Source organism: Marinitoga arctica (assembly GCF_054657315.1).
This window is the reverse complement of record NZ_BAAHYY010000011.1, coordinates 1-56,455: the sequence shown is the minus strand read 5'-3', so window position 1 is coordinate 56,455 and position 56,455 is coordinate 1. Positions and strand designations below refer to the sequence as shown.

General features: G+C 26.7%; 54 protein-coding genes. 38 read left to right on the top strand and 16 right to left on the bottom strand.

What is annotated here, in order from left to right:
- The 3 genes from ACYQ44_RS04635 to nadE form a co-directional block, all read left to right on the top strand.
- Window positions 1-247, top strand: a 247-nt coding sequence (locus ACYQ44_RS04635) for an HD-GYP domain-containing protein (RefSeq protein ID WP_459995573.1), incomplete at its 5' end; no start/stop codon positions are given.
- Window position 248: 1 nt separating this feature from the next.
- Window positions 249-656, top strand: a complete 408-nt coding sequence (locus ACYQ44_RS04630; RefSeq protein ID WP_459995572.1) for a response regulator — start codon at window positions 249-251, stop codon at window positions 654-656.
- Window positions 657-675: 19 nt separating this feature from the next.
- On the top strand, window positions 676-1,500 hold the full coding sequence (nadE, locus tag ACYQ44_RS04625) for an NAD(+) synthase (protein ID WP_459995570.1): 825 nt from the start codon (window positions 676-678) through the stop codon (window positions 1,498-1,500).
- A gap of 3 nt (window positions 1,501-1,503) precedes the next feature.
- On the opposite strand, the gene ACYQ44_RS04620 is transcribed toward nadE, so the two are convergent.
- Genes ACYQ44_RS04620 through ACYQ44_RS04605 form a run of 4 tightly spaced genes read right to left on the bottom strand, consistent with a single transcriptional unit; the run spans window position 1,504 to window position 4,046 of the window.
- Window positions 1,504-1,908, bottom strand: a complete 405-nt coding sequence (locus tag ACYQ44_RS04620; protein WP_459995568.1) for a response regulator — start codon at window positions 1,906-1,908, stop codon at window positions 1,504-1,506.
- Window positions 1,890-3,212, bottom strand: coding sequence for a PAS domain-containing sensor histidine kinase (locus tag ACYQ44_RS04615; RefSeq protein WP_459995566.1), 1,323 nt, complete (start codon window positions 3,210-3,212; stop codon window positions 1,890-1,892). The genes ACYQ44_RS04620 and ACYQ44_RS04615 overlap by 19 nt, the downstream gene beginning before the upstream one ends.
- Window positions 3,202-3,699 (bottom strand): chemotaxis protein CheX, encoded by a 498-nt coding sequence (locus ACYQ44_RS04610; protein WP_459995565.1) that lies wholly within the window; start codon window positions 3,697-3,699, stop codon window positions 3,202-3,204. The genes ACYQ44_RS04615 and ACYQ44_RS04610 overlap by 11 nt, the downstream gene beginning before the upstream one ends.
- Window positions 3,681-4,046: a response regulator gene (locus tag ACYQ44_RS04605; protein WP_459995564.1), complete on the bottom strand. Its 366-nt coding sequence runs from the start codon at window positions 4,044-4,046 to the stop codon at window positions 3,681-3,683. Before ACYQ44_RS04605 ends, ACYQ44_RS04610 begins: the two co-directional genes overlap by 19 nt.
- Before the next feature lie 99 nt (window positions 4,047-4,145).
- On the opposite strand from ACYQ44_RS04605, the gene ACYQ44_RS04600 reads away from it, so the two are divergent.
- From ACYQ44_RS04600 to ACYQ44_RS04550, 11 genes are read left to right on the top strand one after another with little or no spacing between them, the layout of a single operon-like run.
- Window positions 4,146-5,174, top strand: coding sequence for a HEAT repeat domain-containing protein (locus tag ACYQ44_RS04600; RefSeq protein WP_459995563.1), 1,029 nt, complete (start codon window positions 4,146-4,148; stop codon window positions 5,172-5,174).
- Window positions 5,167-6,027, top strand: a complete 861-nt coding sequence (locus tag ACYQ44_RS04595) for a CheR family methyltransferase (protein WP_459995562.1) — start codon at window positions 5,167-5,169, stop codon at window positions 6,025-6,027. Before ACYQ44_RS04600 ends, ACYQ44_RS04595 begins: the two co-directional genes overlap by 8 nt.
- Window positions 6,002-6,373 (top strand): response regulator, encoded by a 372-nt coding sequence (locus tag ACYQ44_RS04590; RefSeq protein WP_459995560.1) that lies wholly within the window; start codon window positions 6,002-6,004, stop codon window positions 6,371-6,373. Before ACYQ44_RS04595 ends, ACYQ44_RS04590 begins: the two co-directional genes overlap by 26 nt.
- A gap of 1 nt (window position 6,374) precedes the next feature.
- A complete protein-coding gene (locus ACYQ44_RS04585) occupies window positions 6,375-8,255 on the top strand; it encodes a chemotaxis protein CheA (RefSeq protein ID WP_459995558.1) in 1,881 nt (626 codons plus the stop codon).
- A 22-nt stretch (window positions 8,256-8,277) separates the two neighbouring features.
- On the top strand, window positions 8,278-10,191 hold the full coding sequence (locus ACYQ44_RS04580; RefSeq protein ID WP_459995557.1) for a methyl-accepting chemotaxis protein: 1,914 nt from the start codon (window positions 8,278-8,280) through the stop codon (window positions 10,189-10,191).
- Between the two features lie 12 nt (window positions 10,192-10,203).
- On the top strand, window positions 10,204-11,583 hold the full coding sequence (locus ACYQ44_RS04575; protein ID WP_459995556.1) for a chemotaxis protein CheW: 1,380 nt from the start codon (window positions 10,204-10,206) through the stop codon (window positions 11,581-11,583).
- Window positions 11,558-12,643, top strand: a complete 1,086-nt coding sequence (locus ACYQ44_RS04570; RefSeq protein WP_459995554.1) for a protein-glutamate methylesterase/protein-glutamine glutaminase — start codon at window positions 11,558-11,560, stop codon at window positions 12,641-12,643. Before ACYQ44_RS04575 ends, ACYQ44_RS04570 begins: the two co-directional genes overlap by 26 nt.
- Window positions 12,636-13,772, top strand: a complete 1,137-nt coding sequence (locus ACYQ44_RS04565) for an HD-GYP domain-containing protein (RefSeq protein WP_459995553.1) — start codon at window positions 12,636-12,638, stop codon at window positions 13,770-13,772. Before ACYQ44_RS04570 ends, ACYQ44_RS04565 begins: the two co-directional genes overlap by 8 nt.
- A 1-nt stretch (window position 13,773) precedes the next feature.
- The gene (locus ACYQ44_RS04560) at window positions 13,774-14,166 is read left to right on the top strand and encodes a response regulator (RefSeq protein ID WP_459995552.1); all 393 of its coding nucleotides are present in this window, start codon (window positions 13,774-13,776) and stop codon (window positions 14,164-14,166) included.
- Window positions 14,167-14,176: 10 nt separating this feature from the next.
- The gene (locus ACYQ44_RS04555; protein WP_459995551.1) at window positions 14,177-15,535 is read left to right on the top strand and encodes a GAF domain-containing protein; all 1,359 of its coding nucleotides are present in this window, start codon (window positions 14,177-14,179) and stop codon (window positions 15,533-15,535) included.
- Window position 15,536: 1 nt separating this feature from the next.
- Window positions 15,537-17,234, top strand: coding sequence for an HD-GYP domain-containing protein (locus tag ACYQ44_RS04550; protein ID WP_459995550.1), 1,698 nt, complete (start codon window positions 15,537-15,539; stop codon window positions 17,232-17,234).
- Window positions 17,235-17,259: 25 nt separating this feature from the next.
- Here the strand turns inward: ACYQ44_RS04550 and ACYQ44_RS04545 are convergent, their stop codons facing one another.
- The 8 genes from ACYQ44_RS04545 to ACYQ44_RS04510 form a co-directional block, all read right to left on the bottom strand.
- Window positions 17,260-18,117 carry a carbohydrate ABC transporter permease gene (locus ACYQ44_RS04545; RefSeq protein WP_459995548.1) on the bottom strand — a complete coding sequence of 286 codons (858 nt, stop codon included), beginning with the start codon at window positions 18,115-18,117 and terminating at the stop codon, window positions 17,260-17,262.
- A gap of 18 nt (window positions 18,118-18,135) precedes the next feature.
- Entirely contained in the window at window positions 18,136-18,960 is an 825-nt protein-coding gene (locus ACYQ44_RS04540; RefSeq protein WP_459995575.1) for a carbohydrate ABC transporter permease, read from the bottom strand.
- Between the two features lie 131 nt (window positions 18,961-19,091).
- The gene (locus ACYQ44_RS04535) at window positions 19,092-20,342 is read right to left on the bottom strand and encodes an ABC transporter substrate-binding protein (RefSeq protein ID WP_459995546.1); all 1,251 of its coding nucleotides are present in this window, start codon (window positions 20,340-20,342) and stop codon (window positions 19,092-19,094) included.
- A gap of 176 nt (window positions 20,343-20,518) precedes the next feature.
- Complete coding sequence (locus ACYQ44_RS04530; RefSeq protein WP_459995545.1) at window positions 20,519-21,718, bottom strand: hypothetical protein; 1,200 nt, start codon at window positions 21,716-21,718, stop codon at window positions 20,519-20,521.
- Window positions 21,715-22,722, bottom strand: a complete 1,008-nt coding sequence (gene galT / locus ACYQ44_RS04525; protein ID WP_459995544.1) for a galactose-1-phosphate uridylyltransferase — start codon at window positions 22,720-22,722, stop codon at window positions 21,715-21,717. Before galT ends, ACYQ44_RS04530 begins: the two co-directional genes overlap by 4 nt.
- 9 nt (window positions 22,723-22,731) lie before the next feature.
- Window positions 22,732-24,192, bottom strand: coding sequence for a glycogen synthase (locus tag ACYQ44_RS04520; protein WP_459995542.1), 1,461 nt, complete (start codon window positions 24,190-24,192; stop codon window positions 22,732-22,734).
- A 122-nt stretch (window positions 24,193-24,314) separates the two neighbouring features.
- A complete protein-coding gene (locus tag ACYQ44_RS04515; RefSeq protein WP_459995541.1) occupies window positions 24,315-24,929 on the bottom strand; it encodes an MBL fold metallo-hydrolase in 615 nt (204 codons plus the stop codon).
- 12 nt (window positions 24,930-24,941) lie between these two features.
- Complete coding sequence (locus ACYQ44_RS04510; protein WP_459995539.1) at window positions 24,942-25,550, bottom strand: CBS domain-containing protein; 609 nt, start codon at window positions 25,548-25,550, stop codon at window positions 24,942-24,944.
- A gap of 98 nt (window positions 25,551-25,648) precedes the next feature.
- Between ACYQ44_RS04510 and ACYQ44_RS04505 the strand changes: the two genes are divergently transcribed.
- Genes ACYQ44_RS04505 through ACYQ44_RS04495 form a run of 3 tightly spaced genes read left to right on the top strand, consistent with a single transcriptional unit; the run spans window position 25,649 to window position 28,633 of the window.
- Window positions 25,649-26,515 (top strand): DegV family protein, encoded by an 867-nt coding sequence (locus tag ACYQ44_RS04505; RefSeq protein WP_459995537.1) that lies wholly within the window; start codon window positions 25,649-25,651, stop codon window positions 26,513-26,515.
- A 3-nt stretch (window positions 26,516-26,518) separates the two neighbouring features.
- Window positions 26,519-27,385, top strand: a complete 867-nt coding sequence (locus ACYQ44_RS04500) for a DegV family protein (RefSeq protein WP_459995536.1) — start codon at window positions 26,519-26,521, stop codon at window positions 27,383-27,385.
- Between the two features lie 15 nt (window positions 27,386-27,400).
- On the top strand, window positions 27,401-28,633 hold the full coding sequence (locus ACYQ44_RS04495; RefSeq protein ID WP_459995535.1) for a replication-associated recombination protein A: 1,233 nt from the start codon (window positions 27,401-27,403) through the stop codon (window positions 28,631-28,633).
- On the opposite strand, the gene ACYQ44_RS04490 is transcribed toward ACYQ44_RS04495, so the two are convergent.
- The gene (locus ACYQ44_RS04490) at window positions 28,630-28,866 is read right to left on the bottom strand and encodes a S4 domain-containing protein (protein WP_459995534.1); all 237 of its coding nucleotides are present in this window, start codon (window positions 28,864-28,866) and stop codon (window positions 28,630-28,632) included. The genes ACYQ44_RS04495 and ACYQ44_RS04490 overlap by 4 nt on opposite strands.
- Before the next feature lie 140 nt (window positions 28,867-29,006).
- Here ACYQ44_RS04490 and ACYQ44_RS04485 point away from each other — a divergent pair, with 140 nt between their 5' ends.
- The 5 genes from ACYQ44_RS04485 to ACYQ44_RS04465 all read left to right on the top strand — a co-directional run bounded on the left by ACYQ44_RS04485 (window position 29,007) and on the right by ACYQ44_RS04465 (window position 35,699).
- Window positions 29,007-30,029 carry an ABC transporter ATP-binding protein gene (locus tag ACYQ44_RS04485; protein ID WP_459995532.1) on the top strand — a complete coding sequence of 341 codons (1,023 nt, stop codon included), beginning with the start codon at window positions 29,007-29,009 and terminating at the stop codon, window positions 30,027-30,029.
- Window positions 30,029-31,192 (top strand): ABC transporter ATP-binding protein, encoded by a 1,164-nt coding sequence (locus tag ACYQ44_RS04480; RefSeq protein ID WP_459995531.1) that lies wholly within the window; start codon window positions 30,029-30,031, stop codon window positions 31,190-31,192. Before ACYQ44_RS04485 ends, ACYQ44_RS04480 begins: the two co-directional genes overlap by 1 nt.
- A 19-nt stretch (window positions 31,193-31,211) precedes the next feature.
- Window positions 31,212-32,954, top strand: a complete 1,743-nt coding sequence (locus tag ACYQ44_RS04475; RefSeq protein ID WP_459995529.1) for an ABC transporter substrate-binding protein — start codon at window positions 31,212-31,214, stop codon at window positions 32,952-32,954.
- A gap of 86 nt (window positions 32,955-33,040) precedes the next feature.
- Complete coding sequence (locus ACYQ44_RS04470) at window positions 33,041-34,018, top strand: ABC transporter permease (protein WP_459995528.1); 978 nt, start codon at window positions 33,041-33,043, stop codon at window positions 34,016-34,018.
- A gap of 13 nt (window positions 34,019-34,031) precedes the next feature.
- Window positions 34,032-35,699: an ABC transporter permease gene (locus tag ACYQ44_RS04465; RefSeq protein WP_459995526.1), complete on the top strand. Its 1,668-nt coding sequence runs from the start codon at window positions 34,032-34,034 to the stop codon at window positions 35,697-35,699.
- Window positions 35,700-35,782: 83 nt separating this feature from the next.
- Here ACYQ44_RS04465 and ACYQ44_RS04460 read toward each other — a convergent pair whose 3' ends face one another.
- Window positions 35,783-36,709, bottom strand: coding sequence for a hypothetical protein (locus tag ACYQ44_RS04460; protein WP_459995524.1), 927 nt, complete (start codon window positions 36,707-36,709; stop codon window positions 35,783-35,785).
- Window positions 36,710-36,887: 178 nt separating this feature from the next.
- On the opposite strand from ACYQ44_RS04460, the gene hpf reads away from it, so the two are divergent.
- Together hpf and ACYQ44_RS04450 are read left to right on the top strand one after the other, a co-directional pair.
- Window positions 36,888-37,430, top strand: coding sequence for a ribosome hibernation-promoting factor, HPF/YfiA family (gene hpf / locus ACYQ44_RS04455; protein WP_459995523.1), 543 nt, complete (start codon window positions 36,888-36,890; stop codon window positions 37,428-37,430).
- Between the two features lie 223 nt (window positions 37,431-37,653).
- Window positions 37,654-39,402, top strand: coding sequence for an AAA family ATPase (locus tag ACYQ44_RS04450; protein ID WP_459995521.1), 1,749 nt, complete (start codon window positions 37,654-37,656; stop codon window positions 39,400-39,402).
- A gap of 99 nt (window positions 39,403-39,501) precedes the next feature.
- Here ACYQ44_RS04450 and ACYQ44_RS04445 read toward each other — a convergent pair whose 3' ends face one another.
- A complete protein-coding gene (locus ACYQ44_RS04445; protein ID WP_459995520.1) occupies window positions 39,502-40,365 on the bottom strand; it encodes a VIT1/CCC1 transporter family protein in 864 nt (287 codons plus the stop codon).
- Window positions 40,366-40,377: 12 nt separating this feature from the next.
- Entirely contained in the window at window positions 40,378-40,947 is a 570-nt protein-coding gene (locus tag ACYQ44_RS04440) for a nucleotidyltransferase family protein (RefSeq protein WP_459995518.1), read from the bottom strand.
- A 65-nt stretch (window positions 40,948-41,012) separates the two neighbouring features.
- On the opposite strand from ACYQ44_RS04440, the gene ACYQ44_RS04435 reads away from it, so the two are divergent.
- From ACYQ44_RS04435 to ACYQ44_RS04370, 14 genes are all read left to right on the top strand, one after another.
- Window positions 41,013-42,194 carry a sugar ABC transporter substrate-binding protein gene (locus ACYQ44_RS04435; RefSeq protein WP_459995517.1) on the top strand — a complete coding sequence of 394 codons (1,182 nt, stop codon included), beginning with the start codon at window positions 41,013-41,015 and terminating at the stop codon, window positions 42,192-42,194.
- Complete coding sequence (locus ACYQ44_RS04430; RefSeq protein WP_459995515.1) at window positions 42,184-44,127, top strand: ABC transporter permease; 1,944 nt, start codon at window positions 42,184-42,186, stop codon at window positions 44,125-44,127. Before ACYQ44_RS04435 ends, ACYQ44_RS04430 begins: the two co-directional genes overlap by 11 nt.
- Window positions 44,128-44,142: 15 nt before the next feature.
- Window positions 44,143-45,867, top strand: coding sequence for an adenine deaminase (ade, locus tag ACYQ44_RS04425; RefSeq protein ID WP_459995514.1), 1,725 nt, complete (start codon window positions 44,143-44,145; stop codon window positions 45,865-45,867).
- 90 nt (window positions 45,868-45,957) lie between these two features.
- A complete protein-coding gene (locus ACYQ44_RS04420) occupies window positions 45,958-47,037 on the top strand; it encodes a BMP family ABC transporter substrate-binding protein (protein WP_459995512.1) in 1,080 nt (359 codons plus the stop codon).
- A 96-nt stretch (window positions 47,038-47,133) separates the two neighbouring features.
- Complete coding sequence (locus ACYQ44_RS04415) at window positions 47,134-48,684, top strand: ABC transporter ATP-binding protein (protein WP_459995511.1); 1,551 nt, start codon at window positions 47,134-47,136, stop codon at window positions 48,682-48,684.
- On the top strand, window positions 48,681-49,832 hold the full coding sequence (locus tag ACYQ44_RS04410) for an ABC transporter permease (RefSeq protein WP_459995509.1): 1,152 nt from the start codon (window positions 48,681-48,683) through the stop codon (window positions 49,830-49,832). Before ACYQ44_RS04415 ends, ACYQ44_RS04410 begins: the two co-directional genes overlap by 4 nt.
- A complete protein-coding gene (locus tag ACYQ44_RS04405) occupies window positions 49,825-50,751 on the top strand; it encodes an ABC transporter permease (protein WP_459995507.1) in 927 nt (308 codons plus the stop codon). The genes ACYQ44_RS04410 and ACYQ44_RS04405 overlap by 8 nt, the downstream gene beginning before the upstream one ends.
- Before the next feature lie 8 nt (window positions 50,752-50,759).
- Complete coding sequence (locus ACYQ44_RS04400) at window positions 50,760-51,263, top strand: biotin transporter BioY (protein WP_459995506.1); 504 nt, start codon at window positions 50,760-50,762, stop codon at window positions 51,261-51,263.
- Window positions 51,264-51,397: 134 nt separating this feature from the next.
- Window positions 51,398-51,985 (top strand): anthranilate synthase component II, encoded by a 588-nt coding sequence (locus ACYQ44_RS04395; RefSeq protein WP_459995504.1) that lies wholly within the window; start codon window positions 51,398-51,400, stop codon window positions 51,983-51,985.
- Window positions 51,982-53,340: an aminodeoxychorismate synthase component I gene (gene pabB / locus ACYQ44_RS04390; RefSeq protein ID WP_459995502.1), complete on the top strand. Its 1,359-nt coding sequence runs from the start codon at window positions 51,982-51,984 to the stop codon at window positions 53,338-53,340. Before ACYQ44_RS04395 ends, pabB begins: the two co-directional genes overlap by 4 nt.
- Complete coding sequence (locus ACYQ44_RS04385; protein WP_459995501.1) at window positions 53,337-54,116, top strand: aminotransferase class IV; 780 nt, start codon at window positions 53,337-53,339, stop codon at window positions 54,114-54,116. The genes pabB and ACYQ44_RS04385 overlap by 4 nt, the downstream gene beginning before the upstream one ends.
- Window positions 54,117-54,147: 31 nt before the next feature.
- Window positions 54,148-55,071, top strand: coding sequence for a nucleoside hydrolase (locus ACYQ44_RS04380; RefSeq protein WP_459995499.1), 924 nt, complete (start codon window positions 54,148-54,150; stop codon window positions 55,069-55,071).
- A gap of 193 nt (window positions 55,072-55,264) precedes the next feature.
- Window positions 55,265-55,447 (top strand): hypothetical protein, encoded by a 183-nt coding sequence (locus ACYQ44_RS04375; protein WP_459995498.1) that lies wholly within the window; start codon window positions 55,265-55,267, stop codon window positions 55,445-55,447.
- A 152-nt stretch (window positions 55,448-55,599) separates the two neighbouring features.
- Complete coding sequence (locus ACYQ44_RS04370) at window positions 55,600-56,391, top strand: energy-coupling factor transporter transmembrane component T family protein (protein WP_459995496.1); 792 nt, start codon at window positions 55,600-55,602, stop codon at window positions 56,389-56,391.
- The last annotated feature ends 64 nt before the right edge of the window (window positions 56,392-56,455 follow it).

The following is a 56,455-nucleotide window of genomic DNA, read 5'->3' as shown; positions in this document are numbered from 1 at the left end:
ATGGGATGGAAGTGGTTATCCAAAAGGTTTAAAGGGAAACGAAATACCAATAGAAGGTTTAATAGTAGGTGTTGTAGATAGTTTCGATGCTATAGTTTCTAAAAGAGTGTACAAAGAAAAAAGAGAGTTAAAAGAAGGGTTTGATGAAATAAAACGATTTAGTGGAATACTGTATTCTCCAGATGTTGTAGAAGCATTATGCAAAATGAAAGACAAAATAAAAACCTTTTATGAAAGGGGGAAATAGTTTGAAATGGAGAATAATGATAGTTGATGATGATTTTACATCAAGAGAAATTTTAAATGAATATGTTTTAAATGAAGTTAATAATATGGAAGTATTTCAAGCAGAAAATGCTGATAAAGGGCTAAATATATTAAATGAAGAAAAATCAATTCATATAATATTTCTTGATATAATGATGCCAGGCATGAATGCTTTTGATTTTTTAAATAAAGTTAAGAAAATTAATCCGTTAATACAAGTGATTGTAGCTACAGCTTATAACAATTATGGTAATATAATAAAAGCGATAAAAAGTGGAGCTGATGATTATATTATTAAACCATTTTCAGTTGATGATGTTAAAGAAGTATTAGAATACAGTATTAGAAAATTAAATAGATGGAAGTATGTATTGAATAAATCATTATAAAATTAAAAGGATGATATTTATGATTGAAAAAATAAAGAATTTTATTAAAGAAAGTGTTAATAAATATGGCTATAATGGGGCGATGATTGGTATTAGTGGCGGGATAGATTCTGCTGTAGTGGGTAAGTTATGTGTAAATTCATTAGGAAAAAATAATGTTAAAGGATTAATTTTGCCAGAAAGGGATTCTAGTCCTGAAGCATTAAATGATGCAAAAATGGTTTGTGAATTTTTAAATATTGAATATAAAATAATAAATATAACCCCAATATTAAGAAAAATCGGGGTTTATAGATTAGAACCACCTACATTTTTTATTCCAAGAAAGATACAAGAGAATTATGTAAAAAAAGAATTTGAAAAAAGAAATTATATAAGTGATTTAAAAAATAAAGGAGATAATAAATTTTTAAAAGGTTTAGCATATTATAGAATTAAACATAGAATTAGAATGGTGTTATTATATTTTTATGCGGAACAGATAAATTATGCAGTTATAGGAACAACAAATAAAACAGAATTAAAAACAGGTTTTTATGTAAAATATGGAGATGATTCTGTGGATATAGAACCTATAATGCATTTATACAAAACACAAGTTTTTGAAATAGCAAAGGAATTAAAAATACCAGAAAAAATAATAAACAAATCACCATCTCCCGATTTAATACCAGGAATAACTGATGAATATGCAATGGGTATAAATTATAAGGATTTAGATAGAATCTTAATTAAATTAGAAAATAATAAAGATTTATCAGATGAAAATGATAAAATGGTAAAAAAAGTAAAGGAGATCTTAGACGCTTCAAAATATAGAGAAATAAAAAACATCCATTTATAATAATTAAAATGAGTTTTTAAAAGCATTTCTCCATCTTTCTATTTTTGAAAAAGAACATTTTAATATGTCTTCAATTTCTTTTGTTGAAAATGGTTTTAATATATAGTCATCAGCACCAGCTTCAATGGCTTCTAAAACTCTTTCCATTGTAGAATTTCCAGTAATCATTATTACATGTATTAATGAATTTACTGTTTTTACTTTTTTTAAGAATTCAAAAGCATCCATACCAGGCATAACAATGTCTAATAATATAACATGGTATTGATCTTCATTTAGTTTTTTTAGGGCAGCATCAGCATTTTCAACAGCTTCAATTATTGTATGATCAAATTTCATTTCAATATAATCTTTTAGAACTTCTCTTATACCTTGTTCATCATCGACAATTAAGATTTTCCAAGCCATATTTCTTCCTCCTTTATTTTAGGTATTTTTAAGATGAATTTTGTACCTTTACTCGGAGAACTTTCAACATTTATTTTGATATTATGCTTTAAACATATGTTATATACAAAAAACAAACCATATCCCAAACCTCTTTTTGATTTTGTTGTAAAAAAGGGCTCAAAAATTTTATTTATATTATCTTCTGAAATTCCAGTGCCATTATCTTCAATAATAACATTGTAAAATGTAGGTAATTCACTTAAACATATATTTATTATACCTTTTCCACCTTTTTCCATTATAGCTTCTATTGAATTTTCTATTAAGTTTGAAAATACAATCATCAATTCCTGGCGATTTCCCATAATATAATGCGGTATACTTAAGTTAATACTTAAATTAATTTTTATATTTTGATTTGTTTTATAACGCATAAATTTTACTACATCTTGTAGTATATCATTTAAGTTTAGTTTTGATTGAATCTCATCACCCTTAACAATATTTTTAAACAATTTCGTTATTTCAATTATTTTATATAGATTATCTGATATTATCTTTATATCTTTTTTATATTTTTCTTCAATTTGTTCCAAAAGCATTTCTGTTTTCATTAGCGATATAGACAATGGATTATTGATTTCATGAAACATACCTACAATTAAATTATTGGCAACGCTTAAATATTCAAAGTTTTTTTTATTGTTAGAATTTAAACTTTCAAAAACAATTTCAAGGGATTTTGAATGAATGTCAATGATTTTTAATATATAATTTTTAATATTTATAGGCATAGCATTAATTTTATAGTATATTTTAGTATTAAACATTTCAAAATAGTTTTTGTATATTTTTTCTTTTGAATAAGATGAGATTAAATTATATTCAAGCAATATATTAATAAAATTTTCTATAACTTCTTTTTTATCAAGGGTATTTAAGGAATAATAAAGATTATTAATATTTATAGAAAAATCAACTAAAGAATAAAGTATATATAATTTTTTATTAATAGAATTATCCACTATAAGTTCTTTGTTTTTTGGTATTAATTCAACAACAAATATGTCATTAACAGGGTGTATTTTAATAGTGAAAAAATGTTTTAGTTTTAGCATTTTTTTATTTTTTCTTTCTGTAAAATAAAACACAGCCTTTTCATTTAATACATTATAAATTATATTTCTATAATTTTCATTTAATAAATCAAAAAAATTTTTATTATCAAAAAAAGTTCTAAAGGAAAAATTACTTTTTATTATATTTCCATTTTTATTGATAATGGCTATTGGAATTAATAGATTTTCAATATCAATATTCATTATTTTCACCTTCATTAAAAGCAAAGAGCAAATAACCTGCGATATCAGTATCTTTTACTTCAAATTTAATTTTTATAGCATTAACTTTAAAATCTTTAATTTCTGAAGATTTTAACAATATAGGAATAGAAAATCTAACTTCATCGTTATTGTTTGTTAGAATACTAATAACGTTCCCGCAAATTATATTACCTATTTCAAGAAATGAATCCAAAACATCTTCAGCCATTAAACTTTCTATTCTTGAATAATTTTCTATTAATGCTAAAAATTTCAAAAAATCATCTGAAAGCATCGTGAAATAAAAATCCCATTTTTTTTCTTTATTTGCAGCTGCTTGATATACTATGTAAGATTTATCATTAACAATTTCGTGTAGTTTTAAAATTGATAAATTATCAAATTCCATTATTATATCAAAACCGCTTAAATTTTTTAATATATTTTCTGATTTTTTAATTCCGGTAATTATTTTTTTTCTTTCCATAATTCATACTTCCTTTTTAATAATATTATTTGTTCTTCAGTTACAGGTTTTTCAATAAACATATTGACTTTTAATTTTTCCTTAACTGTTTTTTGAACGTTTGCAGAATACACAACAATAAAAGCATTTATTTTGTCTTTTTTTAATTTTTCAATAATTTCAAACCCTGAAATTATTGGCATAGTTAAATCAACAATTATAATATCAAAATCATTTAATTTATTCTCATATTCAAAATATTTATCAGGTTTTATTGATGTAATATCAGCATTTTTGAAAAATAAAGCTAATGAAGATTTTAACATTTTCAAAGAAAGATTTGAATCATCAATATGAAGTATTTTCATTATTATCACCTTTTTGATAGAAAAATTTTTGTGATATAATTTATATACATATATTATACTATTTTTTTAATAGAAAGTAAATATACATGAGGTGGTTTTATGCTTTTAAAAGAAATGCTTTATTCATCTGATAAATCACAATTATTAAAGGCATTAGAAATTATTGTTAAAGAAAATAAAAACAGTTATGCTAAAGATTTGTTTAAGTTGTTAAAATATGAAAAAGACCTATTTATTCAAGAGTCTATAATTTATACATTAAAACATTTAAATTTAGATAATATTTCTGAAGATATTTATCTTGATATTTTTAAGGAAGAAAATATATTGTTAAAAGAATTTGTGCTTTCTTTATTGAGTATTTCAAAAAAGGTTAAAGTTTTGGGTAAACTATTAGAATCAGAAGATAAAGATCTTAGAAAATATGCTCTTGATGGTTTGTATAGAACAAATACAAATGAAGCAATAGAACTAATAGCAAAATGTCTTGATGATCCAGATATAAATAATCAAATTGCAGCCATAGAATATCTTGGATTGCTTGAGGCTAAAGAGTATGCAGAAAATATTGCAAAAAAATTATTAAATGCAAAAAATCCATTTTTAATTTCAACTATATTAGAAACCCTATCAATAATAGGGAATGATATAACTGATAAAATTGTAGAAGATAAATTTAAAGGGGAAATCAGTCCTTATTTATATATACCCTACTCTAAATATGTTTTTAGCAGAAAAAATATATTTGAGGGGATGGAATTTTTTAAAAAATCAGAAAATAAGTCCTTAATTTTGAAAGAATTTTTAGATTTTATCTCCAAAAATTTGCGAATTATATCCTTGTATCCTGAATTAAAACAGGAAATTTACAATCTTTTGTCAATATTTTTAAAAGAAAATATATCAAATAAATATGAGATTTTGATTATTTTGGATAGATTAAATGAAGATCAAATTTTTGAAATATTAAAATCAAATATAAAACATTTAAAAGACGCAGATTTTATAGCCGCGCTAGAGATAATTAATGAAAGAAATTTCAGTGATTTAAAAAATGAAATTTTAAAAATGGAACTTTCAGAAGAAGTTAAACAGTTGATTGCAAATTGGGGATGGGAAAATGATTGATATAATGGATTTTGGTCAAATAAGAGATTATATTTATGAAAAAACAGGAATTTATGTTGAAGATAAAAGGATCTATTTTTTTAAAAATAGAGTATTAAGAAGAATGAAAAAATTATCTATTGATGATCCATTGATATATTTTAATTTTTTGAAATATAGTGAATATGCTAAAGTAGAATTATCTAAGCTAATAAGTGAAATTACAGTTAATGAAACATATTTTTTTAGAGAATTCCCACAATTGCAAACGTTTGCTGAATACGCATTAAAGGATGTTTTAGAGAATAAAAAAGATAAAAAGATAAAAGTTTTATCTGCAGGATGTGCTTCAGGTGAGGAGCCTTATACAATATCCATAATTTTAAATGAAATGTTAAGTGCTAATTATTCATTTAAAATAGATGCATTTGATATTGATGAAAACATGATAAATAAGGCTAAAATTGGACTATATGATAAATATGCAATTAGAGATGTTCCAAAAGAATATTTAAAAAAATATTTAAAAAAAATAACTGAAGACCTTTATGAGGTAAAAAATATTGTTAAAGAAAAAGTTAATATATATAATTTGAATATGATGGAAGATGAGACATATGAAAAATTAGATAAAGAGTATGATTTTATTTTTTGTAGAAATGTTTTTATATATTTTACAGATGATGCACGAAGAAAAATTATTGAAAAATTTTATTTTATGTTAAATGAAGGAGGATATATATTTTTAGGTCATTCAGAGTCAATAAATAGAATAACAAATGCTTTTCAAATAGTAAAAGCTAACGATTTTATTTTATACAAAAAGCCTTTTAAAGGGAGGAAAGAAAATGCGAAAAATTTTGATAATCGATGATTCAAAGATGACAAGAAGCTATCATTCTAGTATCTTGAAATCTGCTGGATATGAAATATATGAAGCAGAAGATGGAGCAAAGGCGTTAGATATTTTATATAGAGAAGGTAATATAGATATAATACTTACCGATTTAAATATGCCAAATTTAGATGGATATACACTAATAGAAAAAATTAGAGAAGATGAAAATTACAAAGATATTCCTATTATAATTGTTACTACTCTTGATAAGTCTACTAATAAAATGAAAGGCTTTGAAGTTGGGGCAAATTTTTATATTGTAAAACCTTCTGATCCTGAATCACTTGTTGAAAGTGTGAAGCTTGCACTTGGGGATGAATAATATGAAAATGCAATTTGATAAAAATTTTGTTGATATAATATTAAATGATTTTACTGAAGAATTTGAAGAAAATTTAAATTTAGCAGAAAATACATTAATTGAGTATGAAGATAACCCTAACGATAATTCTTTAAATACATTAATGAGGGCATTTCATAGTATAAAAGGTATTTCTAGGCTGCTTCTATCTATGGAAATACCTAAAGGATATGTAGAAAATATAAAAAAAATAGAGAAAATAGCACATTTTCTTGAAAATACTATAGTAGGAAAAAGTGCAAATCAACAAATTGATAGAATTTATGAGGGAATAGATTTGTTAAAAGATTTATCAAAAACAATCAAAAGTAAAGAAAAACCCACAAATGGAAAATCTGTTGTAAATATTGATTCTTATTTAAAAGGTATAAAAAATAACACAAATAAAATAGATAATAAATTAAAGATTTTTTTAGACATAGTTTTTCAATTTTTTGAATATTTAGAAAATGCTAAAATATATGATAATACTCAAATAGAACGTATGTCCATACCATCGATTAACGCTTTAAAGCGTTTAGGGAGTGACGATTTAATTCAAAGATTTCAAAAAATTATAGAGGCGGCAAAAAATAATGATAAAGTGGCAGTAATAAATAATATTAATGAATTTAAAAAAATGGTATTTAGAAAAAATAAAATAGAGAACATAGAAAAATATAAACCAGAATTTTCAGATACAATTAAAATTGAAGTTAATAAACTTAATAATATAATGAACTTAATAAATGAATTGATGATTTTAAAAAGTGAAAATACTATTTTATTAAAGGAACTATATGAATCTTCTTCTCCGCTATACAAAAAATATAAAATGAACTTTTTAAATTTTGAAAAAGTTACAACTAAGCTGGAAAACCAAATAATGAAATTAAAAATGATACCAATAAAAGAACTTTTATATAAATATAAAAGGTTGATTAGGGAATTATCTAAAGATCAAAATAAAAAAATTAATTTTGAGATTAAAGGTGGAGAGATTGAAATTGATAGATTGATTTTAGAAAATTTGGTGGATCCGTTAACGCACTTAATTAGAAATGCAGTAGATCACGGAATTGAACAAATAGATGAGAGATTAAAAAACAATAAAAATGAAGTAGGGGAAATAAAGGTTAATGTTTATTATGAAACAGGATATGTTTTTATAGAAGTGATTGATGATGGAAAAGGAATTGATCCTGAAGTAATAAGGGCGAAAGCAAAAGAGAAAGGATATAATATAAACTTACCTGATGATGAAATAATAAATTACATATTTGAACCAGGATTTAGTACATCAAAAAAAGTAACAGAAATTTCTGGCCGTGGAGTTGGAATGGATATAGTAAAAAACAATATAGAGAAATTAAATGGAACAATTTCAGTTGAAACAAAAGTAAACTATGGAACAAAATTTATTATAAAAATACCTAATTCTATGTCTGTTATAGATGGAGTTATGTTTTATTGCGGTAAAGAAAAATATATATTCCCTTTCGAAGAAATAGAGAAAATAGTGAAGTTGGACAAGAGTAATTTACACAATTATTCTAATGTATTATTTATAGAATACAATAATGATTTAATACCTGTATATGATTTAAAAGGGATTTTAGAAAATAAAAAATATAAATATGAAGAGATTATTCAAAGAAATTTTGATTTCGGATTAATGACTTTTATTATTATAAATTATAATGAAGATAAAATAGCAATTTTGGTAGATAAAGTTATTGAAGAAAATGAATTTTTAATTAAACCATTACCTGATTATATAAAGCAAAATTATATATTTGGATCTACAATATTGGGAAATGGAGATGTTGTTTTGATACTCAAGCCGCTTGACCTGATTTTATGAAATTTAGGAAGGAGGAAAAGAAATGGAAGAAAAGAAATTATTAATTCCAGATTCACATAGTACAAGTGAGGAGTTAAGAAGAAAACGTGAAGAAGCAAAAAGAAGGGCAATAGAAAAGGCAAGAAAACAAACACAACTAAAAAGACAGGCTATAGCTGAAAGTTTAACCTCATCTTCAGAAGAATTATTAGCAGCTGTTGAAGAATTAGGTGCAAGTGTTGAAGAACTTTCTAAATCAATGATGCAGATTAGTGCAGGAACAGAGCAAATTTCAAATTCTATACATGAAATTAGAGCAGCAATATATCAAATTAATAAAAACTCAGAAGGAATAAAAAAATTTGCTAATGATATTTTATATGAAGCCGATAAATCTCAGGTACAGGTAATACAATCAATTAATAGTGTTAAAAGTCTATTAAATTCTATTAATAAATCAATAGAGTTTAATAGAGGAACTAATGATAATATTCTAAATTTAAAAACAAAATCTGAAAAAATTGTAGAAACAATAAACTCTGTGGTTTTAATTGCAGATCAAACAAACTTATTATCTTTAAATGCTGCAATTGAGGCTGCTAGAGCAGAAGAATATGGTGTCGGATTTGCAGTAGTTGCAGAGGAAATCAGAAATTTTGCAGAGATTTCTGAAACACATGCAAAAAATATTAATATTTATGTAAATAAATTAAAAGAAAATATGGAATTTGTGAAAAAGAGTTTAGATGATTTAAATGATTTTTTCGAAAAACAAGAAGATATTGGGAAGGAAATAGGAGAAGATTTCAATACATTAAAAAATAATTTTAATGAGATCAAAGAAAATATTCTAAAAGAAGTAAATATAATTAATTCATTTGCAGAATTATCTGAAAAGTATTTAGCTTCTGCTGAAAATGTTGTTAGTCTTTCAGAACAAGTAGCTAGAGAATCAGAGGATATTTCAATATCATTACAGGAAGAGGAAAAAACTTTTTCAGATATTATAATAGCCACACAAAATTTAGTAGATGTTTCAGAAAAAATAGTAAATTCTACTGAAGACAGAGCTTCTTTAGAATTATTATCTACTTCAACAGATGAGCTTTTTGGTATTATTGAAGAGACTTCAAAAGGTTCTGAAAATATTAAAATGCATCTTTCACAATTAGAAAAAATTTCTTCTATATTTTCTGAAGAAATGGATAATATGAACAACATTGTTGAAGAATTTGCAAAATTATCGCATAAATTACAGCAAATGAATTTGAAGGATGAAAAATATTTAAAAGAAACATATGAAAAAACAAATAAAAATAGGAATAAAATTGATATACTAATAAAACAAATGAATTTATCAAATGATAAATTCTCAGATATTTATAATAATATTAAAAGTACAGATTATAATTTTAAAAAAATAAGCAAAATAATTTCAAAAATGGAAAAAATAACCCTTCAAGTAAATATGTTGGCTGTTACTGGGTTTATCGAAGCTGCAAAATCCGGAGAATATGGAAATGGATTTAACGTTGTGTCTAATGATATAAGAAATTTATCTGTAGATGCAGAGGAAAATCTTGAAATAATAAATGATATTTTAGATGAGATAAATGAAAGTTTAAAAATATCAGAAGAAAATATAAATGAAAATCAAAAAAGAGCATATTCCGAAATATTAGAAGCAAATTCTACAATATATGTTTTAAAAGAAATGACGAAAACTTTTGATATATTGTTAGAAAAATATAATGAAATTTCACATTCTATTTCTGAAATAGTTATTGCAATTGAACAATCGAAAAAAGCTGTTGAACAATCTCAAAGCGCTGTTGAAGAATCTTTTGCGTCAATTGAAGAAGCTTCAAAGGCATCAATTGAACATGAGAGGGGCATAAATGAAATAATAAATGTAATTAAGGAAATTTTGGATCAGTCTAATGAATTACAAATTTAAGAGGGTGTTTTTATGAGATATTTGATTTTTGATCTCGATAAACAAAATTATTGCATTCCTATGAATATAGTTAGAGAGGCTATTACTATAAATAAAATAACAAAAGTTCCTCTTTTACCTGATTATATAGAAGGACTGGTTAATTTAAGAGGAGAGTTAATTCCTATTGTTAACTTAAAGATTCGGTTAGGTTATAAAGGAAATTATGATCAATTTTCTAAGATTATAATATTAAATGGTGAAAAGCCTTTTGGAATAATGGTGGACAAAGTTAAGGGAATTCTTAATGAAATAGATAGTAAAATAGAATCTGAATCTAATTTTGTTGAATCTTTATTAAAATATAAAAACAAAGATTATATATTATTAGATATTAATAAAATAATTCAAATAAAAAAAGCAAAAGTATCTGATGTAAAAATAAGTAAAAATTTAAAGAAAGAATTTGAAAAAAGAAAGTTAAAAAAAATTATGATTTTTAAATTAAATAACGAAAATTATGGGTTTATGATTAGCGATGTTCAAGAAATAATAAATTATGTTGCTCCTAATAAAATTCCCAAAGTGCCACATTATATTAAAGGAATAATAAGTTTAAGAGATGAAGTTTTACCTGTTATAGATCTAAATACATATTTTTATGATAAAGAATCAATCATTACAGAGTATACGAAATTAATAATAATTAAAAGTAATGGAATAAAAGCAGCATTAATAATTGATAAATTAAATGTTTTGATGGAAGTTCATGATGTTAAGAAAATTCCATTTGCAATAAAAGAAAACACAAGTTTTAAAGGTTATATAAAATACAAAGACTTGTCCGTAATAGTATTAGATACGGAGTTTATACTTAATGAAAATATAAAGTTATTAAATAAAAAGAATGAATCATTTAAAAAGCAAAATATTAAAGAATATAAAAATGATAAAAAATATATATTATTTGAATTAGACGATGAAAAATATACGCTTGAAATGAATTCAATAGTGGAAATAGGTAAAATAGATAAAATAACAAAAGTACCATATTCTAAGAATTATGTTAGAGGAGTTATGAATTTTAGAGGAGAAATTATCCCTATTATCGATTTAAAAAAAAGATTTGGTTGGAAGAAAAATACAGATATTACAGAAAAATCAAGATTAATAATTGCTTCTGTAGTAACTCAAAAAACAGGAATTTTTAAAATAGGATTTCTTGTTGATAGAATTAAAGGAATTATACAAATGGATTTAATCGAATTTGAATCTAATAATGAGTTTGTTAGAGGAGCTGGTGATTATAATGGGGAAACAGCACTTATAATTGATTTAAAGAAAGTTTTTAATAAAAATGAAATTATTGAATTAAATAAAAATATGAGTGCAATTAAAAATAAAAAAAGTTGAGGTGATCTTTATACATATAAATATTCTTATAGCAGATGATTCACCTTTAACAAGAAAAATATTAAAAACTCTTGTTGAGTCTGATGAAAGAATAAAGGTAATTGGTATAGCTAGAGATGGAATAGAAGCAGTTGAGAAAGCAGATTCATTAAATCCCGATGTTATTTTAATGGATATAAAAATGCCAAACATGGATGGATTAACAGCTTTACAATATATTTTAGAAAAAAAGAATATTCCAGTTATAATAATATCATCTCTTGGTGAAAGGCATTCAGTTATAGCGTATGAAGCATTAGAACTTGGTGCTTTTGATTATATTCCTAAACCACAGGATTTATATTATTTAAAGAATGATTTAATAAAAAAAATATATGCAGCCTATACATTTTCCATTTCTGAAAATGCTAAGAAAACATTTTTTTCTGAAAAGAAGGTTTCAAATAAAATAAATAAAGAGATAATCACTACAGTAGATAGCAATTATTATGCGGTAGCTATAGGAATATCAACAGGTGGTCCTAGAACAATTTATGATGTTTTACCAAAATTGCCATCCAATTTAAATGCTGCAGTATTTCTTGTTCAACATATTCCGCCACAATTTACAAAAACGTATGCAGAAAGATTAAATTTAAATTGTGAATTAAAGGTTGTTGAAGCAGAAGAAAATATGGAAATAAAACCAGGATATGTATATGTTGGTCGTGGAGGGTATCATTTAAAAATAAAAAGGGATTTAAATGGAGAAAAAATAATTCTTTCAAAAATACCTAAACATTTATTTATACCTTCTGTTGATATTATGATGGAATCTGTATTGAATGTTTATAAAGATAAAACAGTTGGAGTTTTGATGACTGGTATGGGAAATGATGGAGCAAGGGCAATGGTTAAAATAAAGGAACAGGGTGGATTTACAATAGCAGAATCAGAAGAAACAGCTGTTGTTTTTGGTATGCCTGGAGAGGCGATTAGATTAGGAGGAGTACATAAGGTTTTACCTTCATATGAAATTGCTAATGAAATAATAAAAAGGGTAGGTTTAAGAAATGGATAACAATTATGAAGAACTAAGAATGATGAAAGATGAACTGGAAGATGCATATGAACAACTAGAATACTCATATAAAGAATTGGAAGAATTGAATAGTAGATTTGTTAAAGTAATGGATTTAATTTATAATATATACTTAAATACGCCGATTGAAAATTATTTAAATAAATTGTTATCAGCATTTATTGAGTTATTACCAGAATTAAAATCTGGGTGTATTTTAAAAAAAGAGAATGAAGTTTTTAGATTTATTTCGATATTTGGGCATTCAAAAAAGCTTTACAATAAAGTAGCGATTTTAAGGAATGATTTTGATGATATAGAATTAATGGAAAACTTCTATTTTGATGAGATAAGAAATATAGACAATTTTAAAGAAAAATTAATTGATGTTCATAAAAGTCTTATTGTGCCGTTAAAAACATATACTTTACATGGTTATATAATATTGGATTTAAAAAATAATGATTTTAATAAGCATGAAATAAATTTAATAAAGGTAATTGGGAATATAGCCTCTACATTTTTTATGTCGCGTGAGTTATATGATAAGCAAAAAAAATATCTTAAGAATACTGCATTTGCATTTTTAAAAGCTGTTGATTATTATGACCCATATACCAAAGGTCATTCTGAAAGAGTATCATATTATGCAACAGCCCTTGCAAGAGCAATAGGTAAAGAAGATATAATAGAAGATATATTTCTTGCAAGTACACTTCATGATATAGGTAAACTATCTATACCTCAAAGCATATTATTAAAAAAAGAACCATTAACAAGAGAAGAATATGAAAAAATAAAAGAACATCCAGTAAAAGGAGAAGAATTAGTAAATTCTTTTGAAGGATTTGAAAAAATTGGTAAGATTATTAGACATCATCATGAAAGATGGGATGGAAAAGGATATCCGGATAAATTAAAAGGTGAAAAAATACCATTAGAATCAAGAATAATAACTATAGCAGATGCTTTTGATGCAATAATAACAACAAGACCATACAGGGGGGCATTTTCTATAAATGAAGCTATAAAAGAATTAACAAAAAACAAAGGAAAACAATTTGATCCATATTTAACAGATGAATTTATAAAATTTTTGAAAATAAATAAATTTTTTGAGGAGGTATAATATGGGTAAAATCTTGGTAGTTGACGACGATAATGTTATTAGAAATGTTTTAAAAAAATTTTTAGAACAAGCTAAATATGATGTTGATTTAGCTGAAGGTGGAGTAAAGGCCATTGAAATGATAAAAAATACAGAATATGATGTTATTTTATTAGACATTATTATGGAAGATCTTGATGGTATTGAAGTATTGAGAAAAGCAAAAAAAATATCACCTTTAACAACAGTGGTAATGATGACGGCATATTCAAGTCCTGATTATGTTCTTCATGCTTTAACATTAGGGGCAACGGACTTTATTGAAAAACCATTTGATCCTGAACATATGCTTAAATTAGTAAAAGAAAATGTTGAAAGGGTAAAGAGGTGGAAGAAATCATTAGGTCTTCTGTGAGGTGTTAAAAATGGACTTTTTTTCGAATTTAACCTTTAATGAATTTAATGAATATATTAATGATATTTTTAATAGAATTACATCTGAATTAAATGTTGATTCAGGATCTTTATTAGTTATTAATGAGAGAGAAGATATAATCTTTAAAATCGAGAAAAATTTAAAAATTAATATAAAACATCTTTCTATTGGAAATATAGATAAGTTAGCAATAGAAAAGAAAGAGCCAATCATTTTAAATGATAAAGATTTGTCTAAATTTAATATTATAAAAAAGAAAAAAGATATAAAGTCTTCAATAATATTTCCATTATTTTTTAAAGATAGATTAATTGGTATAATGAATTTAAATAGAAAGAATAAAGAATTTTCTAAAAATGATTTAAATTATCTCTTAAAAGAGAAAAAATATTTATTGCCTTCCATTTATAATATTATATTATTAGAAGAAATGCATACAGAAAAGGAAAGATTTAAAAAATATCTTCAAGTAATAGAATTAATAGTAGAAACGTATTCTAAATCATCAACTGTTATTGAATTTATAAATGAAATAACTTTAAAATTAAAGAAAAATTATGGAATAGATATAAAAATTATAGAGCATAAAAAACCAAATAAAAAGGGTTTAATAAAAATAGGGGATAAATATTTTGAAATTAAGCATAATTATAATTATAATGAAGATGTAGTAGAAAAAATTATAAAATTTTTTGAGAAACTCATGTTTATTAAACATGCTGAAGAATTAAATAAAATTTTAGATAATTATTCCGATCTTGCTAAGGAAACCCTTTTGATGAATTTTGTATCATGGGATTTAATTCAAGAAATAAATAGCGCTTTAACTTCTTTAAATTTAATTATATTTTTTTTAGGAGAACAATATGCTGATGTAGTGAATGAAATAAAAAAATTAATTGATAGAATAAAAAATGCTATAAATACTTATAAATCTAGATTTTATAATAATGAAAGTATAGAATTGATAGAAATAAAGGACGTAATAAATGAAATAGAAAAAAAATTAATATTTTTAAATCCAGAAATAAAGTTTAATAAAAAAATAGATGATGCTGCTATGATATTTGGATCAAGAAAAATATTTTTTAATGCAGTTTTAAATATTATTATTGCAGTTATAAAATACACAAAACTTTATAAAGAGAAAACATTTAATATTGAATTATATAAAAATGAAAAATTTTATATTTTAAAAATAAAATGCACGGGGGATATATTAAGTATTAATGATTTTGAAAAATACATCAATATCTCAAAGATTATGTTAAATAATTATCATATTAATTTATATTATACTTATGAAAATGAAATATGTTTTAAATTAGAAATTCCTGCAAAAGATTGAGGTGATTAAAATATTAAATATAGATATAATTAAAAGAGCAATTAATATATTTTCAAGAACATTATTTCAAAATAATGAGATATTTATAGGACTTGCTGTTAATTTAGAAAGTAGAAGCTTTCTAAATATTTTTACATTTGATAATTTAAATAAAGAATATTTTAAACATGTAGAAGATATTGTTTTTTCAATTCCAGAAAAAATGTATAATGTATTTCAAGAAAAAAGAGAATCAGAATTTAAGGTTTCATTTTCAAATGAATTTTCTTTTTTGATTAATAATAAGTTTGATAATTTTGTTATAAAAACAGTTTTATTACCAGAAAAAGAGAAAAATTATGGTTTTTTTTATATTATATCAAAAGATAAAATTGAGATAGAAAAAAGAGAGGTTTTTTTAAGGTTTATATCAGTATTTGAGAAAAATATTGATACTATTTATTTTAGTAAATATACAAAATATGCCATAAGAGCTTTTGTAAAAAATTATCTAAGTTTACTTCAAAGTCATTCAGAGACTTTATATGATCATACATTGAGGGTTGCTGATTTAACAGGTATTATAGCAGAATTATTGGGGTTAGATGAAGAAAGTATATATAAATTACAAATCGCTTCATTTATACATGATATTGGATACATATGGTTTTCAGAAAACGTATTGGAAAAATATTTGGAAAATATAGATTATAATGAAAAAGACCCATTAATGGAAGTACATTTAAAAAGACTTGAAGAAATGTTTTTTGGAAATGTTTTAATGAAACCGTATGTAAACATAGCTATAAACCATCATGAAAATAATGCTGGAACGGGATATTTTAAAAAAAAGGATTTGAGCATTGAAGAGAATATATTAATTGTAGCAAATTATATAGATGAAAAAATGGTTTTATCAGGAAATGAAGATATTAAAATCATAATTGATCATTTAGAAAAAAATTCAGGTAAGATGTATGACAAAAATGTTGTTCGTGCAGCAATTGAAGCATTAAAAATATATTATACAGATTTTGATAATGGAAATTTTTTAAGAGTAACTTTACAATCTAAGACAATTAATTTAAGATATGAAGGTTTGGGAGAAGAATTAATAGAATTAACAGGTATTGTAGAAAAGGTTATAGGGGATACATTATATATTAATACAAGAACTGTAGAACAAATTAATGTTGGAGCAATTTTAAAAGTAAAAATTACGACAAAAGATTTTCCATTAATAGCTAAGGCTCAAGTAATATTAAAAAATCCATATGGATATGTTATTAAAATTGTTGAAAAAATAGAATCAAAAAAATCAAAGTTAAAGGTTTTTTGGAATTTTAAATTTTTAATAGGTCATAAAAATGAGATCACACCAATTCTAAAAGAAAAATTAACCCCTGTTATATGGAATGTTTTAAAATCAAAAATGAAACAAGCAACATGTAAGGTTTTTGGTGCTGAAAGAATAATATTTAGTATAAATAATGAAAATGATATTTTCAAACAAGGTGATGTAGTAATGTTATATATTGAAGAATATGGTGAAAAAATATTTATTCCTGCTACATTAATATCTAAGAAGAAGCATGTATATTATAGCGAATATGAGGCAAAGTTTTTCGAATTACCTGAAAGATTACAATCGGCAATATATAGAATAATATTCAGAAGACAATCATCAATAAGAACAATTGGAGGTATTTCTGAGATATAATAATCCCCCAGATGGGGGATTATTATTATCCTTTTACAGCACCAGCTGTTAAACCGGCAACTATTTTCTTTTGGAATATTAAAACTAATGCAACCAAAGGTACAGTAACTATTACTGCTGCAGCCATTAATTGTCCCCATGGAAGTTCATAAAAGGTTTTCCCAGAAAACATAGCAATAGCCACAGGAACAGTATATTTTTCAGGTAATTGCATAAAAGTTAAGGCAAATAAAAATTCATTCCAAGCAGCTATAAAGGTTAACAAACCTGTTGTAACCAATCCTGGTGCAGATAATGGAATTATAATTCTCCATAATGTCATAAATTTAGAACATCCATCTATTGCAGCAGATTCTTCAATTGATATAGGTATATCTTTAAAGAAATTATGTAAAATCCAGGTGGTTAATGGTAAATTTAGAGCTATATAAGGAAGTATTAAACCCGGATATGTATTAATTAATTTCATATTTCTTAATATTTGGAATAAGGCACCTAAAATAGAAACTTGTGGAAACATACTAACAGCAAGAATTAATGACATAATAGCAACCTTTCCTGGCATTTTTAATCTTGCTACAGCATATCCAGCAAAAGCACCAAAAATAAGCGATAATATAGTTGTTGCTCCCGCTACTATTACTGAATTTAAAATATTTTGATGGAAAGGCCTTTCGGTGAATACAAGTATGTAATTTTTGAATGTTGGATGTTTTGGGAAAAGTTTTATATTTTTTGAAAATAATTCAGAATTAGGTGTTATTGATGAAGAAATAGCATAATAAAATGGAAATATATAAAATATTAGCATTATAATAACCAATATATATAATAAAGTTGTTCCAATTTTCTTTTTAGTTTTATAAGATTTTATAAAAGCCATGTTTAAGCCTCCTTTGGATCATTCAAACTTTAAGTTTAATGATCTCATATAAATTATTGCAAATATGCTGATTATAAGGAATATAACGACAGAAATAGCAGAACCATAACCAAACCAAGCACCGGTAAATGCTCTATCCATTAAAATATGTCTGTTATAAACAGCTAATGTTTCCACTGATTTATTCATGATGTAGAATATGTCAAAAACCCTTAATGCATCTAATGTCCTGAAAATTAGAGCAACAGCAATTGTTGGACTTAATATTGGCAAGGTTATTTTTGTAAATTGTTTCCAACCTGAAGCTCCATCTATTCTAGCCGCTTCATATAACTCTGAAGGTATTGTTTGTAATCCAGCTAAAAGCAATAATGCCATAAAAGGAGCTGTTTTCCATACATCAACAGCCAAAATAGCAAACATTGAAGACCATTTTTCACTTAATATAGGTGTTCCTGGAGCTAACCAACCTAATTTATATAATATTTGAGCTACAATACCATATTGATCATTATACATCCATTTCCACATTTGTGAAGAAACAGATGTAGGAATTGCCCATGGAATTAATATTGCTGCTCTTACAATTCCTCTAAGTGCAAAATTTGCATTTAGAATTAATGCTGTAGCTAATCCTAACACGAACTCTAAGGATACAGAGATAGCAGTAAAAATTAAAGTGTTTGATAAACTTGTCATAAATCTTGTATCATTAAATAATCTAATATAATTATCAAAACCTATAAATCTTTTGGGAATTCCAGGCCTTAATCCAAATGAAAAGAAACTATCCCAAAAAGTTTTTAATAGAGGAAAAAAAGCTGTGATAAAAATTGCTAGCATTGCAGGAATAATTAGCCAGAAGCCCAACCAGATTTCCTTTTTTTTGTATTTTATTTTTATTTTAGTACTCAAGATTCCACCCTCCTATTTTTAAAGCCGGGGTTCCCCCCGGCTTTTATTTTAGGAAAAAATTATTGACCTGTGATCATCATTAATTCAGATTCTAAGTCTTTTAAAGCCTTTTCTACATCAACTTTACCTAATAAGAAATCGTGAACGTGTCTTTGAATTGCATCGGAAACCTCTGTATATAATGGTGTGATTGGTCTTGGTTCTGCATTGATGAATACGTTGTAAAGTTCAACCATAAATGGAGCAGCTTCCTTTAGTTTTGGATCGGAATATACTGCTTTTCTTGTTGGATTTTGACCAGCATTAACTGCTTTGTATAATTGTTGGTCATAAGATGTTAAGAATTTTACGAATTTTTTAGCAGCATCTTTTTCTGCATCTGAAGAATAATTATTTATTGCTAACATCCATCCGCCTAAAGTAGCAGAATGTCTTCCACCTTCAATATCTCCCATTGGTAATGGAGCAACGCCAATTTTTCCAGCAATTTTTGATTGTTTTGGATCATTTGCTAATGACCATACATATGGCCAATTTCTTAAGAATACAGATTCACCATTTTGGAAAGGTCTTCTTGTTTCTTCTTCCATGTAAGTTAAAACACCTTTAGGAGCAACACCATCATCAATAAAGCTCTTTAATGTTGTTAATGCTTTTACTAATCTTGCATGATTATCTGGATCACCAATAATAACTTTTCCATTAGCATCTAAGAAATCAGCACCATATGAATGAACGAATTCTGCAACGTCACAAACTAAACCTTCATATTGAGCTAATTGGAATAACATACCATTTATTTTTTCTTTAGAAGCTATGTCTGAAGCAACTGTTTTTAATTCTTCCCATGTTTGTGGAACATCATAACCGTATTTTTCTAATAAGTCTTTTCTGTAATATAATAATCCTGCATCTGTAAACCAAGGAATAGCAACGATTCTACCTTGAACAGTTCCAGATTTTACTGTTCCAGGTAAGAATTCATCTAATTCAAAGTAGTCATAATCATCTGTTAAATCAGCTACAAATGGAGCAAATTCAGCAGGCCAGATTACATCAATCATTAAAATATCTGGATCTGATGTCATAGCACCTAAATATGTAACATATAAATCATGCCTTGCAGTAGAACTATTTGGCATAGGCAATAATTGAACCTCGATGTCTGGATAAATTTCATTAAACATTTTAATTTGATTCATTAAAACTTCTAACTCTTTTCCTACAGCACCAGCTGCCATAGTAATTTTTACACTCATACCAATAACAGCCATTAAAACAACTAAAGATAATACTAATATCTTTTTCATGCTAACACCCTCCCTTTCATTTGCGCAACCGTTTTCGTTAATTTGTAAATACAACTTCTTTTCAATTATAACATAAATTTTAAAATAAAAAAAACTCCCCTATAAAAAGTTTATAGGGGAAAAAACAAATAAATTTAAGAAAAATCAACATAATTTAATTTAATTTTATTTAATCATTAAAAATCAGAAATAACACTAAATTCTATTTTATCTTTAAATTCATCAGAAGCGTTATCATAATATTTTGTATATAGCATAAATAAACCATTTGAAATAGGATATCCAACAGATACTTCTGCTGAAGTATTTTCGCCTAATAATGTAGATAATTCTTCTAAGCTTTCCATAGGTTTATAATATTTACCCACGATTATTAACGGGAATTGCTCTGAAGGAATTCTTGCATATAATGAGCCGTTTAATTCTGGATTTAATATTTCAAAATCAGTTGTTAAATCATAATTTAATCGTGCTTTTGCAGATAATAAATTACCAAGATTTACCTCTAATTCACCTATTCCACCAAGTCTAGTTGTGTTATATGATAATAATTCATTATAAGATGTAGAGTCTTCTAAAGCATTTTCATAATTAATATTTACAAAACCTAGTTTATAATATGGCATTTGATAAACAACAGGCAATGCTTTAAATGTAATAATACCTAGATTTAAAATTCCACCAACACCTGCTCCATATCCTGTTAATGATGTGGAATCAAATGAAGAATTTATATACCCCACTTCACCACCTAATCTTAAAGCATTACCTCCCACAAATGCAGATACACTACCTAATAAATCTTCTCTAAGTGGGTCAACATCATTTTTAGCCATAGTTTTTCCTGCAAATGTTTCGATATTTATAAAACCTAATTTTGTTCTTAATATTCCGTAGTATAAATGAGCAGTTTGACTGTATGAAAATGGCATTATTGAATCTAAAGAATATGGAGCATGAATTTCAACATTTGCAACAGGAGTAATAATTCCTAAATCTAAAGCATTTTGATAGTTATTTGTATAATTGTATACTAACATACCAAGCCCAGTTGTTTTTGGGAAAGACATACCATATCTAAAAAATAAAGGACCAACTTTTAATTTTAAAAGATTAACTGTTAAACCATTTAAAACGTCGGTTGATTGTTCCATATTGGGTTTCCCGTAATATAAACTTCCGCCAATTTCAGTTTGATAAGCATTAAGTCCTAAACCAATACCAAAATTATTATTTTCAAATACCCCGGTAATAGAATATGTTAAATAATCCTGGCCGTTTTCTTTTACGGTATTAAAGAATGGTCTTACGTAAAAAGAAGAAAAAGCGTTAACGATAAATAATAAAACCAATGTAAAAATCAATCTTTTTTTCATAATAATCCCTCCTCTAAGGATTTTAAATTTTGAGCTGCATTTTCTGGTGAAATTGAGTTAATAAAAAATCCTGATCCCCATTCAAAACCTGCAGCTTTAGTCATTCTAGGGATGATTTCTAAATGCCAATGATAATAAGGATTATAAATATTATCAAAAGGTGAAGTATGAATCATATAATTATATGGGATATCTCCTAAAAGTATATTTAATCTCAATAATGTATTTTTTAAAATTTTTGCAAAATCTTTAACTAATATATCGTCTAAATTTCCAAAATCTGAACTATGTTTTTTGGGAAATATCCATGTTTCATAAGGGAACCTAGGGGCATAAGGTTCAAAAGATATAAAATAATCATTTTCTTCAATTATTCTAATTTTATCTTTTTTTTCCTGTTTTATAATAGCGCAAAATATACATTCTTTTTTTATATTATAAAAAGTTTTAGCGCCTTTTAGTTCTTCCTCTATAAATATTGGAATTATTGGAGTAGCTATTAACTGTGAATGTGGATGTTGTAAAGAAGCCCCAGCGCTAGTACCATAATTTTTAAATATTTGAACATATTTTATTTTTTTATCTTTTTTTATATGATTAAATCTTTGAAGGTAAGCCCATATAATTTCTTCTATTTCAAATAAATCCATATAAGCTATAGTAGCGTTATGCTTTGGTGTTTCTATTATTACTTCGTGATATCCATAACCGTCCATTGAATAATATATTCCATTTTTTGTCAATTTACTGCTAGTAGTTAAAGTAACAGCTGGAAATTTATTTTCTACAACTCTAAGCCACCAATTTTCATCATTAGGTTTTGAATTAGGTGATCTAAAAGCTAAAATTTCTGGAGGGGTTAGATTTTCATTTCCTCTATCAAATGGACAAAAAACATTTTTTTGTGATTTAATAAATATGTCCTTTTGAATAGGTCTATTTGACCTTTCGGAAGCAATAATAACCCATCTATTTGTTATTGGATCTTTTCTGTATTCAGGCATATTTGCCTCCTAATATCTTTTTTTAGATAAGGCTTTTTTATATATTTCTATGTATGCTTTAGCTGATTTATCCCATGAAAAATCACTGAGCATAGCATTTTTTATCAAACTAGTCCAACATTTATTATTTCTCATAAAAATATTTAAAGCTTTTAAAATGGAAATTAACAAATTAGATGAAGAGTATTCATAAAAACCAAAGCCTGTTCCTTTTAATGTTTCACAAGAAAACTCTTTTACAGTGTCAGCTAATCCGCCAGTATATCTTACTATTGGTATAGTACCATATCTCATAGCATACATTTGTCCTAATCCACAGGGTTCATATTTTGAGGGCATTAATAGCATATCACTACCAGCATATATTAATTGAGCAAGGTTTATATCGAATTTAATATTTATTGATAGTTTATCAGGATATTTATTCTGATATTTTAATAATAACTCTTCAAATCGTTTTTCACCTGTTCCAAGTATAATTATTTGGGTGTCAAATAAAGTTAAATAATCAAGTATTTCAGCAATTAAATCAATTCCCTTTTGTTCAACCACTCGCCCTATAAAACTTATAACAGGTACTTTTGTGTTTTTTGGAAGGTTTAAAGCATTTTGTAAATATGTTTTGTTTTTAACTTTATTTTCAAGATTGTCAATGCTAAAATTATAAGGAATTATTTTATCCGTTTCTGGATTAAAAATATTATAATCAATACCATTTAATATTCCGTATAAATCATCATTTCTAACCTTCAAAACCCCATCTAACTTATAACCATACTCTTCAGTTTGAATTTCTTCAGCATAGGTTTTACTTACCGTATTAATAACATCACTAAAAAGTATTCCACCTTTTAGAAAGTTAATTTGACCAAAGAATTCTAGCGCATCTACATTGTACAAATAACCAGGTAATCCTGCAATGTTTAAAATTTCTGGTGAGAAAATACCCTGATAACCAAGGTTGTGAATGGTTAATACTGTTGCTATTTTTGAAAAGGTTTCATCTTCTCTATAATTGTTCTTTAAATATACTGGAATTAAAGAAGTTTGCCAATCGTTAATATGTATTAATTCAGTCTCAGGTAGATGTTTTTTAATAAAAGATAAAACACTATCAGAAAAATAGGTAGTCTGATGATCTTTGTTTGGATATTCATACACATCTTCAGTTGAAAATAAATTTTCATTTTTTAAAAAATAAATGGGGATATCTGTATCAGGTAAATGTGATTTAAAAACAGAAAATGGATATTTAAAAGAATGGCTAATAGGGTATAAATCTTCATCTATTTTTGTCAAAGGAAGGTTATATTTTTTTAAATTTCTTTCAACAGCTTTATGAAATGGCATAATTAAGCTAATTTTGTCCACTTTATCTTTTAAAAATTTAGGTAAGGTTCCAACGACATCAGCTAATCCCCCTACTTTTGCAAACGGAGCAACCTCATATGACACTAAGACAATATTCACTTTTTTTCACCGCCTTTTTATAAAATCATATTATAATTATACCATATAAAACAAAAAGAAGTGCAATTGCACTTCTTGGATTAAGAATATATCAATAATATATTCATTATTTTGATAATAGTTTAGCTAATTTTGTATGGGGTATCATGTGTAAATATTATATAATCTGATTTTTCAGCCCATTCTTTTACTATTTCCGCAACCTTATCTGTTCTTAAATTTCTTATAATATCGTAAAAATCTATTTTTGTCATACATATGTCACCTGGAAGGAAAAGATTTCCCATATTTTCCGATTTAATAAATAATGAAACGTGTTCTTTTGAATGATAAGGAGTGTAAATTATTTTTATTGAATCAAATAAAACATCACCATCTTTAAATATTTCAACACGATTTTCCCAGGAATCAATCATCTGTTGATATGCTTGACCAATTAAAGGACCAAATTTTCTATAATTTTTTCCTTGATAATTTTCATGAATTCTTATAGTTGCATTTGGAAAAAAGATTGAATTATAAGCATGATCTAAATGCACATGAGTTAAAACAATATCAGTAATTTCTTCTGGGGATACAGATAAATTTGCTTCAATATCCTGAATGACATGTATATGACTAGGATCTATTAATATTTTTTTGTTTTCATCTTCTAATAAAAAAACAGATGAAAATGTTCCATGTACCCTTCCGGTTATTGTTAATAAGCCGCCATCTAATATTGTTTGAAATTTCATGTTATTCCCTCCTTACTCTTCTTCGTATATACCATCATATTCGATATTATTTTTATCTAAAATGGAAGAAACGGCATTTACATCTTTTAAAGACAATTTTATGGATAGCATTCTCTTATTTTCTGTTATTTTGCATGTAGTCATCGAAAGAATATTTAAGTTATTATTGCTGATAGTTTCTACTATTTTTTTTAATTCACCAGGTTTATCATTTAAAGTTATTATTACTTTTGTTCCAGATTCATTTAGAGCAGTTATGTTAACCATAGCTTTTATTAATTCATGAAAGCCAAAGATACCGACAGGTTGCATGTCATAATCAACTACTGGAAGTATTTTGTAATTTGTTTCCATCATTGTTAAAAGAACATCTTCAACAAGGTCATCTTCATATAAAAAATCTTCTATAGGATCAAAAATATCTATTAATAAATCGTCGCTATTATATTCTCGCAAAATAGCAAGGTCATCACGACGTATTGAAGAAAGGAGGGTTCCATTTTTTCGTACTATTAAAATTATTTCTATATCTTTTTCAAAAAATAGTTTTATTGCGTCATCTACAGTGTTTAAGGCTCGTAAAGTACTAAAGTTTTTTTTCATCCATAATTTTACATACATGCTAATCCTCCTTTATTCTTTTTATATAATTATACACTAAAAATAGGAAAAATTGTGCTATAATTAAATTACAATTGAAAATTTTTGGGGGGATAAGAATGGGAAAAATAGGTATTATTGTAGATTCAGGTTGTGACATTCCTCAAGAAATTATAAAAAAATATAATAATGTTGCTGTTGTTCCTTTAAGAACGATAATTAACGATAAAGAATATGATGAAGGAACCTTTTCAGAAGATTTTCTTTTTGAGCATTTAGATGAAAAAGTTACGACCTCTTTACCGAAACCAGAAAATATAAAAAATGCCATTGAAAAAATGATTAAAAATGGATATAATGAGATTATTACTTTAAATATTTCAAAAAATTTAAGCGGAACATATAATCTTTTTAAGATGATATCAGAAGGTATTATGGAAAATAATGATGTTCGTATAGCCAATATAGATACATTAAATATATCAATAGGATCAGCTCTTATAGTTTATAAAACAGCTCATTATATAGATGAAGGTAAGAGTTTTGATGAAATTATCAATTTAATAAATAATGATATAAAAAATGCAACGGTTTTTTATGTTGTACCAACATTAAAATATTTAGCACGTGGTGGAAGAATAGGGAAAGTTTCAGCAATGTTAGGACAAATTATGAATATAAAACCTATTATTTCAGTTAACGAAGAAGGAATATATTATACAGTATCTAAAATTAGAGGTTTTAATAAGTCAATTGAAGCGTTGTATAATGAAGTTTTAAAATATATAAATAATAAAGATTTTATTGCTGGCGTGGTGATTAGTGGAAACAATGAAAAATTAATGAATATGCAAGATGAGTTAATATCTAGATTAAAATCTTTAAATAAATCAATTGAAGTTTTTAAAGGTAAGGTTTCTAGTACATTATCAGTTCATACAGGTCCAGATTTAATTGGAATAGGGATATTAAAATGTGGAGGTTAAAGTATGGATAGAATAGGTATTATAGTTGATTCAGGAACAGATATTCCAAATGATATTATAGAAAAATATAAAATAAAAGTTGTTCCATTAAGGATAATTATTAATGGAAAAGAATATGAAGAAGGAACGATTAGTGAAGAATTTTTAATTGAAAGATTAAATGATAGTGATGTAAAAACTTCTTTACCTAATCCCGAAAAAATTGAAGATGCCATAAAGGAATTAATAAATAACGGAATAAAAAAAATATTGACATTTAATATTTCGGGTAGTATGAGTGGAACATATAATCTATTCAGACTTGTTTCAAATAAAATGATGGAAAAATACAATGATGTGAAAATAGAAAATATAGATACATTAAATATATCAATAGGAGCGGGATTAGTTGCTTATAGATCAATCAAGATGTTAGAAGAAGGAAAATCCTTTGAAGATGTTGCAAAGTGGGCTAAAGAAAATGCTAAAAAATCAAAGATATTTTTTGTAATACCGACGCTTCAATATTTAGCTAAAGGTGGAAGAATAGGAAGAGTATCGGCGAAGATTGGTGAATTGTTAAATATAAAACCAATTATTTCTAATAGCGATGAGGGTATTTATTATACAGTAACAAAAGTAAGAGGGTTAAAAAAGTCATATAAAAGGGTTTACGAAGAGTTTTTAAAATTTGTTGACGATAAAAAATATATGGCAGCTGTTTACATAAGTGGAACATCAAAAGAAATAGAAAAGTTGCAAAAAGATGTATATGAAAAAATAAAGGTATTGGAGAATTCAATAGAAGTGCTAATAGGAAAACTTTCAAGTACTTTGTTAGTTCATGCTGGTCCTGATATGTATGGTATAGGGGCCATTATTATCGAATAAGAGAGGTATTGATTTGTGAGTTATATACCATTGTATGAAAAATTACGACCTCAAAGTTTAAATGATGTGTTAGGAAATTATAAAATAAAAAAGATATTGGAAAGTTGGATTAAAAATGATAAATTAAAATCTTTTGTTATATATGGCCCACCAGGCTCTGGAAAAACAACAATTATTTCAGCCTTTCTTAATGAATTAGATAATAAAAAATATGAAATTTATAAAATTTCTGGTGCTTTAGAAGGGTCAAAAACTTTAAAAAATATTATATCTAATTCAGAAAGTCCATTATTTAAAAAACAAACAATTTTGTTTGTAGATGAAATTCATAGATTAAATAAAGCAGAACAGGATGTATTATTGTTGCACGTAGAAAGAGGAGATATTATATTAATTGGATCAACAACAGAAAATCCATCTTTTTCTATTAATCCAGCTTTATTATCTAGGATATTAACTTTTGAAATCACTCAATTAAATGAAGAGGACATACAAAAAATATTGATTAGAATAAAAAATATATATCCAAATATAAAATTTTCAGATAATTTAAATATAAAATTAAAGGAATATTTTTCATATGATATACGGAGAATAATTAATACAATAGAAGCACTAATAGATATGGGAACAGTAAATATAACTCCCGAAACATTTAAAGAAGTTTTATCTTCTTTTGGATATTCAAAAGAAGATAAATATGATGCTATTTCAGCTTTTATTAAAAGCATTAGAGGTAGTGATCCAGATGCAGCGCTTTTTTATCTGGCATATATGCTTGAAAATGGAGAGGATCCATTATATATAGCTCGAAGATTAATAATTTTAGCATCTGAAGATATAGGACTTGCAGATCCAATGGCTATAAATATAGCGGTTTCAGCATTTCACGCTACTAAAGAAATTGGATATCCAGAATGTTTATTTCCATTATCCGAAGTGACTGTTTATTTATCAGTAGCACCAAAATCTAATTCTTTGTTAAATTCATATATGAAAGCAAAAAGTCTTATAAAAAAAGATTTTGAAATACCTATGAAATTGAGAAACCCTGTTACTAAATGGATGAAAAACAAGGGTTATGGAAAAAATTACAATTATCCCCATGACTTTGGTGGTTTTATAAAAGAATCATATTTGCCAGAAAATTTAAAAAATGAAAAGATATATATTCCATTAAACAAAGGTTTTGAAGGAAAAATAAAACAAAGATTAAAAAAGTTATGGGATGGATTTAAAGGATATTAATGCTCATTACTGGTATTTATTTCCTGTAATATTTCTATTTTATTGTTATCTAACACTTTGAAAATTATATTTTTATTGTATAATTGAATGTTGATAATATCACCGTTTTTTACTTCGTAAGAAGGTTTTAATTGTTTCCCATTTTTAGAAATTTTTCCTGATTTTGCTAATTCATTAGCGATAGTTCTTCTTTTTATAATTTTATTTGATTTTAGAAATTTATCTAATCTCATGTAATCCCTCCAATATATAATATATATATCAATTTAAACACTTGACATAGTAGCTTAAAACAATTATAATATATTTAATGAAGATAATCAATTAAGAGGATTTTAATAAAAAATATATACTTAATTATGAGGTGATAGAGTTGTCCGAGCCAGTTCTTATAGTAGAAAATTTAAAAACATACTTCGACATAGCTGAAGGAACGGTTAAAGCAGTTAATGGAGTTTCTTTCACTCTAGATAAAAATGAATCTCTTGGAGTTGTTGGGGAAACAGGTTCTGGAAAAAGTGTTACAATGAAGACTATAATGGGTCTTATAAAAAAGCCAGGATATATACCAGAAGGTAAAATTTTGTTTCATACTGATGAATTTAGTAAAGATGGTAGAAAAGAATATATTGATTTAACAAAATTACCCTATAATCAATTTACAAGGATTAGAGGAAAACATGTTGCTATGATTTTTCAGGATCCAATGACTTCATTGAATCCAATGTATACTGTAGCAGACCAAATGATTGAGACTATAATGTATCACCAAAACGTTTCAGAAGCTGAAGCTAGAAAAAGAGCTATTGAATTATTAAAAAAAGTTGGTATTCCAAATGCTGAGGAAAGAATAGACGATTATCCTTTCCAATTTTCTGGTGGTCAAAGGCAAAGGATTGTTATAGCTATAGGGCTATCATGTAATCCAGAGTTATTAATAGCCGATGAACCAACAACAGCTTTAGATGTTACGATTCAAGCGCAAATTTTAGAGTTAATGAAAGATTTACAAAATGAATTTAATACAGCTATGATATATATAACTCATGACTTATCAGTAGTAGCAGAAATTGCTGATAAGGTTATGGTTATGTATGGCGGTATGCAAATGGAAATGGCTGATGTAAATACTATTTTTGAAAAACCGAGTCATCCATATACCCATATGTTATTAAATTGTATTCCTAGACATGATGCAAAAAAAGAAGAGCTTGAGCCAATACCTGGACAGCCACCTATTATGCTAGACCCTCCACCATTGTGTCCGTTTTTACCAAGATGTCCTAAGGCAACAGATAGATGTAGAAAAGAATTAGCAGAATTAAAAGAAATTGAACCAGGGCATTTCGTTAGATGTTGGAACCCAATGGACATTGAAATGGAGGGAGATAAATAATGCTTTTAAGAGTGAACGATTTAAAAAAATATTTTCCTATTAAACATGGATTTATAATAGAAAAAACTGTTGGTTATGTAAAGGCGGTTGATGGGGTTACATTTTCCTTGGATAAAGGAGAAACATATGGGCTTGTTGGTGAATCAGGTTGTGGTAAAACTACAATTGGTAAAACAATTTTAAGGCTTTATAATCAAACAGACGGTGAGATTTTTATAGATGATAAAGATACAAGTTATTTTTTTATGAAAAGAAGTGAAGCAAAAGATTATCTAAGAAAACATTATATTGATGTTTTAAATAATGGAATAAAGAGAAAATCGGAGTCGGAATTTTTAAAAGAATTACCAGATTATAAAAAATCGTATTTTGAATTTCTTATAAAAAATGGACCAACTAAGTTTATAGATTATATGCTTTCAGATTTAAAGGCAAAAAGGATGCATTTTAGAAGAAAAGTGCAAATTGTTTTTCAGGATCCAACATCATCTTTAAATCCAAGGATGACAGTTGGAAATATATTATCTGAACCTTTATTGTTTCATGGTATAGCGAAAAATAAAAATGATGCATTTGACATTGTTAAAGAGATACTTGTAAATGTTGGATTGAAAAAGTATCATGTTGATAGATATCCTCATCAATTTTCTGGAGGTCAAAGGCAAAGAATTGCTGTAGCGAGGGCTGCTATACTAAAACCGGATTTGGTCATTTTAGATGAGCCAACTTCCGCTTTAGATGTATCTGTTCAGGCTCAAATAATAAAATTATTAAAGGATTTACAAGGAGAGTTAAATGCAGGGTATTTATTTATTTCTCATGATTTGGGTGTTGTTAGATTCATTTCGAACTATGTTGGTATTATGTATTTAGGTAGAATGGTTGAATATGGCGATTCAGATGAAATATTTGATAATTACAAGCATCCATATACAGAAGCATTATTAAATGCAGCACCTGTTCCTGATCCAAGAAAAAGAAGAGATAGAAAACAATTTATTATTAAAGGACAGGTTCCATCACCAATTAATAGGCCAAAAGGATGTTTCTTTTCGCCTAGATGTAAATATGCCTTTGAACCATGTTCAAAAAAATATCCTTCATATTATGAAGTAAGTAACAATCATTTTGTAAGTTGTTATAAATATGAACCAAAATCTTGAATTCAAGGGAGGGAGTAGTATGAAGAAGCTTTTAGTTTTATTATTTGTTTTGGTTACAGCGTTAGCTGTATTTGCTGATGAAGTAGATTGGGCAATCGAAGATGTAGCTGGAAAACCTGGGGGAACATTGTTTTTGAGTACAACATCTGGACCAAAAACAATGAATCCAGCATGGGCACAAGAAACTTCATCAACAGATATTATTGGTTGGGTATTAGACACTTTAGTACATTCTTCAAACAAAGGGTTAGCGGAATTACCAGGATTAGCAAAAGAATTTTCTGCTAAAGTTACAGAAGATGGAAAAACAGTATATACTTATGTGTTAAGAAAAGGTTTAAAATGGTCAGATGGTGTTCCATTAACAATTGATGATGTTATTTGGTCATTTGAAAAAATTTGGTTTGATGAAAAGATGTCAGCAAATGGGAATGCTGGCTATATGGATTCAAATGACGAATTACCAAAAATTGTAAAAGTAGATGATTACACAGTTCAATTTGTTTATAATTCAAAATTTAGAAGAGGTCATGAATCAATTGGTTGGACAGAGATTTTACCAAAACATGTTTTAGAACCATATTACAAAGAAGGTAAATTCTCAGAAGCATGGTCATTAAAAGAAATGGATAAGGTCATATCTTCAGGTCCATTTATTTTAAAAGAATATAAAGAAGGAGTTAGAGTTGTATTAGAAAAGAATCCTTATTATTATAGAAAAGATAAAAACGGTGTTCAATTACCATATTTAGATCAAATTGTTTATGTTATTGTTAAAGATTTAAACACATCAAGATTAAAGTTTGAAGCAGGAGAAACAGATATATATTCTCCAACTGCTGAAGAATTCCCTGAAATTAGAGCAATGGCAGAAGAAAAAGGTTGGGTAGTGAGACAAGGCGGACCAAACTTAGGTTCAAACTTTGTAACATTCAACTTTAATGCAAAAGATCCAGTAAAGAGAAAATGGTTTAGAAATGATAATTTCAGAAGAGCTATAGCTTATGCTATTGATAAACAAACATTAATTGATGTATTGTATAATGGTTTAGGTGCGGCTTTATATGGACCAGTATCACCTTCATCAGGATTCTATAATCCAGCAGTTGAGGATTTAGGATTTAGATATTCTTTAGCAAGAGCTAAAAGAGAACTTAAAAAAGGTGGATTTGTATTAAAAGGTGGAAAACTATATGATGCAGATGGAAATCAAGTTAAATTTGAATTAACAACAAATGCTGGTAATAATGTTAGGGAAGAAATCGGAAATATTTTAAAAGAAAACTTATCAAAATTAGGAATTGATGTGAACTTTGCACCAATGCAATTCAATGCATTAGTTGGAAAATTAGTATCAACAGGTGATTGGGAAGCTATTATTATAGGTTTAACAGGTGGAGTAGATCCAGCAAATGGATGGAATGTATGGAGATTGGATGGAGGTTTACATTTCTGGAATTATTCACCAGAAGTTAAACCAAATATGTATGATGAAGAATTAAAAGCTGATTATTTTGTACCAGATTATGAAAAGAGAATAGATGAAATTATGAGATTGCAAGTAAGCGCAGTAGATAAAGATGAATTAAGAAAATTATTTGATGAATTCCAAATGTTAGTAGCGGAGCATCAAGTATTAGTATACACAGTAGCACAAAATTACTTAATTGCTTATAAAAATACAGTACATATTTATAATCCAGAACCAAATCCTGCAGCAGGTGTTCTTTGGAAAGCTTGGAATATTTGGAAAGATCAATAATACTTAATTTTATTTTCAATTGGGAGTGGGGGAATGTGGAGTTTTCTCCACTCCTTTTTAAATTAAAGTGAGGAGGTTTTTTTAATATGCTGAAATATATTCTCAGGAGAATTATAATGGCTATACCTGTTTTATTAGGTGTATCCGTAGTTTCATTCATGATTATATCTCTTGCGCCAGGCGATTTTTTGGATACATATAGGCTTAATCCAGCAGTAAGTGCAGATCAAGTAAAGAATTTAGAAAGAAAATTTGGTCTTGATAAATCACCTGTTGTACAATATTTTTTATGGGTAAAAAATATATTGCATGGCGAATGGGGAGATTCTTTTACTTATCAAATACCTGTTTGGGATTTGATTTGGAGAAGAGTTGGAGCAACATTATTATTAAGTATAACAACATTCATTTTTACCTGGGGGATAGGTATCCCGCTGGGTATTTACGCGGCATTGCATCAATATAGTCTTGGAGACCAAATAGTAGCAGTTATAGGTTTTATAGGATTATCTATACCAAACTTTTTCTTTGCATTGCTGTTTTTATTTTTTGCAGCTAAAACAGGAGGAAGAATTTTCCCTGTAGGAGGATTTATTTCTTTGAATTATGATACATTTCCAGCATGGAAGAAATTTTTAGATATTGTATGGCATGTACTTGGTCCTATGATTACATTGGGCACGTCAGGCTTAGCAGGGACTATGAGGGTTATGAGAGGCCAATTGCTAGATGAACTAAAACAGGATTATGTTGAATTTGCTAGAGCAAAAGGTATGCCTGAAAATGTTGTAATTTATAAACATGCTTTGAGAAATGCAATTAACCCTATAATAACAGCTTTAGGTTTTTCTATTTCAGGTCTTTTAGGTGGAGCGGTTTTAACAGAAAATGTATTTGGATGGCCAGGTATGGGGCAATTAATAATTGAAGCATTAATGCAACAGGATATATTTGTTATAATGGCAGATATTATGCTTGCTTCAGTACTATTAGTAATTGGTAATTTAATAGCAGATATTTTACTTGCAGCAGTTGATCCGAGAGTTCGATTAAGATTAGGATAATGGAGGGAAAATAATGACTGAAGAAATTAAAAATCAGGAAAATCAAGATGTTTTTGAGAAGCAATTTTTATCAACCCCTCAATTAGTATGGAGAGCTTTAAAAAGGCATAAATTTGGTCTTATTTCAATGTGGGTATTAATAGTATTATATTTGTTTGCAATATTTGCTGATTTTTTATCTCCTATGGATTATAAAGTTCAGCATATACAGTATAAATTTGCACCGCCAATGAAAGTTTTTTGGAAAGATGAAACAGGTAAAATTTCAACACCACATGTTTATTTATATAAAAGAGTAAAAGATCCGGTCACTTTTCAAAGTGTGTTTAAAGAAGCAACATATTTTGAGAATTTCAAAGTATATGATGATTTAAATTTCGATACAGAAAAAGAAACAGTTTTAGAATTAGGAAAATATAATCCAGATTTTGAATCTACTGTAACTAATTATCAATTTGTTTTAGTTTATAAAACTGTAGCTGTTACTAAGGATGGGAAAGAGTATAAAATTGATTCAGAAACGAAAACTCAACCATTATTAACCTTTGAAGAATTAGGAATAAAAAATAAAATATTAAATAAGAATGATGAAGGTTTTTTATCTGTTGACCAAATTCCATTGTTAAATGGTAAAAATGTTTTACTCATTACAGAAGATAGAGGAATTGCTTCAACCTTTTATTTTGAAGAAAATTATAAAACAAAAGCTAATTTAGCTAGATATAACCTTAAACCAGAAGATATAAAAGAATTTAAAAAATATGTATTATTAGATTCTATAGAAGTTGAAACAGAGGATGATGTCTATGAATATTATCCAGAAAATCTTGAAGGAGTGAATTTGAAAAAATTTAATATTAGGTTCTTTACAAAGGGTTGGGAATATAAATGGTTAGGTTTTATACCAGGTAATATACATTTATTTGGTGTTGAAAAAAGCAAATTACCATTTTTAGCAGATGATTATTCTTCAAAAGATGGAATACTTTATTTATGGGGTGCTGATAAATTCGGTAGAGATATGATAAGTAGATTGCTTTTTGGAAGTAGAGTGTCTTTAACTATAGGTTTATTAGGTATAGCAATTACATTTACAATAGGTTTAATGTTAGGTGGAGTTGCAGGATATTTTGGAGGATGGATTGATGAAGTATTAATGAGATTTACAGAAATATTAATGTCAATTCCAAGTTTTTATTTATTAGTATCATTAAGTGCAATTTTACCATCAGAATTATCACCATCAGTTAAGTATATTTTGATTATTGTAATTCTTTCTTTTATTGGATGGCCAGGTATGACAAGGGTTATTAGAGGTATGACTTTAGGTCTTAAAGAAACAGAATTTATTCAAGCTGCAGTTGCTTTAGGATATCCATCAAGAAGAATAATTTGGAGACATTTATTGCCTAATACAGCAACATATGTTATTGTTTCTGCAACATTATCCATTCCAAGTTATATTCTTGGTGAAGCGGGTTTAAGTTTCTTGGGATTAGGTATTAGAGAACCTTCTGCAAGTTGGGGGTTAATGTTATCTCAAGCACAAAACATAACAGCGTTAACAAATTACCCATGGTTATTATTACCTGGATTATTTATATTCATAACGGTTCTTGCATTTAACTTATTTGGTGATGCTATAAGGGATGCATTAGATCCAAGAGCATTAGGGCATTAAAAATAGTAATAAAAAGACTGCTGCAATTTGCAGCAGTCTTTTTTATAAACATTCATATTGAAATAAAAATGGCTAGTAATTTTTCAACCTATATTTAAATATTTTAAATACTTTATATTTCTATCATTTATTTTTATAAAAATCATTATATCATTTTTTATTTTAAAGGTTAGTTCAAAAAATTCTCCAGAAAGCTCTTCGAAAGTAACAATGTCCTCTTTTATACTTTTAATAGTTAATTTATTAATCATTAAATCGTATCCAATATTGTCTATTATAATTATTCTATTATTTTCCTTTGTTCCCAATATAGCTTTATCAGTAAACGGAATATTATTAATGAATATTTTTAGGATTTTAATGAAATTATCTGCTCTTTCAAAGGCTTTATAATTCAAAAAATCTATAATGGTATTGATATTGTTTTCATTTAATAATTCATATTCATAATTTTTCATTTTTAATTCGGAGATAATACTCTTCATTTTTTCATCTTTCAATTTATTAATTATAAAAATTTTTGCAATATTCCCAAATAGTTTTAATATTTCTTTAGAATTATCAGAAAAAAAATTATTATTATTATTATTATTTTCTGATATATCTAAACTAAATTGAATCCATGAAGTTTTACTTATTTGAGATTGGTATAACAATGTTTGTTTTATTGGTAAAGACGCTTTCTTAATTATTTTATATGATTTAGATATATAATTTTTATTATGTTCTACTATATTATCATTAATTAAAGTAACTTCATCTTTAAAATTCATATTTTCATAATAAAATGATTGATTTAGTAATATGTTTTCATTGTGTCCAATTACGCTTAGATATAACATTATATTTTTTTGTGGATAAAACATAATAAGTGACCCATAATCAGCTTCTGGTATTATTTTTATAGCTAATTCTAATATTTCTTTAAAAAAAATATCAGAATCCTTTGATGATATATCTTCTAATAATTTAATAATTTCAGGAAGATAAAAAATATTATTTTGATCCATAATACGCCTCCGTGTTTTTTCTTAATTATATTATACTATTCTGATAAAAATTAATCAATATTTATGTATTAAAAAAATTCACAAAAAAGAATTTTTATGATTATATTAAGGAAAATTGACTTTTTTAATAAAAAGTGATATTATTATAATATAGGGATCTTCCAAAGGAGGTGTTTATATGGATTACAAATTATACACAAAAAACATCGAATTAACAAAGGCATTAGAAGATTATTTAGAAAAAAGAATGGAAAAAATTGATAGGATTTTTAAAAAGCATGATGATTTATTAATGAGTACAGATGTTAGAATTACAAAAGAAAGAGAAATTTATAAGGTAGAGGTAACTTCTCATTTGAAGTTTAAAGGAAGTGTTTTAAAAGTAGAAGAAAGAGGAACGGATCTTTATGAGGTTATAGACAGAGTATCTGATGTATTTGAAAGAAAACTAAAGAAATTTAAAGGTAAATTACAAGATCATGAGTCTTTAAATCCATTAAAAGAAATTAATACAGAAGCATATGAGGAAGAAGATATTTTAAGTAAGATTGATAAAAGAAAGAGATTTGATTTAAACATGTATTCTCTTGAAGAAGCAGTTATGCAATTAGAATTATTAGGACATGAGTTCTTCGTATTTAGAAATTCCGACTCAGAAGAAGTAAATGTAGTTTATAAGAGAAAAGATGGATCTTTAGGATTAATAGAATTAATAGGTTGATATAAAAAAAGCGGGGATTGTCCCCGCTTTTTTTATATATTTAAAATTTATATAAAATAGTAAAAGCTGGGTTATAATCAGCGCCTTTCGTTTTACTAAGAAATGGGTTATTCAGGAACAAAAAGGATATAGAAATAATTGAAATGTGATATAATTCAATTGTATAAAATAGAAGAACGTATAATATATGATGTAAGTGTATGTGTAATGTGGGGGGTGAGTTATGAAGAAAAAAATACCATATGGAAAACAAAATTTTGAATGGATAATAATGCAAAATTATTATTATATAGATAGGACACAATATATAGAAAAATTAGAATTATTAAATGAAACTAATATAGTGTTTTTAAGACCAAGAAAATTTGGAAAAACATTATTTTTAGATACACTCTCCAAATATTATGATATTAATTATACAGACAAATTTGAAGAGTTGTTTAAAAACTTATATATAGGAAAGAATCCAACACCATTAAAGAACAGTTATTATATTTTGTATATGGACTTTTCTGGAATACAAACAGAAAATAAAGAGAAATTAATAAATAGTTTTAAAAATAAAATAATAAGTGCATTAAAAGGATTTAATACTAGATATAAAAAAAACATAACTATAAAAGAAGAGTTTAGCGAACCAGCAGATATAATAAATACATTTATTTCCGAAGCCGCAGATATATTAGACAAACCAATATACCTATTAATAGATGAATATGATCATTTTGCAAATGAATTATTAAGTTTTAATCTTGAATTATTCAAAGATAGTGTAACAAAACATGGATTTGTAAGGAAATTCTATGAAGAAATAAAAAAAGGGACAAAAACAATAATAGAAAGATTATTCATGACAGGGGTAAGTCCAATAATGCTGGACTCATTAACTAGTGGCTTTAATATAACAATGAACATAACAGTGTCTCCTGAATTCAATGAAATGCTAGGATTCAAAGAAGAAGAAGTAAAAGAATTGTTGGAATACTATGATATATACTCAGAAAAACTATTAAAAGAAATGCAAGAAAATTATAATGGTTATAGATTTAATAAAGATATAAAAACAACAGTATATAATCCTGATATGGTATTTTATTTCATAATACAATATGGAAGAACAAAAAAACCACCGGAAAAAATAATAGATGACAATATAATGAGTGATTACAAAAAAGTACAGAATTTATTCAGTCTTGGTGAATTACTTGGTATAAAAATAGAAAAGGAAGCAGAAACAAAAATTGAAAGAGAAAAAGCAACATCAAAAAGGATAATAGGGCAACTATTAAACGAAATATTATTAACAGGGAAAACAGAATTAACAGAGCTAACAACAATGTTCAACCCAGGAAAGAAGATAGAAATAAAAGATATAAAATCATTATTATTTTATCTAGGATTCATGACATTTGAAAAAGAAGGAATAATAACATATCTAAAAATACCAAATTACTCAATGAAAAAAATATTCTCAGAATACTTCACAGAATACATAGAAGAAAAATTAACAGAATATATAGACCCAGAACCAATAGAAATAGCAGTAAGAAAGATACTATCAGATGGAGAAATAAATACCTTTGCAAAAGAAATAGAAAATCTATTGAGTAAAATGGATAATAGAATATTCATGGGATTAGACGAAAAATACATAAAAGCAATAATGTACAGTTATTTAATATTAACACCATATGCAATGGTAAAAATGGAATATCCAGTAGAAAACGGATATATAGACATAGCAATGTTTAAAAGATATGAAGAAGTGCCATATGAAGCAATAATAGAAGTAAAATATATAAAGCAAAAAGAATATACAGAAGAAAAATTAAAAAGAAAAATAAAAGAAGCTAAAGAGCAAATAGAAAAATACAAGAAATCATATGAATTAAATTCAAAAAATGAATCAATGAAAAAGTTTATAATTGTTTTTGTTGGTAAGAAAGCTAAATATATTGAGGAAATAAAATAAATTTTGAAAGTCCATCAAAGGCAAAGTGTTAAGATGAATATGTATATAATAAAAACTCCAGAATTTTCCTGGAGTTTTTATTATATGAATTTGGAATTTTTATATATCTATATTGAAGAAATATCGTGCAATTAGCCCTATTCCAAATGATATAATCATAACACTAAAACTTATGATTAACATTTCAAAAAAGTAATGTTTAAAGGTTTTTTCTTGTACAACAGAAACAAAAAAGGAAAAAAATACTATAACAATAATAGCATTTATAATTGTGAAAATTAGAGAAATAATTGGATTTGAAAAAATAAAATAAGGTGCTACAAGTAATATAACAGTAATTATATATGCAATTCCAGTATAAATAGAAGCTTTAAGCGGGTTTTTAGAGTTTTTATCAGCTTTTTGAGATAGATATTCTGAGGCTGACATAGAAAATGAAGCTGCAATTCCCGTAATTAAGCCAGATAGTGCAACTAATCTCGAATTTTGAAATGCAAAAGTTAATCCGGCTAAAGTACCTGTTAATTCAACTAAAGCATCGTTTAAACCTAAAACCATAGAGCTTACATAATTTATTTTTTCTTCATCTATTAATCCCAATAATTTTTTTTCATGTTCATTTTCATCTTTTATTATTTCTTCGAATTCAGGAACATATTTTTTAACCTCTTCATAATTAATTTGTGCTTTTTCTTCACCTTTTTCCATAGCATTTAAAGCAAAAGTTAGGCCGAATATATATGATAATAATATATACCAGAATATAAAAAATTTATTTGGTTCAGTATCAATTTTAGTATGTTTTTTCATTAAATTATAATGTTTATATTCATCTTTTCCTATTTCATCTAAGACTTTTGAATTTTTCCCCTTTATTCTTTTTGCGAGTTTTGAATAAACATAATATTCTGTGATTTCATTTTTTTGGAACACTAATAACTGATTTTTAATATTTTCATCCATATTAATCACCCCTTAATCACCCCTTAATTGACTTTTATAATCAAAATCCACAGTTACTTCTGGAAAATTAGTTTCAACTTTTTCAACATATTCGGGATGTTTTTTTATAATTTGTTTTATTCCAGCATCACCTTCTAAATTAAGTATGTCATTGAATAATTGTCTTTTAATTAAAGTTGGAAATCCTTTTTTACCATTATAATATGGAGCAACAATGAATTTCTTTGATTGAATGTTAAGTATATCGTTTATTATTTTTTGAGGTATCAAAGGCATATCGCCTAAAAATATTAAAACAGTATCATAATTATGATTTAAAGCATAATTAATAGCAACCTTAACAGAAGAAGAAATTCCGGATTTGTAATCTGGATTTTTTATTATTTTATAATTATTATAGAAAAAATGTTTCTTAATTTGTTCCCAACTATCGTTAACAACAATGATTTTATCAAAATCAAAGTTATTTAATAAATCTATTGTCCATTGTAATATGGGTTTGTGGTTATAATTAAATATTAGTTTATTGCTTTTAAATCTATTTGAAAGCCCAGCAGCGAGTATAACGCCTAATATTTTCATTTTTTTAATCACCTCTTATGATGTATAATATATGTTAAGATTATATCACAAAAAGGAGGAGATTTATGAACAAATATATTATTTTTATATTTTTTACACTAATAACTTCCATAGCATTTTCAACAACGATAACTCTATGGTTTGAATATGAGGGGGTTGAACAGTTAAAGAATATTGTTAAGGAATTTGAAAAAGAAAATCCAGATATTAATGTTAATGTCGTTGAACAAAAGAAAATATCAGATAAGCTTTTTACTGCGTTTAAAGGCAATGGAGATGTTCCAGATATTATTCTAATTAAAAATGATGAAATTGGAAAATTAAATGATGCAGGATTAATAGAGGATGTTGATAATATAAAGCTTCAAATTGAAAAAGATCTTATTCCAAATGCTTTTTCTGCTTTTAAAGTGGAAAATGGTAAATATTATGGAATTCCTTTTTACTTTGATACACAGGTTTTATATTATAATTATAAATTGTTTAATGAAGTTAAATATCCATTAGAAGAAATTAAATCATTTGAAGATTTATTATTTGGAGCATATATTGTTAATGAACGTACAAATGGTAAAGTAATAGGATTAGCGTGGGGTGCAAATTCTCCATATTGGTTTCCTCCGTTTCAATGGGCATTTGGAAAAGAAAATTTAATAGAAAATGGAAGAATAATAGTAAATGATGATGAAACATTTAATGCTGTAAGTTATATATATACATCAATAAGTGGTCCTTATGTTCAATGGATAGAAAGACAGGGATTAATATCAGGTTTTAAAAGTGGGAAAATAGCGTCAATGTTTTTTGGAACATTTATGATACCAGATTTTATAAAATCGGGTATTAACTTTAAAATTTTACCTTTGCCATATATAAAAGAAGCGGGAAATTATATGACTCCAATATTAGATTATAAAGGTTTTAGTATAGTTAAAGGTAAAAAGACAAAAGATGTTGAAAAATTGATTAAATTTATTCTTTCAAAAGAATCTCAAATTGATTTTTGTAAGGATTTATATAAATTTCCTGTTAACGAAAATGCATTTACTGTATTAAAGGATAAAGATGAGTATTTCAAGGTAGCCTATGAATCAGCAAAAAGGGGAAAGACAATGCCAACCTCATCATATTTTAAATCTAAATATTGGCAAGGAATTAGAACAATGTTGACATTGACCTTAAAAAACAAAGATAGTTTTAGCGATGAAATATTAGAAAAAACCCAGAGGTTTATGGATGAAAAATAATAAATTTGTTCTTGTATTACCAGCATTAATATTAATATTATTTGTTTTAATTATACCGATGTTATCTATGATAGAAACATCCATGTATATTTCTCCTTTTGGAGAAAACGGTTCGTTTGTGGGTATTCGAAATTATGTTAGAGTATTGAGTGATTCTGGAATGTCCATAGCTGTGAAAATAAGTTTTATATGGGCCTCTTTAATATCTTTTCTTGTTATGATATTTGGAATAACTATTGCATATTTAATAGAGGAAAAAACAAAAAATAAAAAAATTATGTATTTTTTGATAATGATTCCATGGATTATACCTTCATATATGGGTGTTTTAATATGGCGCTCTTTGATTTATGGATATGGAACAGATTCAATAATAAAAAATATATTACACTTAAATACGGATATATTTACAAATATTTTTTCTGGTTTTGGATGGGGAGTTTTTGTTAGTATATGGCTTGAGTTACCTATAGTGGTAATGGTTTTAATATCAGCTTTTCAAGAAATACCTAGGGAACTATCTCTTGCTGCAAAAATCGATGGAGCTAATTCATTAAATATACTTGTAAATATTAATATTCCTTATATAAAACCAACTATAATAACATGGTTCTTACTTATATTTGCCAATCATTTTAAGGATTTTACAGTACCTTTTCTTTTAACAGCAGGAGGGCCACCTTTATTTGAAGGATTTACCAGTCACAGTATAGTTGGGATTACAACGACAATGGGAATATTTAATTATTTTATATCTAATAATCAATATGATTTTGGCATTATTTCTGCATATAGTGTAGTTTCTGCAGTTTTTGTAATGCTTATAGCCTTTATTTTTCTCACAAGAAGGACATTGTCATTAAAAAAATATATTGTTTTTGCAATAACAATAAAATTATTATCCTATACATTTAATCCAGGGATTTTATTATTAATTTCTATGTTACTTTATTTATTTTTATTAAAAAATAGGAATTTATTTGGAATAATAACTATTTTAGATATTATAATGATGATTATAAATATTAAACTCAAAGGATTTTGGAATGGATTTGATTTTATTCCTATAATTTCTTTAATATGGTTAATTTTCAAAGAAAAAACACCTGTAATTCCGCAAATAAATTGGTCAGTGAAATTAAAATATTTCAAATATCTCATATATATTTTCTTAGCATTAATAATATTAATGCCTTTATATAATATTATCAATATTTCATTATCTGGAACGAATGATATAATAATGACAATATTTCCAAAAAATTTTACTTTTGAAAATTATATTAGAATTTTTTCAGAGCTACATATAGAAAAAAATTTAATGAATACTATTATTATTTCCTTATTAACAGCATTTATGGTTCCTATTATATCCTATCCTTTAGCTATGTATATATCTAAGAAAAATCTAGGATGGATATTACCAATTCTTATATTTTTAGATTTTTTAGGCGGAATTCATTCAATCATAGCATTATTTATGGTATTTAAAAAATTGAATTTATTGAATTCGTTATTTGGAGTATCTTTAGTATATACAACTCATACATTACCAATGGCAACCTTTTTAATAAAAGGTTATCTCGATAAAATCCCAAAGGAAATAGAAGAAACGGCAATAATGGATACAACAAAAATAAAATCATATTTATATGTTATCTTTCCTTTAAGCATTCCTGCAATTATTGTATCTTCTTTAATTGGATTTATGAAGGGCTGGAATGGTTTTGTGCCATCCTTAATGCTTTTAAACAAAGATTCTCTATATCCAATATCTGTAAAGCTATATTCTCTTATAGGAGAGCCAGGAACATCTTATCCAAAATGGGATCTTTTTTCTGCATCATCTATATTAAATGTTTTATTTTTAGGAATTATATTTATAATGATTAAAAAACCTTTAATGAATGGTGTTTTAAAGGATAGTTATTGATATGGGAGGGATAGAATGAAAATAAAGGATATTATACCTGTAGCACTTGGAAATGAAAAGCCAGATGTTTTATTGAAAAATGCAAGATTGGTAAATGTTTTTACTGGGGAAATTGAAAAAACAAATGTAGCACTTTTTAGAAAAAGAATAGCAGGTATAGGTGATTATCAAGAGGGTAAAGAAGTAATAGATTTAGAAGGTATGTATTTACTGCCTGGGTTTATTAATGCCCATTTACATATAGAGAGTTCCATGTTATCGCCAAGGCAATTTGCAAAAGCTGTTTTATTAAGAGGAACTACAACAGTAATAGCAGATCCACATGAAATTTCTAATGTTTTAGGTTTAGATGGTTTAGAATATATGATAAAATCAACAGAAGGTATTCCTTTAAATGTTTATATAGCAATTCCTTCGGCAGTTCCCGCTACTAATATGGAAACATCTGGTGCAAGACTTGGACCTGAAGATATGGTTGGTTTTGTTGATTCATATCCAAATAGAATTATAGCATTAGGTGAGGTAATGAACTTTCCAGGTGTTATTAATCGAGATTCTGAATTATTAACTAAAATAGAAATTTTAAGGCATATGTATAAAAAGATAGACGGACATGCTCCAGGAGTTACAGGTAAAGAATTAAATGCATATATTGATGCGTTTATTAGATCTGATCATGAATGTACAACAAAAGAAGAAGCATTGGAAAAAATTAGCAAGGGAATGCAAGTATTTATAAGAGAAGGTACAGCAGCAAAAAATCTTGAAGCATTAATTGAAGCGGTTAATGTAATGAATCATCATAGCTTTTCTTTTTGTACTGATGATAGGGAACCTTTAGACATATTAAAAGATGGAGATATAGATTATCTTGTTAGAAGAAGTATTAGAAAAGGAGTAGACCCGATAATTGCAATTAGAATGGCAACTATAAATACAGCAAGATATTATAATTTAAGAAGCATGGGTGCAGTTGCACCTGGATATAAGGCAGATATGATAGTTGTAGATGATTTGGAAAAACTAAATATAAAAATGGTATTTAAAGATTCAAAATTGGTAGTGAAAGATGGCAAGTTTGTAGATGAAATGAAAGGAGTTTATAACGATATTCCTAAGAAATTTGGTAAAGTTGTATTACCAGAGTTTACATCAGAAGATTTAAAAATTAAGAATAAAGGTGGTAAAATAAGGGTTATTAAAATATATGAAGGGTCATTATTAACAGATGAAATAATTGTTGATCCAAAAGTGAAAGATGGCTATGTTGTTTCTGACGTTGAAAGAGATATTATAAAAATAGCAGTTTTTGAAAGGCATACAGGCACAAATTATTCAATGGGATTTGTAAATGGATTTGGGTTAAAAGAGGGTGCTGTTGGTACAAGTGTAGGACATGATTCTCATAATATAGGAGTTATTGGTGTTAATGATGAAGATATATATTTAGCAGCAAAAGAAATTGAAAAAATGAATGGTGGTATGGTTGTAGTAAAAAATGGGAATATACTTGCAAGATTAGCATTACCTATTGCAGGATTAATGACAGATTCAGAACTAGAAAAAGTTGTTGAAAATTTAGAATTTTTAGAGTTAAAAATGAAAGAGTTAGGTGGTATTGACGCTACGTTTATGACTCTATCATTTATGCAATTAGCAGTTATACCAACTTTAAAAATTACCAATAACGGTCTAGTAAATGTCAATAGACAAGAATATGTTGATTTATTCGTTAATTAATGCCTATTCTTAATTTTTAAAATTTAGATTTTTGTAGTATAATAAAATTAAATTTGTAACTATTATAGATATAAAAAGGGAGGGTTTTATATGAAAAAGATTTTAGTAGTCTTATTAATTGCATTGTTGTCATTAACGTTATTTGGTAAGGTTAAGGTTGCATTGTTAATAAACGGAACCTTAGGAGATAAATCGTTCTTTGATTCAGCAGCAAGGGGTATGAAATGGGCAGAAGAACAACTAGGCGCTGAAACAAAAATTATAGAAATGGGATATAATCCTGCAGAATGGGAACCAACATTAGAAGATATATCTGATTTAGGTGAATATGATATAATCATTGTTGGTACATGGCAAATGGTTGAATTAGTTGAAAGAATTGCACCACTTTATCCTGATCAAAAATATGTTATTTTTGATGATGCTGTAGATTATTCAAAAGGTAATTTAGATAATGTATATTCAATAACATATAAACAAAATGAAGGGTCATTTTTAGCTGGAGCATTAGCAGCAATGGTATCTAATTCTAAGAAATTCAAGTATTCTGTTCCAGAAAAACATATTATTGGATTTTTAGGCGGAATGGATATTCCTGTAATCAATGACTTTTTAGTTGGATATATTGAAGGTGCAAAATATGTTGATCCTGATATAAAAGTTTTAGTTTCATATGTAGGTGCATGGAATGATCCTGCAAAAGGTAAGGAATTTACTTTATCTATGTATAGACAAGGTGCAGATGTTGTGTTTGCAGTTGCAGGTGAAACAGGAAATGGAGTTTTAGCAGCAGCTAAAGAGATGAATAGATGGGCTATAGGTGTTGACTCTGATATGCAATTGTTATATGAAGAAAAAGATATGGATATTGTAAAACATACATTAACATCTATGATGAAAAATGTTGATTATTCATTATTTAGAGCTATAAAATTATATCAAGAAGGGAAAATGCCTTTAGGTAAAGCAGAAGCTCTTGGTTTGAAAGATAAAGGTGTAGGCCTTGCAGATAATAAGTATTTTAGAGAAGTAATGGAATCAGATCCATGGACATTGGTAAAATTGAAGGATCTCGAGTTATCAATTATAAGAGGAGAAATAGAAGTTTCAACTGCATATGGAATGAGTAATGAAGAGTTAAATAAAATTAGAGATTCTGTAAGACCATAATAACAAAAGAAAAATATAATAAAAATAATTGATCAAAATTATGTAGGGGCTAAAGAGCCCCTATCCTTTTAAATATAATATGAGAAGGTGAGAAGTGTGAGTGAATTTGTACTTGAGATGAGAAATATATGGAAAGTTTATCCTAACGGTGTTACAGCAAATAAAGGTGTAAATTTAAGAGTAAAAAAAGGCGAAATACATGCGCTTCTTGGTGAAAATGGAGCAGGGAAAAGTACTTTGATGAAAATATTATTTGGATTTGAAAAACCAACAGAAGGAGATATTTTTTATAATGGTGAAAAAGTAAATATTAATTCACCATATAAAGCTATTGAACTTGGAATTGGTATGGTACATCAGCATTTTATGCTTGTACCTTCTTTAACGGTAGTAGAAAATGTTGTTCTTGGAATGGAACCAAGAAAAGGATTATCGATAGATTTAAAAAAATCTATTGATTTTGTAGAAAAGGAAATGAACAAATATGGACTACCTGTACCTTTAAATGAAAAGGTAAAGGATATTAGTGTAGGTATGAAACAACGAGTTGAAATAATAAAAACTCTAGTTAGAGGTGCTGATTTAATTATACTTGATGAACCAACTGCAGTGTTGACTCCTCAAGAAACAGTTGAACTTTTTAAAGCTTTAAAAAATTTAACATCAGCTGGAAAAACTGTTATATTTATAACTCATAAACTAAATGAGGTTAAAGAAATAGCCGACAGAATAACGGTTTTAAGAAGAGGAAAAACTATTGGCGAAGCGGAAGTAAAAGATATAACAGAAAAAGATATGTCAAGAATGATGGTTGGTAGAGATGTGGATATAGAAATAGAAAAAGAACCAGCAAAACCAGGTGAAATAGTTCTTGAAGCAAAAAATTTAGAGTTTACACGTTTCGATGGAGTAAAGATGTTAAAAGGGTTGAACTTAAAATTAAGGCAGGGAGAAATTTTAGGAATAGCTGGAGTTGAAGGAAATGGACAAACAGAATTAGTTGATATTATTACAGGTATGGATAAGCCAGAAAAAGGAGAAATTTTTATTTTTGGAAAAAATATGATGAATGCTGATAATCCTCATGAGTTTAGAAAAATAGGGATGAGTTTTATACCTGCCGATAGAATGTTATATGGTGTTTCAAAGGAAGATAGTATTGAAGAAAATTTGATTAGTGATAGATTTGAAAAAGAACCATTTTCAAAACGAGGGGTTTTAAATTATAAAGTAATTACAGATAATGCAAAGAAAATGATTGAAGAATTTGATATAAGAACAGATAGTCCTAAAACAGCGGTAAAAATGCTTTCTGGGGGTAATATACAAAAAGTTGTTGTTGCGAGAGAATTTACTTCTAACTCCAAGATTATTGTTGCCGATCAGCCAACAAGAGGTATAGACATTGCAGCAGCAGACTTTATTAGAAGGCGCCTTGTTAAAGAAAGAGATAATAATGTAGCAGTATTACTTGTATCTTCGGATTTAACGGAATTATTAGAAGTTTCTGATAGAATTTTGGTAATATATCATGGAGAGTTTGTAGCTCATTTTAAGGATGTTTCACAATTAGATGAAAATATTTTAGGTGAATATATGTTAGGAATAAAAAAAATGTCTAAAGAAGAAATGGGTGATTTAATATGAAATCAACAAAAAGATATGAAATATATAGAACAGCTATAGCAATAGGAATTGCTTTGATATTAGGATATTTGTTAATATTACTTACAGTTTTTCCAAAAGGTGATATGGTATTTTTAGAAAAACTAAAAATAGCTATAAAAGATGCCAATGATTCTTTTAAAACGTTTTTAATATCACCAATTTTAAAACAAAGAAGAGGAGAATGGGTTTTTAATTTAAGAGGATTTATTCAATGGATAAATGAAAGTGTTCCTATTATCATTACAGGTCTTGCGGTGTCATTAATATTTACAGCAAAACATTTTAATATAGGTGCAGAAGGTCAATTGTTTTTAGGAGCGGCAATTGCTACAGGAGCAGCTATATATTTTCCTTCTATTCCAATAATAACTCCAATAGTTGTAATAATGATAGCTTCTTTAGTTGGGGCTGGATGGTCGGCTATACCTGGATATTTGAAGTCAAAATGGAATGCATCAGAGGTTGTAACATCATTAATGCTTAATTATGTAGCATTATATATGGGTTTATTTATCATCAAAACATTTTTAAGAGACCCAAATGCAGGACAATTAGTATCTTTAAAATTTACTGACTCTGCATCGTTATTTTTATTAAATACAAGATATCGATGGCATAGTGGTATTTTAATAGCTCTTGCAATGAGTGTTATATTATGGTTTGTGATGAAGAAAACAACATGGGGTTATAAGGTAAGATTAATAGGGAATAATAAAAATTTTGCATATTATTCTGGTATTAATACACAAAAAACATTTTTTCAGGTACATTTATTAAGTGGGGCAATTGCTGGTACGGCTGGTATAATAGAACTTTTAGGCTATTATGGAAGATTTGTATGGTTATATTCACCAGGATATGGTTGGGATGGAATAATCATAGCTACATTAGCAAGGAATAATCCAATTTATGTACCTATTGCAGCCTTGTTTTTATCTTATATTAGAGTTGGTGCAAAAACAATGGGAAGATATACTAATATTCCACCAGAAATGGTTTCTATTTTACAAGCAACCATTATATTATTAGTAACTGCAGAAGCATTTTTGTCACAGATGAAACAAAAAGCTATTGAAAAAGAAGCAAAAGAAAATGAAGAAGCTATTGGTGGTGAGTTAAATGGATAATGCAGTATTAAATTCAATATTATCATGGGATTTTGTAGCTGCTGGTATTAGGGTTACAACCCCGATTTTATTAGCGGCTTTAGGTGCATTGGTTGCTGAATTAGCAGGAACACCAAATATTGCCTTAGAAGGGACAATGCTATTTTCAGCTTTTATAGGAGTAATAATAAGTGGTTTTACACAAAGCTTATGGCTTTCTGTTATTGGAGCATTGATAACGGGTATTATAATGTCATCAATTTTGGCATATTTTTCATTAAAATTAAAAACAGATATAATCATGGCAGCTATTGCTTTAAATATTTTTGCAAGTGGTGGTACTATATATGCATTGTACTTATTAACAGGTGATAAAGGTTCTTCGGCATCGTTAAAATCCCAAGTTTTGCCAAACATAGATATACCTATTATTAAAAATATTCCAGTTTTAGGAGATATTTTAAGTGGGCATCATATATTAACTTATGTCGCAATACTATTAGTATTTTTAATTCAATATATGTTGTATAGGACGCCTTTAGGATTAAGAATAAGATCAGTGGGTGAATCACCAGATGCTGCTCGATCAGTAGGTATTTCTGTATTTAGAACACAATATACAGCATTAATAATTAGTGGAATGTTAGCAAGTTTAGGTGGAGTATTTTTATCAATGGGATATGTATCTTGGTTTGCAAGAGATATGACATCTGGTAGAGGATTTATAGCTTTAGCAGCACAGGCTTTAGGAGGAACTTCAGCATATGGTGTTGCACTTGGATCATTGCTGTTTGGATTTTCAGAGGCGCTTTCATTCTCATTGCAATTTCTCAATATTCCATACGAAGTTACGCAATCTATGCCTTTTATAATAACTGTTGGAGCATTGGCATTTTATGCATGGAATAAATCAAAAAATAAAAAAAATAGAGAAATATAGGAGGTATTATGAAAAATAAAATTTCTTTATTAGGGTTATTTACTGCTTTTTTAATAGTTACTTCATGGATTAAAATACCGACACCATTTGGTGTTCCATTTACATTGCAGGTTTTTGGTGTTATGCTAACAATATATTTTATAAAAAAGGAATCATGGAAGCCCGTTTTGATTTATATTTTATTAGGAGCATTAGGAATTCCTGTTTTTGCAGGGTTTGCTGGAGGTGTTTCGGTAATATTAGGACCAACAGGTGGATATATAATAGGTTTTTTAATAGCAACTTTAGTATCATATATCCCTTTTAATGAAATAATAAAAGGATTTTTGGCAATAATGATTATATATGTTTTTGGAGTTTCTGGATTAATGATTAAATTAGATTTATCTTTAATAAAAGCCATAAAAATAGGATTTTTACCATTTATTTTATTTGATTCATTAAAGGTTATTTTAGCTTATTATACATATAAATTGACAAAGAAATATGGGATACAAATTAGCGAGGCATAAGCCTCGCTTTTTATAAATATAGTATTTCCAAAAAGTGGTTGTTCTTTTTGGAAAATATATAATATGGTATAATAAAAATAGAATAATTTACTTGAAACACTTTAAATAAAGGTATAATGTGCTGGGGTGAAAATGTGATTTTAATGATAGATAATTATGATTCTTTTACATATAATTTAGTTCATTATTTAAATATGCTAAATGAAGAAGTTGTGGTATATAGAAATGATAAAATATCATTAAAAAAAATAAATGAGTTAAAACCAGATATGATAGTTATTTCACCAGGGCCTAAAAAACCCGATGATGCAGGAATTTCATTAGAAATAATAAATAAATTTAAAGGTAATATACCTATTTTAGGAGTATGTTTGGGGCATCAAATTATTGCCCAAAGCTTTGGGGCTAAAATAACAAAAGCTAAAGAACCTATTCATGGAAAGGTTTATCCGATAACTCATAACTCAAAAGGAATTTTTAAGAATTTGAAAAATCCACTAAATGTTACAAGATATCATTCATTAATAGTTTCAAAGGAAAATTTACCATCTGAACTTGAAATAACTGCTGAATCAATTGATGGAGAAATTATGGCTTTAAAGCATAAAAAATATCTAATAGAAAGTGTTCAATTTCACCCTGAAGCAGTGTTAACAGAACATGGATTAGATATGCTAAAGAATTTTCTTGAAAACTCAATTAAAATGAGGGATAGAAAATGAATGTGATTGAAAAAATTAAAACAAAATTAGAATTAATAGATATATTTTTTAGTATAAAAAATAAAAAGAATATAGTGTTTTTAGATAGTCAAAAAGATAAGGAGAGATTAGGGCAATACTCTTTTTTGGGTATAGAACCATTTATTATATTCAAAGTAAAAAATAACAATGTAATTATTGAGTCTAATAAAGAAAAAAAAGAAATTTATTCTAAAAATCCATTTTTAGAATTGAAAAAATTATTAAATAAATATAGAATAGAAAATAATACTTCTTTACCATTTATAGGTGGAGCTATGGGATATATAGGATATGATAGCAATAAATATATTGAAGATATTCAAATTAATAGTGTGGATGACGCTAACGTTTATGATATATATTTAGGATTTTATGATAGTGTGATTATTTATGATCACATAAAAAATGAAATGTATTTGTCCAGTCAAAGTAAGGAAAAACACGAGAGAATAAAAAGTATTATAAATAAGTCCAATAAATTTAATTATAATATTAAGAAAAATAAGATTAAAATAGAAAATAAGTTCAATATGAGCAAAGAATATTATATGAAATCTATTAAGAAAATAAAAGATTATATATATGAAGGTGATGTATATCAAATAAATTTCACTCAAAGAGTTGAAGTAGATTTAATAAAAACATCTGAAGAATTATTCTATGATTTAAGGTATATTAATCCAGCTCCATTTGCCGCATATATAGATACAGGCGAATTTCAAATAGTATCTTGTTCTCCAGAAAGATTTTTAAAATTGAAAAATAATATTGTTGAAACAAGACCTATAAAGGGAACAAGACCTCGAGTGGATGATGAAAATGTAAACAAGAAAAATAAAAATGATTTAATTCATAGTTCAAAAGATAAAGCTGAACTATTAATGATTGTAGATTTGGAAAGAAATGACTTATCTAAAGTTTGTGTTCCGGGTAGTGTAAAGGTGCCAGAGTTATTTATACTTGAAGAGTATGCAACTGTATATCATCTTGTATCTACGGTTATAGGGGAATTAGAAAAAGATAAAGATCCAATTGATTTAATTATGGCGACCTTTCCTGGAGGATCAATTACAGGAGCTCCTAAAATAAGGGCTATGGAAATTATTGATGAATTGGAGCCAACTCAAAGAAATATTTATACGGGATCAATAGGATATATAGGTTTTGATAATTCAATGGACTTAAATATTGCCATTAGAACTATATTATGTAAAGATAAAAAGGCATATGCACAATTTGGTGGAGGAATTGTTTGGGATTCGGATCCTGAATTAGAATACGAAGAATCTCTTGCAAAAGGAAAGGCGTTAATTGAAGGGTTGAGTATAATATGATTTATTTTAATGGTAAATATTTTAATGAAGAAATCCCTTATGTAATTAATGAAGGGTTAATGTTTGGATTAGGTGTGTTTGAAACTTTAAAGGTCACTAATGAATATATTGAATTTTTTGATTTACATTATGAAAGATTAATGTATGGAGTTGATACGCTAGATATTAATTTCAATATTTCAAAAGAGAAATTAAGAGAAACATCTCAAAAGTTGTTAAAGATAAATAAAATAAAAAATGGAACTTTAAAAATAAATGTATTGAAAAAAAAGGATGAATTTGATGTGATTATAACATCAAATGATAGGGTTTATTCTGATGAATTAAAAAAAAGAGGATATAGTGTTGTTTTTGCTGAAAATAAAAAATATAGTAAAAATCCATTAAATTATATTAAATCAAATAATTATGCTATAAATATTATTGAGTTAGAAAAGGCTCTACATTTAAAAAAAGACGAAGCTATTTTTCTTAACGAAAATGAAGAAATAACAGAAGGAGCAATATCAAATATTTTTTTTGTAAAAAATAATGAATTATATACACCTAAAGTAGAATGTGGATTATTAAATGGAATTATTAGAAGAATAATAGTAAATGAGTTTGATGTAAAAGAGTGTATAATAAAAAAAGATGAAATTGATAAATTTGATTATGCTTTTTTAACAAATTCTCTTATGAGAATTATTCCTATTAAGTATTTTGAAGATGTTGAGTATAAATTTGATTATGAATATATAAAAAAAATAGAATATGAAATACTTAAAATAAAATGAATTATTTTAAATTTAAAAAGGAGATGAAAAAATGAAAAAGAAAGTAATACTCGATTGTGATCCTGGACATGATGATGCTGTAGCGATATTATTAGCAGGAATTGCTGAAGAAATTGAGTTATTAGGAGTTATAGCTGTTGCGGGAAATTCATATTTAAAAAATACAGTTAGAAATGCTTTAATATTGACAGAAATGGCAAAAATAAATGTTCCTGTATTTGCTGGTTCAAGCAAACCATTATTAAGAGAGCAAATTGTTGCTCCTGATATTCATGGGGAAAGTGGATTAGAAGGTGCAAATTTACCCTCTCCAACAAAAAAAGTTGAAAATAAAAGTTATCTTGAATTTTTAGCAGAAACAATTTATAGCAATCCTAATGAGATTACTATAGTAGCAGTTGGACCATTAACAAATATAGCTAAGTTTGCTTTAAATTATCCAGATTTAATTCCATTAGTAAAAGAACTTGTTATCATGGGTGGCGGAATAAAGTTTGGAAATGTAACACCAAGAGCAGAATTTAATATATATGCAGATCCTGAAGCTGCTCAAATTGTTTTTAATGCAGGATTTAATTTAACGGTATTTCCACTTGATGTTACACATAAAGCAAAGATTTACATTAATGAAATAAGAGAAATGCAAAAATTTGAATCTGAGATAGTATCTAAAATGGGAAAACTTTTAGAATTCTTTCATCAAACTTATTATGATGTATTTAAAATCGAAGGAGCACCGCTTCATGATCCGTGTACAATAGCTTATTTAATTAATTCTGATATATTTAGATATGAAAAATTTTACGCTCAAGTGGAAACTAAAGGCCAATTAACCTATGGGGAAACAGTAGTTGATTATTGGCATATTGAAAAACCAAATTCAAAATGGGCGTTAGATGTTGATAGGGATAAATTTATAGAAATTTTATTTGATAACTTGAAAAAATATAATTAATATTTAAATGCCATGTCCAAAAAGTACAACTACTCAATATTAATAGCTAATCTTCAAAAATAATATATTTTTTTAGTTTTCTATAGCTAAACGTTAAAAAATATTGACTTTTTTGAAATAAAATGGTAAAATAACTTATGTATAGGTTGTTGGTTGTAAATTATTTTTTTCACAATTTTTAGGGGGGAAAAATATGAATGAATTAGAAAAATTACTAGAAAGAAAAAAGATGTTAGAACTTGAAAAAGAATCAATTAAAAAGTATATGGGACCTTATGAACATGATAAGAATCTTGATGAAGAATGGGAAAAGGTTAATAGGGAATTAGAAGAGATTGAAAAGAAAATAGAAGAATTAAAAGTTAAAGAAAACTAAAAGTTCAAAATATTGATGTGGGGCAATTTGCTCCACATTTTTTGTTTTGATTAAAAATATGGATAGAGTTTCCACATTTGAAGAATAAATTTAACATATATATATAATAAAAGTATTATAATTGAATCGATAATAATATTAGGTGGTGTGAAATGTTTGCAGAAAACATAGCAATAGGAAGATATGTTGAAAGGAAATCATTAATACATTCATTAGATCCAAGAGCTAAATTAATAGGCTTGTTTTTTCTTGCTGGATTTGCGTTTACTATTAATAGTTTTTATGATGTGGCCGTTATGTCTTTTTATACATTAATATTAATGCTGCTATCTCAAGTTGGATTAAAGATGTATGGTAAATCAATAAAGTCTATGTGGATGCTAATACTGTTTGCTTTTATTGTTCAAATATTTAATTATGAAGGAGAAGTAATTTATCAGTTGTGGTTTATAAAAATAACTGATATTGGGTTATCTAACGCAGCGATAATAACCTTTAGATTATTTTTTGCAATTATGTTATCATCTGTTTTAACTCTTACAACTTCTCCTACTTCTTTAGCAAATGCAATGGAAGATGTTTTAATATGGTTTAGAGTAAAAAAATCTTTTGCTCATGAACTATCAATGGTAATGACTATAGCTATTAGATTTATACCAGTTATGGCAAGCGAAGCAGAGAGAATTTTTAAAGCTCAAATGAGTAGAGGCGCAAATTTTGATTCAAGAAAAATTTCAGGAAGACTAAAAGGCTTAGTAGCTATTATTATTCCTCTATTAGTTTCAGCTTTAAGAAGAGCAGATGAATTAAGTATAGCAATGGAAGCAAGATGTTATAATGGTTGGGAAGGGAGAACTAGATATAAACAATTTAACTGGAGATTTAGAGATACTATATTTTTTATGTCTTTTATTTCATTAGGAGTATTGATGATAATAATATAAAAATGAAGAAGTTTGCACTTCTTCATTTTTTATTAATATAAGGACTGTCTAAAAAGTCAAATTT

What these genes read in the sequence shown, in the direction of transcription:
- nadE (WP_459995570.1), top strand. Translation starts at nt 676, where the DNA reads ATGATTGAAAAAATAAAGAATTTTATTAAAGAAAGTGTTAATAAATAT.
- ACYQ44_RS04620 (WP_459995568.1), bottom strand. Translation starts at nt 1,908, where the DNA reads ATGGCTTGGAAAATCTTAATTGTCGATGATGAACAAGGTATAAGAGAA.
- ACYQ44_RS04615 (WP_459995566.1), bottom strand. Translation starts at nt 3,212, where the DNA reads ATGAATATTGATATTGAAAATCTATTAATTCCAATAGCCATTATCAAT.
- ACYQ44_RS04610 (WP_459995565.1), bottom strand. Translation starts at nt 3,699, where the DNA reads ATGGAAAGAAAAAAAATAATTACCGGAATTAAAAAATCAGAAAATATA.
- ACYQ44_RS04605 (WP_459995564.1), bottom strand. Translation starts at nt 4,046, where the DNA reads ATGAAAATACTTCATATTGATGATTCAAATCTTTCTTTGAAAATGTTA.
- ACYQ44_RS04600 (WP_459995563.1), top strand. Translation starts at nt 4,146, where the DNA reads ATGCTTTTAAAAGAAATGCTTTATTCATCTGATAAATCACAATTATTA.
- ACYQ44_RS04595 (WP_459995562.1), top strand. Translation starts at nt 5,167, where the DNA reads ATGATTGATATAATGGATTTTGGTCAAATAAGAGATTATATTTATGAA.
- ACYQ44_RS04590 (WP_459995560.1), top strand. Translation starts at nt 6,002, where the DNA reads ATGCGAAAAATTTTGATAATCGATGATTCAAAGATGACAAGAAGCTAT.
- ACYQ44_RS04585 (WP_459995558.1), top strand. Translation starts at nt 6,375, where the DNA reads ATGAAAATGCAATTTGATAAAAATTTTGTTGATATAATATTAAATGAT.
- ACYQ44_RS04580 (WP_459995557.1), top strand. Translation starts at nt 8,278, where the DNA reads ATGGAAGAAAAGAAATTATTAATTCCAGATTCACATAGTACAAGTGAG.
- ACYQ44_RS04575 (WP_459995556.1), top strand. Translation starts at nt 10,204, where the DNA reads ATGAGATATTTGATTTTTGATCTCGATAAACAAAATTATTGCATTCCT.
- ACYQ44_RS04565 (WP_459995553.1), top strand. Translation starts at nt 12,636, where the DNA reads ATGGATAACAATTATGAAGAACTAAGAATGATGAAAGATGAACTGGAA.
- ACYQ44_RS04560 (WP_459995552.1), top strand. Translation starts at nt 13,774, where the DNA reads ATGGGTAAAATCTTGGTAGTTGACGACGATAATGTTATTAGAAATGTT.
- ACYQ44_RS04555 (WP_459995551.1), top strand. Translation starts at nt 14,177, where the DNA reads ATGGACTTTTTTTCGAATTTAACCTTTAATGAATTTAATGAATATATT.
- ACYQ44_RS04545 (WP_459995548.1), bottom strand. Translation starts at nt 18,117, where the DNA reads ATGGCTTTTATAAAATCTTATAAAACTAAAAAGAAAATTGGAACAACT.
- ACYQ44_RS04540 (WP_459995575.1), bottom strand. Translation starts at nt 18,960, where the DNA reads ATGCTAGCAATTTTTATCACAGCTTTTTTTCCTCTATTAAAAACTTTT.
- ACYQ44_RS04535 (WP_459995546.1), bottom strand. Translation starts at nt 20,342, where the DNA reads ATGAAAAAGATATTAGTATTATCTTTAGTTGTTTTAATGGCTGTTATT.
- ACYQ44_RS04530 (WP_459995545.1), bottom strand. Translation starts at nt 21,718, where the DNA reads ATGAAAAAAAGATTGATTTTTACATTGGTTTTATTATTTATCGTTAAC.
- galT (WP_459995544.1), bottom strand. Translation starts at nt 22,722, where the DNA reads ATGCCTGAATACAGAAAAGATCCAATAACAAATAGATGGGTTATTATT.
- ACYQ44_RS04515 (WP_459995541.1), bottom strand. Translation starts at nt 24,929, where the DNA reads ATGAAATTTCAAACAATATTAGATGGCGGCTTATTAACAATAACCGGA.
- ACYQ44_RS04510 (WP_459995539.1), bottom strand. Translation starts at nt 25,550, where the DNA reads ATGTATGTAAAATTATGGATGAAAAAAAACTTTAGTACTTTACGAGCC.
- ACYQ44_RS04505 (WP_459995537.1), top strand. Translation starts at nt 25,649, where the DNA reads ATGGGAAAAATAGGTATTATTGTAGATTCAGGTTGTGACATTCCTCAA.
- ACYQ44_RS04500 (WP_459995536.1), top strand. Translation starts at nt 26,519, where the DNA reads ATGGATAGAATAGGTATTATAGTTGATTCAGGAACAGATATTCCAAAT.
- ACYQ44_RS04490 (WP_459995534.1), bottom strand. Translation starts at nt 28,866, where the DNA reads ATGAGATTAGATAAATTTCTAAAATCAAATAAAATTATAAAAAGAAGA.
- ACYQ44_RS04480 (WP_459995531.1), top strand. Translation starts at nt 30,029, where the DNA reads ATGCTTTTAAGAGTGAACGATTTAAAAAAATATTTTCCTATTAAACAT.
- ACYQ44_RS04475 (WP_459995529.1), top strand. Translation starts at nt 31,212, where the DNA reads ATGAAGAAGCTTTTAGTTTTATTATTTGTTTTGGTTACAGCGTTAGCT.
- ACYQ44_RS04470 (WP_459995528.1), top strand. Translation starts at nt 33,041, where the DNA reads ATGCTGAAATATATTCTCAGGAGAATTATAATGGCTATACCTGTTTTA.
- ACYQ44_RS04465 (WP_459995526.1), top strand. Translation starts at nt 34,032, where the DNA reads ATGACTGAAGAAATTAAAAATCAGGAAAATCAAGATGTTTTTGAGAAG.
- ACYQ44_RS04460 (WP_459995524.1), bottom strand. Translation starts at nt 36,709, where the DNA reads ATGGATCAAAATAATATTTTTTATCTTCCTGAAATTATTAAATTATTA.
- hpf (WP_459995523.1), top strand. Translation starts at nt 36,888, where the DNA reads ATGGATTACAAATTATACACAAAAAACATCGAATTAACAAAGGCATTA.
- ACYQ44_RS04450 (WP_459995521.1), top strand. Translation starts at nt 37,654, where the DNA reads ATGAAGAAAAAAATACCATATGGAAAACAAAATTTTGAATGGATAATA.
- ACYQ44_RS04445 (WP_459995520.1), bottom strand. Translation starts at nt 40,365, where the DNA reads ATGGATGAAAATATTAAAAATCAGTTATTAGTGTTCCAAAAAAATGAA.
- ACYQ44_RS04440 (WP_459995518.1), bottom strand. Translation starts at nt 40,947, where the DNA reads ATGAAAATATTAGGCGTTATACTCGCTGCTGGGCTTTCAAATAGATTT.
- ACYQ44_RS04435 (WP_459995517.1), top strand. Translation starts at nt 41,013, where the DNA reads ATGAACAAATATATTATTTTTATATTTTTTACACTAATAACTTCCATA.
- ACYQ44_RS04430 (WP_459995515.1), top strand. Translation starts at nt 42,184, where the DNA reads ATGAAAAATAATAAATTTGTTCTTGTATTACCAGCATTAATATTAATA.
- ade (WP_459995514.1), top strand. Translation starts at nt 44,143, where the DNA reads ATGAAAATAAAGGATATTATACCTGTAGCACTTGGAAATGAAAAGCCA.
- ACYQ44_RS04420 (WP_459995512.1), top strand. Translation starts at nt 45,958, where the DNA reads ATGAAAAAGATTTTAGTAGTCTTATTAATTGCATTGTTGTCATTAACG.
- ACYQ44_RS04410 (WP_459995509.1), top strand. Translation starts at nt 48,681, where the DNA reads ATGAAATCAACAAAAAGATATGAAATATATAGAACAGCTATAGCAATA.
- ACYQ44_RS04405 (WP_459995507.1), top strand. Translation starts at nt 49,825, where the DNA reads ATGGATAATGCAGTATTAAATTCAATATTATCATGGGATTTTGTAGCT.
- ACYQ44_RS04400 (WP_459995506.1), top strand. Translation starts at nt 50,760, where the DNA reads ATGAAAAATAAAATTTCTTTATTAGGGTTATTTACTGCTTTTTTAATA.
- pabB (WP_459995502.1), top strand. Translation starts at nt 51,982, where the DNA reads ATGAATGTGATTGAAAAAATTAAAACAAAATTAGAATTAATAGATATA.
- ACYQ44_RS04385 (WP_459995501.1), top strand. Translation starts at nt 53,337, where the DNA reads ATGATTTATTTTAATGGTAAATATTTTAATGAAGAAATCCCTTATGTA.
- ACYQ44_RS04380 (WP_459995499.1), top strand. Translation starts at nt 54,148, where the DNA reads ATGAAAAAGAAAGTAATACTCGATTGTGATCCTGGACATGATGATGCT.
- ACYQ44_RS04375 (WP_459995498.1), top strand. Translation starts at nt 55,265, where the DNA reads ATGAATGAATTAGAAAAATTACTAGAAAGAAAAAAGATGTTAGAACTT.
- ACYQ44_RS04370 (WP_459995496.1), top strand. Translation starts at nt 55,600, where the DNA reads ATGTTTGCAGAAAACATAGCAATAGGAAGATATGTTGAAAGGAAATCA.